Raw genomic sequence first — 54,943 nt, forward strand, 5'->3', positions numbered from 1 at the left:
CGGTCGAGGATCACGGAAAGACCCTCTCAGGGCTTGAAACGCAGGGGTTCACGCCCGGATCGCCAATGCATGTCATCATGCGCGACAGCGAATGCCTGCCGTTTGGTGCCACTTAGATCTCCCCCGAGCCTGCCGTTTATTTTTGCAGGACCTTAATGCAAATGGCGGGCGGGGAAAACTGCTATCTGGTCAAGCCGCGCAGCGCGGGCTAGGTCTTGGGGAACAGATTTTGAGGAGTTTGCTATGAGCAGTCTGGTACCAATCCGTTTTGAGGCATTTGACGTGGATGCCATGGCGCAGGCGGAAGGGCGCGTGGCAATCATCATTCCCGCCGATGGTAAGATGAACCCCGCCGTGCGTCGCGCCAACAAACTGACGCGTGGAGCGGTTGCTCGATTGGTGGAAAGCGATCGGTTCGAAAAGGTGAAAACCGGGGATGTTATCTCGCTGGCGTGGCCGGTTGGAATGGCTGCCCAAGCGTTGGATATTGTGGTCCTGCCGCGCCGCCCCGAAGCGGATGAGGCGCGCAAGGCGGGGGCGTCATTGGCTAAACTGGCTGGTGGCAAAGACCTGTTGGTGATGGCGGGCAATCAGGTGCGCGTGGAACATCTGTCGATGGGCATCGCTTTGCGCAGCTATGATTTCGACGTCCACAAAACCAAGGAGAGCGATGCGGCAGGTTCGGTCACGATCAGCCACAGCAAGCATGACGAGGCCGAGGCGGCCTTTGCACCGATGTATGCGGTTGCCGATGGGGTGCGGATGACCCGCGACTTGACGAATGAGCCTGCAAACATCCTGACCACCACCGAATTCGCCGACCGTCTGGACGAGATGAAATCGCTGGGCCTCGAGGTCGAGGTGCTGGAAGAAGACAAGCTGGCCGAACTGGGCATGCGCACGCTGTTGAGTGTGGGTCAGGGCTCGGTCAGCCCGTCGAAAGTTGTGGTGATGCAGTGGAACGGGGGCGACAAAGACGATGCGCCGCTGGCGCTTGTCGGGAAGGGCGTTGTGTTCGACACCGGAGGGATCTCGCTGAAACCGGCGGGTGGCATGGAAGACATGACCATGGACATGGGCGGTGCAGGGGTTGTGGCCGGCACCATGCGGGCGCTGGCCAAGCGCAAGGCCAAGGCCAATGTGGTTGGTCTTGTGGGGCTGGTCGAGAACATGCCCTCAGGCAATGCGACCCGTCCGGGCGACGTGGTGAAATCAATGAAGGGCGATACGGTCGAGATCATTAACACAGATGCTGAGGGCCGTTTGGTTCTGTGCGACGTGATGTGGTACGCGCAGGAAAGGTTCTCTCCGGTCGGTATGATTGATCTGGCGACCCTGACCGGGGCGGTCATCATCGGACTTGGCCATGAGAATGCAGGTGTGTTCTCGAACAATGACACCTTCTGCGATGCCTTCCTGAAATCGGCCAAGACCGAGGACGAAGGCGCATGGCGGCTGCCTTTGGGTGCGGCCTATGATAAGCAGCTGAAGTCGCGCATCGCGGATATGAAGAATGTAGGTGGACGGCCTGCGGGCTCGATCACCGCAGCGCAGTTCCTGCAACGCTTCGTCAAGGAAGAGACGCCGTGGATTCACCTCGATATCGCTGGCGTCGCCTCGGTCGCTGCTGAGACGTCTTATGCCCCCAAAGGCGCCACAGGCTGGGGCGTTCGAGCGCTGAGCCGCTTTGTGCAGGACAATTTCGAGTAATCCCATGGGGGCCGTCTATTTCTATCACCTGACCCGTCAGCCGCTGGAGCATACTTTGCCGGTCCTGCTGGACAAGGCGCGTCAGGCCGGGTGGAAGATTGCCGTGCGGGGGACTGATCCTGCACGGCTGGACTGGCTGGACGAAAAACTGTGGCTGGGACCCGAGGACGGGTTCCTGCCGCACGGTCGGGCCGGTGGGCCGCATGATGCGATGCAACCGATCCTGCTTACCTTGGACATGCAGGCCGCAAATGATGCCAGCTGCGTGATGGCGGTGGACGGGGCGGCGATTGACCCGGACGAGGTCGCCGCGCTGGACCGGGTCTGCATTCTGTTCGACGGCAATGACATGGAGGCCGTTCAACATGCGCGCGGCCAATGGAAAGCGCTGACTGGCGCGGGATGTTCAGCGCAATACTGGTCCGAGGAATCGGGCCGTTGGGAAAAGAAAGCCGAAGCCTAGCGCGCGGCTGTTGCGGAAATCAGGAGAGCGACAAATGGAAATGAAGCCTTTGGGCCGCACCGGGATCATGGTGTCTGATCTATGTCTTGGGACGATGACATTCGGATCGCAAACCTCTGAAGCAGAGGCGCATACGCAGATGGACGTGGCGCTGGCAGCCGGGATCAATTTTGTCGATGCCGCCGAGATGTACCCGGTCAATCCAGTCGCCAAAGAGACGATTGGTCGGACTGAGGAAATCCTTGGCAACTGGAACGCGGCCAATACCGCGCGCCGTGGGGATTATGTTCTGGCCACCAAGCACTCGGGTGAGGGGCTTCGCTTTGTCCGCGATGGCGCGCCGATCACCGCTCAGACGATCCCCGAGGCCATCGAGGGCTCACTGAAGCGTTTGAAGACCGACTATATCGACCTCTATCAGTTTCACTGGCCCAATCGCGGCAGCTATATGTTCCGGCAAAACTGGACGTTCTCTCCGAGGGGGCACAACACCGATGAAGTGCTTGAGAATATGCAGGAGTGTCTGGAGGCGCTTCAGGTTCAGGTCGACAAGGGAAATATCCGGGCCTTTGGATTGTCCAACGAAAGTGCCTGGGGGACGGCGCAATGGCTGCGCTTGTCCGAGCAGATGGGCGCCCCACGGGTGGCGTCGGTTCAGAATGAATACTCGCTGCTGTGCCGACTGTTTGACACGGACATGGCCGAGTTGAGCGTTCATGAAGATGTGGGCCTGATGGCGTTCTCGCCTTTGGGAACGGGTTTGCTGACGGGTAAGTATCAGGGCGGGGCCATTCCCGATGCCTCGCGCATGTCACTGTCACCTGAATTGGGCGGGCGCAAGTCCGAGCGGGTTTTTGATGCGGTTGACGTCTATTTGCAGATCGCCGCGCGGCATGGGCTGGACCCGACATTGATGGCGCTGGCGTGGTGCCGGACCCGACCGTTCATGATGTCGGCCATCTTTGGTGCGACGACGGTGGCGCAGTTGGAGCATATTCTGTCTGGCGTCGATCTGCGCTTGTCGGATGAAGTTCTGGCCGAGATTGAGGCGGCGCACAAAGCGCATCCGATGCCGTATTAAGACGTTTCGGGTTTATCCCGAAGCGATTTAGGGGGCTCTGCCCCCGCCGCCTGCGGCGTCTCCCCCGGGATATTTTGGGCCAGATGAAGTGGATCCGGTCAGTGATGGGTGGGATGCGTGCTATCCTGTCTGAGGTCACGGGCCGACAGGCCGTGGGCCGTGCGGAAGGCGCGGGCGAAGCTGGATTGCGAGGTGAACCCGGTGGCTTGGGCCACGTCCATCAGCGACATGTCGGTATCGGTAACCAGACGGCGGGCCTCGGCCATGCGCAGCTGCAAGTAGTGGTCCTGCGGCGTGGTGTTCAGGCGCAGGCGGAACTGCTGCTGCAGGGTGCGGGGGCTGGTGCCCAGCCGGTCGGCGATACGGGCTAGTGGCAGCGGATCGTCTAGCGCGGCCTCCATCAGGCTATTGGCTTTGGAGGTCAGCGCGGAGTGGTGGTTTACCTTGGGCGTGTCTGATTTGGTTTGCGCCGGAGCGCCTTCGTACAGGAACTGGTTTGAGACACGTGCGGCAAAAACCGCACCATGACGTGCGGCGATGATGTGCAGCATCATCTCGACCGCGGGGATCGCGCCGCCCGAGGTCAGTCGGTTTTCGGAGATTGCGAAGCGGGTTGCTTGAACATCGACCTTGGGAAAGCGGCGCGCGAAACTGTCGAGATCGTCCCAATGGGTGGTCGCGGTGTGACCATCGAGCAGGCCAGCCTCGGCCAGTAGCCAGGGCCCTCCGTCTATGCCGGCCATTGTGGCACCTGTGGCCGCGATGCGCCGCAATCCCGCGATCAGGCTGGGGGTTGCTTGGCGGGCCATTTGAAATCCGGCAACGACAATCATCAGGTCGCAGCTCTGCAGACGGGCCAGCGGTATGCCGGGAACGGTGAGCGCACTGGTCAGCATGACTGGCTCGTCCGTTGGGGTCACGTAGTCCCAATCAAAGGCCGGGCGATCGGCCAGACGGTTGGCGGCGCGCATCGGATCCACGGCCGCGGCAAAGCTGAGCGTGCTGCATTCATCCAGAACCAACAGCGCCGTTTTCAAGGCGCGATGTTCCGGTTGCAGCATGTTTTTTGCGGATTTCATCAAGTTCGATTCGCATTCTGACAAGTGTTTCCACAAGGCTGCGTCAGAGGCGGCGGTTGCGCAAATCGGAATCCGGGGAGAAGCCTGGGGAAAACTTTGGTCAAAACTGGGTATAACTTGGGGAAAACGTTTTTGCCCGGAAAACGGCAGGTATTCCATTGTTAGGAGCCCGCCCATCAGACAAGGCCGGGCACCTTGTTTCGATTTGCTGGCCAGCGGAATCGGCCCGCTGACCGGATGGGCGGAGCGTGTCGTTTTTTGATGGCGCTACAAGCGAGTAGAGCTAGGGCGTCAGCCTTGATTCGGGCCTCGGATTTGGCGGATTGTGCGGCGGACGGCTTGCCAATTTTTGGCCTCTTGCGTGTTTCCGGCGGCCTCACATTCGCGCATCTTCTGAGCGGCTTCCGCCTCGGCCCGGTCGCCGTGCGCGGAGTAGAGGGCGCGTGCATATTGAGCGGTTTGTAGTGCGTCCATTCTGATCATCCTCCGTAGAGTGTCTGCGCGTTCGCGGTGTCACTATACTACAGGATCTGAAAAACCGCACGTTTGAGGCGTCAGCCCTTTGCAATCTCGGCCCGCAACCCGCGCAGGTATTCGGGGAAACGGCGGGCGGTCATTTCAGCCTCGCGGATCAGGGTGTCGAAATGTCGACTGAACACCTCGATACGGTCGCGGTCGCGGAAGGCCATGTAGTGACTGCCCGCATAGAATACGCACAGAAGGGGCCCGAAAATCGTGACAGGCGCGGAATACAGACGTTTGGCATCAAACAGATAGATGCGCAGGCGGGGATAGTGCTGCTCGCTGAGGTCCAAAAGGTGGTCGATCTGTTCCAGACGGACCGGTAACGGCAGTCCTTCGTAGTAGCCGGTGCCGAGGGCAAAGCTGCGGATCTCATACAAAGGCATGGCGATCTCATAGTCCGACTGGGCGCTGCGCATCCAGGACAGGCGATCCTCGGACGCGCCAATTGCTTGATCTGCTGTGCGGCCCAAATGCGGGGCGTATTCCCATTCGAGGATCGCGCGGGTCTTGAGCATATCGGGCAGGGTGGCGGGCACGTAACGGATCTTGTAGCCGGCAGCCTCTTGATGCCATTGGAAAATACGCTCATCGACAAGGGCGCGGGGGGCCTCGGTCATGGTCAGAGAGCTCGCCAGCAGTTCCGCGGCGCTTTCGGGACGGTCCGAGAGGCTCAGCAGCCAATCTGCCGAAACTCCCAAAGCAGAGGCGCAACTGCCGACCACATGGGCGTTGGGTAGGCGGGCGCCCTCATCGGTTAACAGCTGTGACACGGTCGAGCGGTCGACACCGATATGTCGGGCGAGGGCGCTTTGGCTGACACCGGTGTCCTCCATCGCGCGGGAAAGTCGCTGGCGAAACTGAGCAGCGCGGACTCGTTTGTCGATTTTCTCTATCATAAGGAGATAAATATCACTTCTGATGATTTTTGTTAATCATATTCAGAATTCCCAACACGCCACTCGTTGAGTAACGCTTTTGTGATAACAACAAAAAACGGGGTCCGGAATGGAAACGCGACGAAGATCTGTCGTGAAAGCACTCATTTGGAATGTGATGGGTTTTGTGATGATGACGCTGGTAGGTCTGATCGCCACCGGGTCAGTTGCCGTGGGCGGCGTGGTGGCGTTGGTCAATACCGCAATCGGTCTGACGCTTTACATTGTCTATGAGCGGGTCTGGGCGGGGATCTCATGGGGGCGTCATGGGGAAAGCTGAAACGCCCGAATGGGGCACATTGGCCCTGATCTCCGCATGTTACGCCGCCTGGTTGATTGCCACTTTCTATGTGGCGGGTTGGAGCCTGTGGCTTGCTATCCCGATGATGGGAGCGGTTGCCGCCCTTCATTCCTCGTTGACGCATGAGGCTTTGCACGGCCATCCGTTTCGCACGAAATGGTTGAATGAGGCACTGATGGCCCTGCCATTGACCCTGTTTATTCCATTCAACCGGTTTCGCGACCTACATCTTGCGCATCATCAGGATTCGAACCTGACAGATCCCTATGACGACCCCGAGAGCAACTACCATGACCCAAAGGTCTGGGCGCAGCTGTCCGCATGGCAAAAGAGGGTGCTTGCCACCAACAACACCCTTCTCGGGCGCATGGTTTTGGGGCCTGCGATTGGGCAGGTTATGTTTCTGCAGGGTGAATGGAACAGCCTGATCCGTGGAGACCGTTCAATCGCTCTTGCATGGGCGCTGCATATCCCCGGAGTTGCGGTGGTTCTGTGGGTCGTCGCACACTCCTCTATGCCGATTTGGGCCTATGTCATGTCGGCCTATTTTGGGCTGGGTCTTGTGAAGATCCGCACCTTCCTTGAACACCGCGCGCATGAGAAATCACGCGCCCGCACGGTGATCGTTGAAGATCGCGGTATTCTGGCTTTCTTGTTTCTGAACAACAACCTGCACGTGGTTCATCACATGAACCCATCGGCCCCATGGTACGAATTACCCGCGCTCTATCAATCGGGGAAAGAGCGGTATCAGGATTGCAACGAAGCCTATGTCTACACATCCTATGCCGAGATATTCAGGGCGTATTTCTGGCGGGCGAAGGACCCGGTGCCGCATCCGCTCTGGCCAAAACCCTGATTTAACGACAGAACGGAGTTCATGAGTCTATGGATTCCAATCACCATCGCCGCCGCCAGTTTTCAGACGGTCCGGTTTATGCTGCAAAAATCGCTGAGCAGCGTGAAACTGTCTGCGGCGGGGGCGACCTTTGCGCGCTTTGCCTATTCCTTGCCGTTGGCCCTGCTGGGGCTGGTCGTGGCCATTCAGGTCACCGGGTTGAGCCTGCCCGATTTGTCCGCGCGGTTCTGGGTGTTCGCGATCATCGGCGGCACCTCGCAGATACTTGCGACGATCTGTGTCGTCGCCCTGTTCAAGCAGCGCAACTTTGCCGTCGGAATTACGTTCAAGAAAACCGAAGTCATCCAAACCGCGATCGTTGGATTTGTGGTGCTGGGCGATCAGGTCTCGACCGGGGCGTTAGGGGCGATTGTCGTGGGGCTTCTGGCGGTTCTTCTATTGTCCAAAACCCCCGGAGGGGACGGGGCGTGGTGGCAGCATCTGACCAATCGCGCCTCGCGGCTTGGGCTAGGCTCGGGGGTGTTATTCGCCTTCTCCTCGGTCAGCTATCGCGGTGCCTCGCTTGAGCTGGGCGATATCGACGCGTGGTTTCGTGCGTTGGTCACGCTGGCTGCAGTGGTCACGTTTCAATTCGTCAGCATGGGGATCTGGCTGCTTTGGCGCGACCGGGCCGAGTTGCGCGCGGTGTGGAACACGCGCCGAACCGGCGTGTTCGTTGGCCTGACCAGTCTCTGCGGATCGTTCTGCTGGTTCTTCGCCTTCACCTTGCAGAACGCGGCCTATGTCAAAGCACTGGGGCAGGTCGAGCTATTGCTCAGCCTGCTTGCCTCGACCCTGTTTTTCCGTGAGATAATCACCCGGCGCGAGATCGCCGGGATGCTGTTGCTGGGTGCGTCGATTCTGGCGCTGGTACTGTCAATCTAGGCGACAGGAATTAACCCGCGCGACGTTCATCAAAGCTAAGGGCGATGAAGCTGGGCAGGTGATCGCCCATGCCGACAACGGCCGGGCCATGATCGTCCTTGCGGCCACGACCGCGAGTTTTGGGTTCGCGGGGCTCGCGCTCTTTCTTGCCTTCGCTGCGCTTGCCTTCCGCTGCTTTGGCGGGTTTCTCGGCTTTCGGCTTCTCGGGCTTGGGTTCGTCCTTAACCGGATTGTCGAGGCGCGGAATTTCCTTCTGGATCAGCTTTTCAATCGCATCCAGAGCCTTTTCGTCACGACCCGAGCAGATCGTCACGGCCTTGCCTTCACGTCCGGCACGGCCCGTGCGGCCGATGCGGTGCACATAGTCCTCGGCATGGCCGGGGACGTCGAAGTTGAACACATGGCTAACCGACGGGATATCGAGACCACGCGCCGCCACGTCCGAGGCGACCAGAAGCCGCAGCGAGCCATCGCGGAACCCGTCCAGCGTTTTCATCCGCTGCGACTGGTCCAGATCGCCATGGATCGCGGCAGCGTTATAGCCGTATTTCTTCAGGGATTTCGAGCAGATATCCACATCCGTCTTGCGATTGCAGAAGATGATCGCGTTGGTGCATTTGTCACCTTCGGCGTCGATCAGCGCGCGCAGAACCTTGCGTTTACCGCTGGCTTCACGATCCCGGCGACCGCCTTTGAACATCACCACGCCTTGTTCGATTGTCTCGGACGCGGTGGCCTGACGGGCGACCTCGATCCGGGCGGGGGCGGACAGGAAAGTGTCGGTGATACGCTCAATCTCCGAGGCCATGGTGGCCGAGAAGAACAGCGTCTGGCGCGTGAAGGGCGTCAGTGAGAAGATGCGCTCGATATCTGGGATGAAGCCCATATCCAGCATCCGGTCGGCCTCATCCACAACCATGATCTGCACACCGGTCAGCAGCAGCTTGCCGCGTTCGAAATGGTCCAGCAAACGGCCCGGAGTGGCGATCAGAACGTCTACGCCGCGGTCGATCAGGGCCTCTTGCTCTTTGAAGCTGACACCGCCGATCAACAGCGCTTTGGTCAGTTTCAGATGCTTGGAGTAGGTGTCGAAATTCTCGGCCACCTGCGCGGCCAATTCCCGTGTCGGGCACAGCACCAGCGAACGCGGCATCCGGGCTCGGGCGCGGCCACGGGCCAGCAATGTGATCATCGGCAGCGTGAAGCTAGCGGTTTTCCCGGTGCCGGTCTGGGCGATGCCCAATACGTCTCGCCCTTCTAGCGCGGGCGGAATCGCGCCTTCCTGGATCGGAGTGGGGGTTTCGTATCCGGCTTCCTCAATGGCTTTGAGGACCTTTAGGTTCAGGTTCAGTTCGGTAAACTTTGTCATATATGTCCGATTATTGCGGACACTTGACCTGGCCCGCGCGTCTGCGTCATGCCGGGTCGATCTGACCATGCGCACCATGCGCGTTTCGGCTTGAGGCGGGACATAACAAAAACGTGGGGCGGGGTCAAATGAACTGAAATCCCTACAGGGTCAACCGGCTGGAAATGGCATTTTTTGCAACAATTCAGCAGCTTCCGGGAAAGTGTTTCGCCACTTTTTCATCCAGATGCAACGGGCGGTGCCGGATCTGATCATGTGCCTCAAGTCGAGCACGGACGTCCGGGTCATCGGCGCTGAGTTCATCGTAAAATGCACGCAGCCCATCAACACCACTGGCAGACTCGATCTGGCTGAACAGCTCGTTCTTGTTCAGGCCGCCTTGGTCGCGGGGCAGGTTCGGGGACATGCCGGGTTTGTACGAGCCACGCTCCATCCGGAAACGGTAGTGCTTGAACCAATGCTCCCAACTCGGCGCGTGATGGTGGCACAACTCCAGCCCCGGTAGTTCGAATTTGCAGGGCAGGAGGGTCTTGTCCTGAAACAGGTTGTGGATGCGAAAACTTAGCTTTTTCAGACCCGTGCGCACGATCAATTTGCCCTGCACATGGCTGAGGAACCCTCCCAGCACATGGGCGCCATAAGTGGGATAAAGCGCCTGCACCAAAGCCTCACGGTCCGGGCTTTTGGGGATATGCGCTTTGTACAGGTCCTCGGCCCCGGCAATGGCCTCAATCGGGCGGATCCGAACGGCGGGGGTATCTGCGGGCACGGTATCCAGCAGCTCCGGGATGGGGGCGTCCGCCCACAGGAACTCATCCACATCAATATGGGCCAGCCAATCCAGATCGGTTTTGCGATAGGTATAACTGGCATGGGTGGATTGGCGCACCTGATGCTTATCCGGGCGCGTCCGGTTCCGGCCACGCCAGAAAGCGTCATCGCAGAGTGTCACTTGCACCTTAGGGTGCTGCTCCAACTGGCGCTGCGCCTCGGGGTTGGGCTCATCCAGATAGAGGTACAGCCGGTCGCCCCCCAGATCGAGGTGATGGGCCGCAAACCGCAGGATATCCAGCGCGGGTCCTCGCACCATGGAGACAACACCCCATGTGGTCATCGGCGCTGCATCCGGGCGAGACGGCGTTCGCGCATCTTTTTCAGGCGACGAAAGACGGTTCCGGGGTCTTTGTTCAACTCGGTCATCAGTTGATCCGCCAGCGGCGCGATGGTCGGATCGGTCAGCGCCTTGGTCCAGATCGGCGCGATCAGCGACACGGCCAGCCCGCCGCGCTCCAGTGAGAAAGACTGCATCTGCAACGGCAGCGGGGCGGTGCTTTTGCCGCGAAACCAATGGGTTTCCTCGGGTCCGCGTTTGGAGAACAACCGCTCGAACTCATAGAGCTTCATCAGCCCGAACAGCATCCGCAGTGCCTGACCAACCTCGCGCTGGGTCGGCGTGTCGCCGTGATCGGCAAAGGTCTGCACCGAGGAGACGAGCCAGCGCAAATCAAGCGCCTCAAGCAGATGCGGGGATTGCTCGGCCCAGAGCCGCCGAAACAAAGCGGGCGTGTGACGCGGGTATGAGCGTTTGCGCAGATTGGCGATCAGCTGGGCGTTCAGGAAAGCCAATTCCGAATTGCCGACGAACTCGGTGGCGATCTTGGCGCGCTTCTGGTCCCACGCGGTGGCATCTTCGCTTTCGGGGGCGAGGGTCGCGCGTTCCGGCACGATCTGCTGCGTCATTGCGTCCAGATCAACGTCCAGATCGGGCAGGGGGCGGGTGCCGAACACAAAAGGCGCGCGCCTGTTTTCCAGGATCTCCAGCATGTCGGGCAGGCCGCCAGGAAAGGTCAGGTCGTCATCGCTCATGCGGGCAGAATTGCACAGCCGGGATTGGCTGTGCAATCAGGCAGTTGGATCACACCATCATCTCTTTGGTGGCCGTCAGGTTCAGTGCCGGATAGTCGCGCACGACCCGGTCGATATCCCATTGCAGACGGGTCAGATAGACTATGTCGCCATCATGGTCATGAGCGATGTGCTGTTTGTTGGCGTTGACGAATTTCTCGACCTCGGCCTTCTCACCGCTGACCCAACGGGCCGAGGTGAATTGAGACGCCTCGAACCGAACCGGCAGGCCGTATTCCATCTCGATCCGGCTGGCGAGCACTTCGAATTGCAGCGCGCCCACGACGCCAACGATAAAGCCCGACCCGATCGAGGGTTTGAACACTTTGGCCGCGCCTTCCTCGGCGAATTGCATCAGGGCTTTCTCAAGATGCTTGGCTTTCATCGGATCGCCCGGACGGACGGTTTGCAGCAATTCCGGTGCAAAGGAAGGGATGCCGGTCACGCGGATCGCTTCGCCTTCGGTAAGCGTATCGCCAATGCGCAGCTGGCCGTGGTTTGGGATGCCGATGATGTCCCCGGCCCATGCCTCTTCAGCCAGTTCGCGATCCGAGGCCAGAAACAGCACCGGGTTCGAGATCGCCATAGGCTTTTTCGACCGCACATGGGTCAGCTTCATGCCGCGTTTGAAATGCCCCGAGGCCATACGCACAAAGGCCACCCGGTCGCGGTGCTTGGGGTCCATATTGGCCTGCACCTTGAAGACAAACCCGGCGACTTTCTTTTCGTCCGGGGAGATCTGACGGGGTTCGGCCGATTGCACCTGCGGCTGCGGGCCATAGGCGCCGATGCCCTCCATCAGCTCTTTCACGCCAAATGAGTTGATTGCTGAGCCGAACCAGATCGGGGTCATATGCCCCTCAAGCACGGCTTGAGGGTCGAGCGCGGGCAGAAGCTCGCGCGCCATTTCGACCTCTTCCAGCAGCTTCTCCAGCAGGTGTTCGGGCACGTGTTCGGCCAGTTTGGGATCGTCCAAACCGTCGATCTGGATGCTTTCGGCCACTTTGTTGCGGTCGGCGCGGTCCATCAGTTCCAGCCGGTCACGCAGCATGTCATAACAGCCGATGAAATCGCGGCCCACGCCGATGGGCCATGCGGCAGGCGTGACGTCAATGGCCAGCATTTCCTGAATTTCGTCGATGATCTCGAACGTATCGCGGCTTTCGCGGTCCATCTTGTTACAGAAGGTCAGGATCGGCAGATCGCGCAGGCGACAGACCTCGAACAGCTTCTGCGTCTGGCTTTCGACACCTTTCGCTCCGTCGATCACCATCACAGCCGCATCCACCGCAGTCAGCGTGCGATAGGTATCTTCCGAGAAATCGCTGTGGCCGGGGGTGTCGACAAGATTGAACCGGAAATCCCCGTAGTCAAACGACATCGCCGAGGCGGATACCGAGATACCCCGATCCTTCTCCATCTGCATGAAGTCCGACCGCGTGCGCCGCGCCTCACCCTTGGCGCGCACCTGACCGGCCATCTGGATCGCGCCCCCGTACAACAGGAACTTTTCCGTCAGCGTCGTCTTGCCCGCATCCGGGTGCGAGATGATGGCGAATGTCCGACGACGAGCGATCTCGGGCGGCAATACGGGTTGGTTCGAGGCGGTATCAAGCATGAGCGCGCGTATAGGCGGGGAAACCCGCCGAAGCAAGACAAACGGACTGGTTCGAATCGGCGAGCTGTGGCAAAGAGAACATATAGTGAACAAATTATGGGAGTGAACCAATGGAATTGAAAGAGATTGCAAATGAGCTTGTGGCCGGTTGCCGCGAAAATCGAACCGCTGAAAATCTGGGTAAACTCTATGCCGCGGATGCTGTCTCGGCCGAGGCGGTGGATGACGTTGGCATGGGGCGTGAGGTCCAAGGTCTGGATGCCATTCGCGGCAAACACGAATGGTGGGACAGCGCGACAGAGGTCAGCCATGTATCGGTCAGTGATCCGATGTTGCATGGCGACGACCGCTTTGCCGTGATTTTCGAGATCAAGGGCAAGTTCATAGAAAGCGGCGAGAATTTCGATATGAGCGAAGTGGGTGTCTACCACGTGGCCGATGGCAAAATTGTGAGGGAAGAGTTCTTCTACTAAGGCCTGTTGAATTCTGGTCTTCTCTGTCTGGCTGGTGCTAGACATGCGGGCAACAACAGACAGAGGGGATCAGAATGGATCTTGGAATTCGCGGCAAGCGTGCGTTGGTTTGTGCCAGCAGCAAAGGGCTTGGGCTGGGCTGTGCCGAGGCGTTGGCTGAAGCAGGTGTCGATCTGGTGATGAATGCGCGTGGTGCTGAGGCACTTGAATCTGAGGCGGCACGGTTGCGTGTGGACCATGGCGTTGCGATTGAAACGGTGGCCTGTGATGTGACCTCAGCCGAAGGTCAGGCGCAGGTGGTCGATGCCGCGCAAGATATTGATATTATGGTCACAAATGCGGGCGGGCCGCCTCCGGGTTTGTGGTCGGACTGGGATCGTGAGGATTTCATCAAGGCACTGGATTCCAACATGCTGACGCCGATCGCTTTCATGAAAGCGCTGCTGCCAGGGATGATGGAAAAAGGTTGGGGGCGGGTGGTGAATATCACCTCGCAATCCGTGCGCGCGCCGATCCCGGCTCTGGGGTTGTCGAATGCGGCGCGCACCGGGCTGACCGGTTACGTGGCCGGAACGGCGCGTCAGGTCGCCCCGCAAGGTGTGACGATCAACAACCTGCTTCCGGGGATTCATGACACCGACCGCGCCTTGTCGCTGGATACAGGTGTGTCCAATCAGCAGGGGATTTCACTGGATGAGGCCCGCGCGGCCCGGTCCGCCACGATCCCGGCGCGCCGCTATGGCACGCGTCAGGAATTCGGCGCGGCCTGCGCTTTCCTGTGTTCTCAACATGCGGGCTTTATCGTTGGGCAGAACATCTTGCTGGATGGCGGCGCAACAAATTTGACGATGTAAGTATGGCTCAGAATTTCTCTCTGAAGGACCAATTGTTCAACGTGGAAAAAACCCGCTATCTGGCGGGTTTGTTCCAGTCGGCGGACCCGGAATTCGACGCTGAGGCGTTCGAAGCGCAGGTCATGTCGCGCCTGTTGGATCTGGAACTGAAAGAGAGAATGGCCTGGATCGCCGATTGCCTGCAGCAGTCCTTTCCGGGCAATTTGCCAGCGGTCGCGCCGTTGATCCTGCGCGCCTTGCCGCCGCCTTTGGATCCCAGCAAGACAGATGATGATTTTGGCGATTTCATCTTTGCGCCACTCGGGTATTGGGTTGTCTCAGTTGGGGCTGAGCATCCGGAACTGGCGTTGGATGTGCTGGAGGAACTGACTCAACGTTTTTCGATGGAATGGGCGATCCGTCCGTTCCTGAACAGCCATCCCGATCTGGTCTTGGCGCGGATGAAGCGTTGGAGCAAACACGACAGCTATCATGTGCGCCGTCTGGTCAGCGAGGGCACGCGGCCCCGCTTGCCATGGGGTCAGGCGGTGGGTCTCGCGCTGACCGACCCCTTGCCTTTGCTGGATGGTCTGCATCGGGACAAAACGCGCTATGTGACCCGCTCGGTTGCGAACCATCTGAACGATATCACGAAAAAGGACCCCGATCTGGTTCTGGACTGCTTGCAGCGTTGGCGCGAGGCAGGTGAGCAGGAAGAGGCAGAGTTGGATTGGATGGTCTCTCATACCCTGCGTGGGCTTGTGAAGGCCGGGCATCCGGGGGCGATGAAGATGCTGGGTTATGACCCGGACGCGGAAGTCACCGCTGCCATTTCAGTGGACGGCGAGGCGCGGATCAATGGCGCGTTGGCGTTCGCGGTCGATTTGAAAGGGTCTGCTGATCAACCGGTTCTGGTGGATTATATAGTTTACTTTCAACGCCCTAACGGGAAAACTTCGGCCAAGGTTCACAAGCTGAAACAGGCCGCGCTGAAGGACGGCGCATTGCGTCTGGACAAACGCCACAAGCTCAAAGGCAATGCGACCACGTTCAAACTGGTGCCCGGCGCGCATCGGCTTGAAGTTCAGGTGAACGGAAAAATCCGCGCCGGTGTCGATTTCGAGCTGCTTGCGGAATAGCTGATCCCTTGCGCCGGACGGGCGGGGTTGCTATCCCCGCTCAAGCCCGTTGGAATTGATCGGGAAAGGCAACAGGACCCATCTGTGACAGGCAACTCACCTCCTCCTCGTTTGGAAATTCGCAATATGATCCGCCGGTTCGAAGGCCGGGTTGTGGTGGATGACGTCTCGCTGACGGTCGAGGCGGGGCGGGTGACCTGCCTGCTTGGGCCGTCCGGCTGCGGCAAATCCACAACCTTGCGGATGATCGCCGGGGTCGAGATGCAGGACGAAGGGCAGATCTATGTCGATGGTAAGCTGATCTGTGATACGGTGTTCCGTGTCCCGCCTGAACGCCGCGAGATTGGCTTGATGTTTCAGGACTTTGCCCTGTTCCCGCATCTCAGCGTGGCCGACAACGTGAGTTTCGGCCTGAAGGGTAGCAAGGATCAGAAACGCGCCCGGGTTGAGGAACTTTTGACCAAAGTCGATCTGATGCGATTCATCGACGGGTTCCCGCATCAACTGTCCGGCGGCGAACAGCAACGGGTGGCTTTGGCGCGCGCTCTGGCCCCGCGCCCCCGGATCATGCTTATGGACGAGCCGTTCTCGGGCCTCGACAACCGCCTGCGCGACGGTATCCGCGACGAAACGCTCGCGATCCTGAAAGAGGAAGACGCCGCCGTTCTGCTGGTCACCCATGAGCCGGAAGAGGCCATGCGCATGGCCGACGAGATCGCCCTCATGCGGGGCGGCAAGATCGTGCAGCAAGGTGCGCCCTACAACGTCTACACGCGGCCAGCGGACAAAGCAGCAGTCGCATTCTTCAGTGATGTCAACGTGTTGCAGGCGCAAGTGAATGGTGCCTTGGCCGAGACCCCGTTCGGGCAATTCCTGGCACCGGGCTTTCCGGACGGTACCGATGTCGAGATCGTTTTCCGTCCCCAACACCTCCGGCTGGATTTCGACCGAAACGGCAAAGGGCCTTTGCCCACGGCCACAGACGGCGTCGCCGCGCGCGGCGTGGTTGAGCGGGCCCGGTTCCTGGGCAATGAAAGCCTGGTCGAGTTTCGGATGGACTATGACGGCTCGATCCTCAAGGCGACGGTTCCGAACGTGTTTGTCCCCGCGCCAGGGCGGGCAATGTGGCTGACCATTCGGCGCGACCGCTGTTTCGTTTTCCCTAGATAGAGCGCAATTTACCCGCAAGTGGTGCGCGAAAGCCGCAGATTGCGGGCCTGCATTGCTTGCCGCAACGCGGGGTCGGGTCTATCAAGGGCGAAACGCGGGGGTGGGACGGTCATGCGTATTCTGATTACCAATGATGACGGCATCAATGCGCCGGGGCTGATCACGCTTCAGGCGATTGCAAAGGATCTGTCCGGACCTGACGGTGAGGTCTGGGTCGTGGCCCCAGCATTCGAGCAATCCGGCGTCGGCCACTGCATAAGCTACACCCATCCCATGATGGTCGCCAAACTGGATGAGCGGCGTTTTGCGGCCGAAGGCTCTCCAGCGGATTGTGTGTTGGCAGGCTTGCATGACGTCATGAAGGACTGCCCGCCCGATCTGGTGTTGTCTGGCGTGAACCGGGGCAACAACTCGGCGGAAAATACATTCTATTCCGGGACCATTGGCGGCGCGATGGAGGCTGCTTTGCAGGGCGTGCCGGCCATTGCCCTGTCCCAGTATTTCGGCCCGCGCAATCTGGGGCTCGAGGATCCGTTCGAGGCCGCCAGTCGCTTTGGCGCTGATCTGGTGCGCCGCATTCTGGACGCGACCCCTGCAGAGCAAGGCGACTACCGCCTGTTCTACAATGTGAATTTCCCGCCCGTTCCCGCCGACGAGGTTCTGGGCACCCGCGTAGCCTCGCAAGGGTTCCGCCGCGATACGCATTTCTCGGTCGAGCCACACAGCTCGCCCTCGGGGCGGCGGTTTCTGTGGATCAAGGGCGGATACCAGCACAACCCGACCGCGCCCGGCACGGACGCGGCGGTCAATCTGGAAGGCTATATCTCGGTCACGCCGATGCGCGCGGATCTGACCGCGCATGACACGCTAGAGGCATTGAAGTCGATCGAATGAGTGGACTGGACCCAGAAACCGTCATGCAGTTCCTGTTTGCCCTGCGTAAGCGGGGTGTGACCGATGCGCGTGTTCTGGCCGCGATGGAGGCGGTCGACCGGGGGCGCTTCGTCACCGGCCTGTTCGCCGACCGCGCTTACGAGGATATGCCGCTGCCCATCGCCTGCGGTCAGACGATCAGCCAGCCGTCCGTTGTGGGGTTGATGACACAGGCGTTGGATGTGCGTCCGCGTGACACTGTGCTCGAGATCGGGACCGGGTCGGGGTATCAGGCGGCGATTTTGGCGAAACTGGCGCGGCGGGTTTACACGGTTGAACGGCATAGGCGACTGGTCAGCGAGACCGGCAAGCTGTTCGCCGAACTGGGGCTGACCAATGTCACGTCGATGCTGTCGGATGGCTCGTTCGGTTTACCGGAACAAGCGCCCTTTGATCGGATCATCGTGACCGCAGCGGCCGAGGACCCGCCAGGCCCGCTCTTGGCGCAGCTGAAAATCGGGGGTATCATGGTGCTACCCGTCGGGCAGTCGGATGCGGTGCAGCAGTTGATTAAGGTGACGCGCACCGAGACCGGTCTGGACTATGATGAATTGACGTCGGTTCGGTTCGTGCCGCTGCTTGAAGGGCTAGGCAAGGACGAGACGTAACAGGTTTTTTGGAATGGATCGCCGGAACCCCGGATAACAGGGGCAGGTGTTGAGGACAAAAGTCATGAGAGCAGTTACCAAATCAACGATGCGCCGTTGTGCGACCGGAGTTGCGGCTCTGGCCATTCTGGCCGGGTGCGAAGGGCCGTTGGACTACGACCTGCGCGGACAACTCGGCGGGTTTTCCACCACGGATGCGGCGCAATCCGCAACCACCAGCCGCCCTGCGCCCGATGCGCGCGGGGTGATCACTTATCCGAACTATCAGGTCGCCGTGGCGCGCCGGGGCGATACAGTGCGCGATGTTGCGGCTCGGGTCGGCCTGCCGGAAGGTGAGCTGTCGCGGTTCAACGGCTTGCAGACAACCGACACGCTGCGCGAGGGTGAAGTTCTGGCCCTGCCGCGATCCGTAGGGGCATCAAGCGGTGTGGATATTGCCTCAATCGCTGGAAACGCGATTGATCAGGCCCCGGATACGGGCGGGGTGCAGACGACGGTGCTGAAGCCGGTCGAACCGGCGCCAACGCCTGCACCGGTCGCTTCTGGTCCAGAGCCGGTGCGCCACAAGGTGAAGCGGGGCGAGACGGCCTTTACCATCTCGCGCCTCTATCAGGTGCCGGTTGAAGCTCTGGGAGAGTGGAACGGCTTGGGACCGGATTTCGCCATTCGTGAGGGGCAGTATCTGCTGATTCCGGTCAAGAACCAGGCTGCCCCGCGTCAGGCGGCGGCAGCGGCTCCGGTCGCAGCAACAGAGGTGACGCAGCCGGGGCAGGGATCTCCGACGCCGACACCGCCGAGTGCGACCCAGCCACTACCGGATGAGCAGGTCGCGCCTTTGGCCGAGGCGCCCGAGGCGCCGGATGTCACAGCTGAAGCGCCGACCAAAAGTTCCGGCAATTCCGCGCTGTCCTTGCCGGTCGCGGGCAATATTATCCGGACATATGACAAGGGTAAGAACGAAGGCATCGATATCGCGGCCGCTCCGGGAACGTCGGTCACTGCAGCCGAGGCAGGCACAGTGGCGGCGATTACCGCAGATGCCGATCAGGTACCGATCATCGTTGTGAAGCATAATAATGACTTGCTGACGGTTTATGCCAATGTCGACGATATCACCGTCAAGAAAGGTGATCGCGTGCGGCGGGGGCAGAAATTGGCGGAACTGCGCGGCGGCGACAATGCGTATGTTCATTTCGAAGTCCGCAAAGGTTTTGAGTCGGTTGATCCTGAACCTTATCTGAGGTGACCAGAATGGCCCGTTCCGGGCCGTGCCTCCGGCGGGGATATTTTCAGCCAGATGAAGGGCGGATCACCCGTGTGGATCGAAGTCGCTTAGGCGTTTTCCTGGCTCGTCTGTGAAAAGCTCGGGCAGGGGGGTGACGGTTTCGATAAGGTCGATGCGGAAAACGCGAAAGCCGTTGCGCAGCTCGCACCATGCGGTGAGGGTCCAGACGCGGCCCCAGTATTCCATATGGAGGGGGCGGATGGTGCGTTCGGTTAGTGCGCCGTCGATGCGGCGGTAGGACAGCTGCAATTTCTGGCGGGTTTTGATAGCAGCGCGGAGCGGGGCCATATGCGCCAATCCGCGCGCGGCATCGGCGAAGGGATAGACCGCAAATTTCCAAGTATCGGCCTCGGCCACGACCTGCGTGGGCAGGACGGCGTCGATCTTTTCTGCAAGTGACTCGGCTGCGGCTTTCAGGTCCGGGTCAGCTGCCTCGGCGACGATAGCCATCCCGAGGTTCAGCGCCTCAAGTTCGGCCGTGGTCAGGTTGAGCGGGGGCAGGGTGATCTGCTCTCGCACCATGTAACCCACGCCGCGTTCGCCCTCGACAGGAACGCCCGAGGCGACCAAGGTATCCATGTCGCGGTAGATCGTACGGACCGACACCTCGAGCCGGTCCGCGATGTCCTGCGCGCGGTGTAGTTTCCCGTCGCGTAGGATCTGGATGATGTCGAACAGACGATCAGTGCGGCGCATGATACGCCGTTCCGACCTGCGTCAGGTCATGTTCCATAGGACTGCCTCATGCCGCATCTGCAGGCTTTCGGGGTTGATGGCTGCCATCAGGGCCGGTGCAAACTCCTGTTGCGGGAATTCTGCAGCCGCCGTCTGAGCGGCCTTCATATTTTGCCAAACGACATAGTCCGTCCAGCGACCGTCTTCCCCTTGACTGAGCTGGCGATAGGCAAAGCCGGGTGCTGCGCGCACGAAGCTCTCGGTCGATTGGCTGAGTTTGACGAAGGCCTCGGGTGAGGTGCCCTCGGTCAGGGTGAAGGTGACGATTTCGGCGACATGGGTCATGTGTTTCTCCGTTGACCAGGTTGCGATACCGCTGTCCTAGCCCGTAGCAACTGACATAAACCTGTCAGTTGAGAAAAGCGAGAGCCATGAATCCGCAAGATCACATCAAATTTGCCGCCCGAATTGGCTCGGCCACCTTTTGAGAACGCGGCTTGCGGCGTAAACACGGGATCAGAAAAGGGTTCAGGCGCAGTGCGCCTTTGAGAAGGAGAATAAACATGCTCAACAATATCGGACTTCCCGGCCTGCTACTGATCGCTGTTGTGGTGCTGGTGCTGTTTGGCCGCGGCAAGATCAGCTCTCTGATGGGTGAGGTCGGCAAAGGCATCACCTCGTTCAAGAAAGGCGTCAAGGAAGGCGCGGATGAGCTGGAGCAGGATGCAGCCGAAGTGGCCAAGGACGTCACGCCCGAAACCGAGAAAGACAAGGTCTAAACCCGGATGTTTGATCTGGGCTGGACCGAGCTTCTGGTCATCGGCATCGTTGCCCTGATTGTGGTGGGGCCGAAAGACCTGCCCGTGCTGTTTCGCAATGTCGGTCGGTTTGTCGGCAAGGCCCGCGGCATGGCGCGCGAATTCACCAGCGCTATGAACGAGGCTGCGGATCAGGCAGGCGTGAACGAGATCAAGAAGGGTCTGAACGCGGCCACGAATCCTGTGAACAGCGCGATGGACGGCGTGAAAAAGGCCGCTCAGGATCTGAGCAGCAGCATCGACCCGACCAAGTTCGATCCTGAAAGCGAAACGGGCAAGCTGGCGGCTGAGAGGGCTGAACAGGCCAAGAAAATTCAAGCCACCTCCGCCCGCGCCGCTGCCGAGCGCAAGGCCAAGGAAGCCGCTGACGCGCTGGCCAAGGCCGAAGAGGCCGAAGCCGCGCTGAACACTGAGAACAAGACATGAGCAAGACCGACGAAATCGAAGACAGCTCGGCGCCGCTGATCGAGCATCTGGCCGAATTGCGGACACGACTCATTCACTGCGTCGTTGCGTTTCTGATCGGCATGATCATCTGTTTCACGGTTGCTACGCCGCTTTTCAACTTCCTGACTCATCCTTTGTGTGAGGTGTTGAATGAGCGTGGGCAGGACTGCGGGTTGATCTTCATCTCGCCACAGGAAGGCTTCTTTGTTGCGATCAAGGTGTCGCTGCTGGGGGGCTTCATACTGGCGTTCCCCTATATCGGGATGCAGATGTGGCGCTTTGTTGCTCCAGGGCTTTATAGATCCGAGAAGAACGCGTTCCTGCCGTTCATGTTGGCCTCGCCCTTCATGTTCCTGTTGGGGGCAAGCTTTGCGTTCTACGTCGTTACGCCTTTGGCCTATGACTTTTTCCTCGGGTTCCAGCAGTTCGGCGCTGAAGGTGAGGCCGTCGTGGATGGCGCCACCTCTGCACCGCTGAGCGTGGTGTTCCAAGGCTCCGCGCAGGAATACCTGAACCTGACAATCAAGTTCATCGTGGCCTTCGGGTTGTGTTTCCAACTGCCCGTTTTGCTGACGCTGATGGGTAAGGCGGGGCTGGTCACGGCTGAGGGGCTGGGTAGTGTTCGCAAATACGCGGTAGTCGCCATTCTGGTGCTTGCTGCGCTCGTGACGCCTCCTGACGTGATCACACAGATCATTCTGTTCGTAGTGGTTTACGGCCTTTATGAGGTATCGATCTTCCTCGTCGCCCGGGTCGAGAAGAAACGAGAAGAGCAACTCCGCGCGGATGGCTACTATGATGATGAGGCCGAAGCGGATGAGGACCTGATGCAGGAAGAAGACGGCAAGTAGTCTCTTGCTGTTCCCAAGACAGGCGCGCCCATGACAGGCGCGCCTTTTTCGTTGGAACCCCTTGTTGCCAAAAGCCGAACGTGGTTTGACATCGTCGGACTAAGACCCCGGAGGCCGCCATGGACACCCAAGCCCTGAACCGTATCGCCGACGCGCTAGAGCGGATGGCTCCGGCCCCACTGGCCGCTCCGGACTTCAATGCCGCGCCGGCCTTCGTCTGGCAGGTTGAGCCTGACCGGCTTGAGCCTGTCCCTCAGGTCAACCGCGTGGACCTGGATCTATTGGTAGGTATCAACCGTTCACGCGATACGCTGCTGGACAACACAAGGCGCTTTGCGGCGGGGTACAAGGCCAACAATGCGCTGCTTTGGGGCGCACGGGGAATGGGGAAATCCAGCCTCGTCAAGGCCGTCCACGGCACGCTGCAAACCGAGTACGCAAACCTGAAACTGGTCGAGCTTCAGCGCGAAGACATGAGTTCGGTCGCGCGCCTGTTGAACCACCTGCGCGCCGCGCCGCACCGATTCATCCTGTTCTGCGATGACCTGTCGTTCAGCCATGACGACCAGCACTATAAGTCGCTCAAGGCTGTATTGGATGGCGGCATCGAAGGTCGGCCTGAAAACGTCGTCTTCTACGCCACCTCGAACCGTCGCCACCTGATGCCACGGGACATGATCGAGAACGAACGCTCCAGCGCCATCAACCCGTCCGAAGCCGTCGAAGAAAAGGTCTCACTGTCCGACCGGTTCGGGCTTTGGCTCGGCTTCCACCCCTGTGATCAGGACGAGTACCTGGCCATGATCGACCGTTATTGCGCCGCCTACAAAGTGTCGGCCGACCCGGAAACCTTACGCGCGGAAGCCATCGAATGGCAGGCGACGCGCGGGTCACGCTCGGGTCGTGTTGCGTGGCAATTCTTCGTCGATCTCGCCGGGCGCAACGGCGTCCATATCGCGTGATCCCAGTTTCATCTGGCTAAAAATACCTCCGCCGGAGGCATGGCCCAAAGGGCCATTCCCTACAACAACGCCAGAATCCGAGCCGCTTCATCCGCTGTGCTGGTCAGCACATCGCGATCCTCACCGGGGTGAAACCGCGCGCGCACGGCTGTCGGCATCGGGGCAGGCTCCACAATCGACACTTTGGGCCCAGTCCGTTCAGTCTCAACCTGCCAACTGTGTGCCAGAGCGATCTGGGCGGCCTTGGTGGCGCCGTAGATGCCGTAGAACTTCTCGCCCGCTTTGGGGTCATCAAAGAACACGGCATGCCCGGCCTCACCCAGCAAAGGTGTCACATAGGGGATCAGAACCGAGGTGGCATTGGCGTTGGTGTTCATCGCCTTTGTCCACTCTTTGGAATCAACGAAATGCGCCGGTGTGAGGGCCGAGGTGTGGACGGCCGTGTGCAGCCACAAATCCACTTTGCCCCAGCGATCATGAATACCCCTGCACAGGGTGGCCATCGCGTTGGGATCGGTGATGTCCATGGGCGCAAGTGTGGCCGAACCGCCCTTGGCTTTTATCCGGTCGTCCAGCTCTTCCAGCCCGCCGGTGGTGCGGGCGACGGCGACGATGTGATACTCGGGGGCCAGCGCTTCGGCCAGGGCTGCGCCCAACCCGCGAGAGGCCCCAGTGACGAGGGCAACTTTGGTGGCAATTTTGGTCTGATCGGTCATGGCAGCGGTTTGAACGTCCGCGCGCGGGTCGTCAAGAGGGCGCTAGCCCCCCGGAATTCCAATCCGGCGGGTCTGGCCGCTTTGTCGCAGCATGATCCCGTGTTCATCAATGGCGACAACGGTGCCCGAGGCCACGCGGCTGCCCGGCTTGACCTCTTTTACACGTCCCGAAGACAGGCGCATCAAAGCGCGCAGGTCGGCTTTCGGGCCAAAAACACCCAGAACCGAGACAGAATTTCTTTTCAACGCGCCCCGCTGCGTGGCCGCGCTTTTGACATTGGCATTTGGCATTTTCTGCGGCTCGAACCCGGTCCGAACCCCTTGTGTGAGTGGTGGTGAATCGCTGCCTACCAAACCGCAAAGTAAATCAAAAGATCACCCCGCTCGCATCAGATCACGGCGAGGTGAGGGGGCCGGAAGCCTTTGCAATCAGGTCATTCCTATCGGCAAAATCCAGCCAAAGCCGTAGCGATGCCCACGGCCTGCGTTGTTTTCTGATTCGCGTTGTCTCTTTAGCCCGACGCCAGTTTCGCCGCGTTCCACGACCCGCCAACAACCTGCATGTCTTCGCGTTTTTTGCTAACGCGGGTGCTGTTTTCGAGACTGTCGAGATAGTCACCGCTGACGCTGCCGGTGATGTAGTTTCCGTCAAAGCAGGAACAGTCGAACGCCTCAATCTCGGGGTTGCCCTCCTTGGCGGCCCAGATCAGATCGTCGAGGTTCTGGTAGAACAGGGCATCCGCGCCCAGTTCTTCGCGAATCTCTTCGATCTCTTTGCCATTGGCGATCAACTCGTGCTTGGTGGGCATGTCGATGCCATAGACATTGGGATATTTCACCGGGGGCGAGGCGCTAGCGATGTAGACCTTCTTGGCCCCGGCCTCACGACACATCTGAACGATCTTCTTGATCGTATTGCCGCGCACGATCGAGTCGTCGATCAGCAGGACATTGTGGTCCTTGAACTCCAGCGGAATGGCGTTCAGCTTGCGGCGGACGGATTTCTGCCGCTCTTCCTGACCAGGCATGATGAATGTCCGACCGACATAGCGGTTCTTCACCAGACCTTCGCGATAGGGGATGCCGGTGATCTTGGCAGCCTCAAGCGCCACGGGGCGGGCGCTGTCGGGAACCGGGATGATCCGGTCGATCTGCAGACCCGAGTCCTGAATCTGCTTGGCCAGCGTTTGCCCCATACGCATCTGGGTTTTGTAGACCGAGACTCCATCCAGCAGGGAATCCGGACGGGCGAGGTAGACATATTCGAAGATGCAAGGAGTCAGCTTGCCTTCGACGGCCTGAAACTCGTGCATATTGCCGTCCAGATCAATCAGGATCGCCTCGCCCGGATTCAGGTCACGGATCTTGGTAAAGCCGTTGATACCAAAGGCCACATCCTCAGAGGCAAAGGCGTAGTCATTGCCATCGCCCTCGGTCTCACGAATTGCAACCGAAAGGGGGCGGATACCGTGTGGGTCGCGGAAGGCCAGCATGCCGACGCCAGCAACAAGGCAAATGACCGAGTAGGCACCCTGCACACGCTCCATTGTCATCTTCACGCCGGCAAAGATGTTGCGGATGGGCTCGGCATTGCCGTTCACTTTGATCGCGTCGGCCACTTTGTCGGCCAGAACGTTCAGCAGGATCTCGGAATCTGACGTGGTGCGCAGGTGACGGCTGTATTTACCGGTGACTTTTTCGCGCTGCTCAGCCGTGTTAGTGATGTTGCCGTTATGGACCAGATAAATCCCGTAAGGCGCGTTGACGAAAAAGGGCTGTGCCTCGGACGCGCTGAGCGACCCTGCGGTGGGATAGCGCACATGGCCCATGCCGACCTTACCCAGAAGAGTTTCGGCGTCCGTCGCGTTGAACACGTCTTTGACCAGACCGTTGGCTTTTTTCTCGCGAAAGAACTCACCGTTATATGTGACGATCCCCGAGGCATCCTGACCCCGGTGCTGCAGCATCAGCAGCCCGTCATAGATTTCCGCAAACACATCATGTGTCCGGCTTGCGATCCCCAAAATCCCACACATGTACGGGCTCCAATTACTATGACGTTTTGACGAGAGGGTTGAGTGACGGCCGGATAGGGAGGGGTCGTACCGTTCGTATCTTGCAGGCCAAACGGTGCATCATCACCGCATTGCAGGCAGATGAACATTGAAAGGACAAACCCGACAGCTCCGATTCCGTGGCAGTTTGGCCTCCACATACTGCCTTAGAACGCGGCTGTCATCAAAGGATCACATTTCTACGGGCCGCAGTTCTGATTTCTTCAGTTGCGGCGTGGTGACATATGAATTCATTTGTGCTGACATATGCATAATTTCATCGCGGATCTTATCGGGGAGGGGGCCAGAATGTGGCAGGAACGCTCACCAAACAAGAAAGATGAGCCGCCCAAAAGGCGCTGTCATCGGTGCCGCGGCATGGGGCGTGCCCCGTGTCCGATCTGCAAGGGTGCGGGTGAAGTGGTCAAAAGCCGTGATATTCTGGGTAAACCGATTTCCAGCCGCTGTGATGGCTGTTTCGGTTTGAAAACCACTCGCTGTACTGTCTGCGGGGGTGAGGGGTTCTTTCAATAAAAAAAGCCCGGCGCGAGGCCGGGCTTTTCGATGAACATTCTGTATGAATTAGCTGTCGGTGGTTTCCGCAGCAGGGGTCGCGTCGCCTGCGGTGCAGCTGGCCACCAGCTCTTCGTATTGTGCCGTGACCCAACCCAGCGCGGCCTCGGGGTTTTGTTCTTCGATCTGGGTGCTGAACTGTTCGAACACCTTGGCCGAGCGGCTTTCGTCTACAAGCGTGTAGGACTGGCCAGTCATTACGGTGTCGTAGACAAAGAACGCGATAGCGACCAGCAGGATGCCCCGCGCGATGCCAAAGAAGAAGCCAAGCGCCTGATCCAGACCGCCCAGTGCAGACCGTTGCACCAGCGACGAAAATAGCGGCGTGAAGATGCTGACGATGATCAGGGCGATTGCAAACACGGCTGCAAAGCCAGTGATTACCGATAATTCGCAGCTGTCGCGCAGGAAGTCTCCGACCACCGGGATTTCTTTGACCAGCGGCACGGCCTGCGGTGCGAAGATGAATGCGAGGACAGCTGCTGCCACCCAACCCGCGATGGCAAGAACCTCGCGCATGAAACCGCGCGAATAGGCCAGAATGCCTGACAGCACGATGATCAGGGCCACAACCCCGTCAATAATTGTAAAACCTTCCATGGCCCTCGCCTGTTCTTTTCTGCCCCTTAGGGCCGGACTTTAACCTGCTCCGAAGGTTTCGCCAACAAACCCCACCAAATCAGAGGGTCGGGTGAGTGTCAGACCTGCCACAGTGCCGGTTTTGCCGCCCGCCGGAGCGATTGCCGATGTGAAACCAAGTTTTTGTGCTTCTTTCAACCTGTTTTCGGTCTGAGGGGCCGGTCTAAGTGCCCCGGACAGCGAGATTTCTCCGAAAACGACCGTATCGGCGGGCAAGGCGCTGTCTTCGCGTGCACTTAGTAACGCTGCGGCAACAGCCAGATCGGCGGCGGGTTCGCTGACCTTCAGCCCTCCGGCCACGTTCAGATAGACGTCGAGACCCGCGAAGGGGATGCCGCAGCGGGCCTCGAGCACGGCGAGGATCATCGCCAGCCGCCCACTATCCCAGCCGACGACGGTGCGGCGGGGTTGCGAATGCGGCGACGGGGCGACGAGTGCCTGCAATTCCACCAAGACGGGGCGGGTGCCTTCGATTCCGGCAAAAACGGCCGAGCCGGGGCTGGGCGTGCCGCGTTCCGACAGGAACAGGGCGGAGGGGTTGGTGACCTGCGCCAGCCCTTTGCCCGTCATCTCGAACACACCAATCTCATCTGCGGGGCCGAAACGGTTCTTGACTGCGCGCAGGATACGGAACTGGTGGCCGCGTTCGCCTTCGAAATAGAGAACGGTGTCGACCATATGTTCGACAACGCGCGGACCTGCGATCTGACCTTCTTTGGTGACATGGCCGACCATGACGATCGAAACACCGTGTCGTTTCGCAAAGGTGGTCAATTCATGTGCCGCAGCCCGGACTTGTGACACCGAGCCGGGCGCGCTGTCCACATTGTCGGCCCACATTGTCTGAATCGAGTCGATGATAGCGAGGCCGGGTTTTTCAGCCTCAAGCGTCGTCAGGATGTTGCGAAGATTGGTCTCAGCCGCGAGTTGGACCGGCGCGTCCTCGAGCCCCAGACGGCGGGCACGCATACGGACCTGCGCGCTGGCTTCTTCCCCCGAGACATAGATTGTTTTGACGCCTGCGCGGGCAAAACGCGCTGCGGCTTGCAGCAGAAGGGTGGATTTGCCGATGCCGGGATCGCCGCCTACCAACAGGGCCGAAGCGGGGACGAGGCCGCCGCCGAGAACGCGGTCCAACTCATCCACCCCGCTGAGTGTTCGGGGTGGCGGGGTCTCCTCGGTCGACAAGTCCGTGAGTGCAATGGACTTGCCCCGCTTGCCGCCGAGGGATTTCTTGGCCGGGCCCGCCGACAGGGGCACGTCCTGGGTGATCGTGTTCCATTCGCCGCAGGCGTCACACCGCCCGGACCATCTTGTATGTGTCGCACCGCAGGCCGAACAGGAGAAAGAAGTCGTCTTTGCCATGAGGCCTTTGGTGCCCGAGGATGGGCGGTTCTTCAAGCCCTTGTGGGCTTTCATCTCCGCCGGTGGCAAGCCGCGTCCTCAGGCCCTGCGGGCCATCGGGTGCGCCGGGCGCTGACGCGCCTATTCCGCGGCGCGAGGGGGCGACATGGCGACCACGCTGGAGGCGCTTGGGTCGCTGCCGTCGGGGGGTGTCTGCAATTGTGCCGAAAGCTCAGGTAGAAGTTCGAACAGTTCATCCCGCAAGCGCGACAGTTGGGATTTGGCGATGGATTCCTCGATCTCGATATCGCGGGTCCATTGGCTGAGTTCGTGCAGGATGGTCTGTGCGTCCTCGATCCGTTGCTGGAACAGTTCGACCTCTTCCTGCCGCTGTTTCAGGAACATCCGGGCGCGTTCGACCCGGTCGTTGCCATAGGTTTCGGCCAGTTCGTGGCTGATCTGGCTCATCTGAGCAGCGGTTTCCAGGATCTCAGGTTCCAACGCCTGAAGGTCGGGATGGTCGCGCAGAAACGCCATACGCTCTTTGACCGCATCGAATTCCGAGGCCAGAGCGAAAACGCCGCTGCGGTCGGCAGCATGGGCGATCTGGTAGGCCTCGACGATATCCTGCATGTTCAGCGAAAACTTCCTGTGTGCGTTCTCGAGTGCCATCATTCGGGCGCTTGAAGGCAGGTAGAAGCCCAGCATGAGAATCAGGCAGGTCAGGCCGATCTGAACAAAAATACCAGCGTCGATCACGCCGGTCTGGCCGAATCCGGCCTGAAGGGACAGCCAGGGCAAAACCCCCAGCGCCGAAAGTGAGGTTGCAACCACCGCGCCGAGGGCTGCGACGCAGATCATGAAAAAAGTCAGTCTTAAAAAGGCATTCTGAAATTGCAATGTAATGTTGTTGAGGGCGGGCATGGTCGTCCATCTCCTTCTCAAACCGATACAAATTGGGCCGAAGCGGAGGACATATCAAACACGCAAGGTGATCCTCTGCGGACCCGTACACACTAGAACTTTGCTGCTCGAAATATAACGATGATACTTAGAAATGTGTTTTCAATCAACACGGTCTAAGCTTTTCGTGATGTGGATGTCATCTCAGTAATATATCCCAGCGCGATCGAGGCCAGAATGCAGCCGGTAAACAGGTAGAGGCCCCAGGCCGTCTCGATGGTCGCGTAAGAGATGCCCTTGGCCAGCGTGATGTAGAGCGCGATGAGGAAGATATCCGCCATGGCGAGCTTGCCCAAGATGTTCAGCGCGGGTTGGACGCGGGCATCCAGCAGGTCCCATTGGATCAAGGCGGTGCCGATGGTTTTGATGTAGGGCGCGAAGAGGGCGAAGACGGTGACGACCAGCGCGAGGAAGATGTCGGATTTCCAGAGAGATTGGAGGCCGGTGATGACGCTGATTTCGGAAAGTCCGAAGATCGGTAGCAGGCCCGCGCGCATCAGTGGGGCGAACCACGCGATCGGGTATAGGATCAGGAGGGAGAGGGTGGCGAGGCGAAGGGTCATTAGCTGTGCGTCTCGGCGAGATTTCAGATTTTGCGGCGATGTTTTGTTATGGTTAACTTAAACCGGTACTCGCCACTGAGTTATTTTTAGACGGGGAGGAACGATGTCGGGTTTTGTGGCCTACAAGTCAATTGTCGATCCATCAGACTGTGATTTTCTGGGGCATATGAATGTGTCCAAGTATTTTGCTGCATGCTCGGATTCCGTTTTTGCGTTGCAGTCAGAGCTGGGGCTTACGGCCGAAGACATGCGATCGGGACGAAAGCTATCCTTTGCGGTGGTCCATGCTGACAGCAATTTTCTTGTGGAATTGAGTGCCGGCGAAGCGATACAGATGGAAAGCGAAATCCTGGAGGTAGGAACGAAATCCATGACCTTCAGCCACAAACTAATTCGAGTTACGGACAGTGAAACGACATTTTCCACTGTTTTCAAATGCGTTTTGCTCAACCTGCAGACAAGGCGCGCAGAAGCTATTCCGCAGGACATTATCGAACGTTCGACTAAGTGGATGGCAAAGAGCGAAGATTAACGCACCGCCTCAATCGGCCCTTCCGCACTCCCGCTGATGAACTGCTCCAGATAGGGATCGCCCGAGGCATCCATCTGACCCACAGGCCCAGTCCACTGGATCACCCCGTCATGCAACATCGCCACATTGTCAGCAATTGCGCGGACGGAGGTCATGTCGTGGGTGATGGTCATGGCGGTTGCGCCCATCTCGGTCACGATCTCTCGGATCAGATCGTTGATGACGCCGGACATAATCGGGTCCAGCCCGGTCGTTGGTTCGTCGAAAAAGATGATCTCTGGCTCGGCGGCGATGGCGCGGGCAAGGCCCACGCGTTTCTGCATCCCGCCCGACAGCTCGGACGGAAATCGGTCGGCGACGTTGGATTTCAGGCCCACACGGCGCAGTTTCTCGATGGCGATCTCGCGCGCCTCATCCGTGGGGCGTTTCAGTGAGCCGCGCAGCAGGCGGAAGGCTACGTTCTGCCAGACCGGCAGCGAGTCGAACAGCGCCGCACCCTGGAACAACATGCCAAAGCGCGCCAGAAACGCGTCGCGGTCGCCCTTGCTGGCGTCCTTGCCATCGACATAGATCATACCGCTGTCGGGCTTGATCAGGCCGAGGATACATTTCAGCGCGACCGATTTGCCCGTGCCGGACCCACCGATGATGACCATTGAGGTGCCCTTGGTGATCTCAAGGTTCATGCCCTGCAGCACGTGGTTGTCATCAAAGGACTTTTTGACGTTCTCCATCCGGATCATAGCGAGAAGAACACTCCTGTCAGAACGAAGTTGGCAGCGAGGATCAGCACGGCTGCTGCCTCGACCGAGCCTTTGGTGGCGCGGCCCACGCCCTGTGCGCCTCGGCCCGAGTTCATACCGTAATAACAGCCCATGATGGCCGCGATCAGGCCGAAGGCTGCGCCTTTGACAAGGGATGAGACGATGTCGCGGGTTTCAAGGAAGTTGACCGTGTTTTGCAGATAGGCAGCCGGGTTGAACCCGAGGTTCTGTGTCGCCACAGTATAGCCGCCCATGATGCCTATGATGTCTCCGATACCGACAAGGATCGGCACCGTGATCAGCGCCGCCAGCACGCGCGGGGCGGTCAAGTACTTCATCGGATGGGTCGACAGGGTGACCAGCGCGTCAATCTGCTCGGTCACTTTCATCGTGGCGATTTCGGCCGCGATGGAGGAGGTCACGCGGGCTGCGATCATAAGGCCGACCAGAACCGGGCCAAGCTCTCGCACCATACCGATGGCAACAATCTGAGGGACTACGGCCTCGGCATTGAACCGTGCGCCACCTGCATAGATCTGCAGAGCCAGCGCGCCGCCGGTGAAGATGGCGGTCAGGCCGACCACGGGCAGCGACAGCCAGCCGATATTCAGCAGCGCCATCGCGATCTCGCGCGGGTAGTAGGGCGGGCGCAGAATGTGCGACAGCGAGTCCAGAGCGAACAGGGTCACGCGCCCAAACGCGGCCAGCAGGGTCAGAACTGTGCGGCCCAACCCACCCAGCATAGACAGCGGGTTCATTCCACGTACCCTCGGGAATAGCGGCGGCCCATTGAGGTCAGGATTTCATAACCGATCGTGCCGGCGGCCTCGGCCAGATCATCGACGGTCTGATGCCCGTTGAGGATGCGCAGTTTCTCTGGCTCAAAGCCCAGATCGGTGACATCGATGGTGATTAGGTCCATCGAGATCCGACCGACGACCGGGCAGGGCTTGTCGCCTGCGAAGGCATCAATGCCGCCGCCAATGGCGCGGTGTAGGCCGTCGGCGTATCCGGCGGTGACGGTTGCGATCTTCGACGGGCGGCGTGCCGTCCAGCTGTTGCCATAGCCCACGGTTTCTCCGACCGCGACGTCGCGCACCTGCACGACCGGCAGATCAACGGTGACGACGGGCTTGGCCTCGGCAAAGGGCATTCCGCCGTAAAGGCCAATGCCAGGACGGCAGAAGTCAAAGTGGAATTCAGGCCCCAGCAAAGTGCCTCCGGTGGCTGCCAGAGACCTGGGGGCCGTCATCCCGTCGGTCATCCCGCGAAACGCGGATAGCTGCTGCTGGTTCATCGGGTGGTCCGGTTCATCCGCGCAGGCCAGATGAGACATCACAACCGCCGGGTTCAACGCCTCGGCCCGAGGGCGCAGCTCGGCCCAGTCGGCGGGCTCCAGTCCAAGACGGTTCATGCCGGTGTCAAGCTGGATGCCGAACCCATGTTCAGGCAGAGCCTGTTGGTGGCGTTGGAATTGCTCGCCCGAGTTGATCAGGGGTATCAGGTCGTTATCGCGCAGCAGCTCGGTATCCCCGTCCATATGACCTGAGAATACAGCGATCATCGGTCCGGGCCCTACCGCCTCGCGAATGTCTGCGCCTTCTTCGGCAACGGCGACAAAGAACTTGCGGACACCTTCCTCGGCCAGGGACCAGGCGACAGGTTCGGCCCCAAGACCATAGGCGTCGGCCTTAACTACGGCGCCGGTTTCGACATCCGTTTTTGCATCGAGCGCCCGCCAGTTGCTGGCGAGCGCCTGAAGATTGATCGTCAAACGTGCGGTACTCATGGAGTTGTTCATGACACTGGAATGCGGCAGGTCAAGAGGGGATCGTACACAACCTGTCAGGAAAATCCGCAAGATAGGCGGCATACGGCCATCTGACACAGGAATTTGGGTAGGTTTGAGGGGCTTTTGACTGGCAGCGATGTGCGCACTGGGATTGTGCAGCGATACAAGTCAAAGGTCTTTTGCACGGCGGATCGTTCAGAGCGACCCACGCAGGAGGCCCGTCTTATCGCAGCTCGTCAAGCAACGGCTTGTTGTTGTTAAGATGCCGGGTCACCAATTTGCGTTGGCGTTTATTGCTTGGAATGTAGCGCGCGGGCTGTGGGGCGGCAAAGAGAGCCAGTTGCGGGAACAGCATCATCAACTCCTCGCGTGAGGCTTCGTCCATGGATTGCAGCGCCTGCGGGCCGGTAAACAGACTTTCGCTGGGCGCGTCTTCGGCAAACAGCACCACGTGGCGGTCGAACACAAGGTGGTGATAGATCACCTGCGAGACACTGGTGTCGACGAAAACGCCGGGCATTCGGGTCAACTGAATGGCCGAGACTAAAACGGATTCGGTCCCGAACATGCGCTGCGCAATCGGAGATCGGATCAGCATCCGATGCTGGCGCGAGACCAAAAGATCACGTTTCGGCAGAGACTGTCCAAGCGCTCCAGCGACGATGCGCACCGGAAACAGGCGCGGGGTCTTTATCAACTCGGCCCGGTTGAGGCTGCGCGACAGGGTCAAACGCAGTGTCTCGGGCGGGCCATCTTCGGTCAGAACCTGATCTCCGGTGCAGAGTGCCTCAACGGGAATCTTGCCACGAGGGGTGCCGATCAGAGTGCCCGTTGTGAAACAGGGCGCGCCGGGGCTTGGGTTGGGGTTCTCGACGAAATTCACCCCATCGGTCGAGGTGAGGGACGAGGTGTCATCTGTCCCGTTGCTGCCTATCTGGGTTGAGGTCAGCCCGCTCGCCGCGCCTTGCGTTGCGGTGACTTGATTGTCGAAGGACACAAAACTGAGCACAGTGCCATTGTCGTCCAGCGACACCGCGCCAAGACGATTGATGCGGGCAGAGACCACGTAATAGTCGAAACCGCTGACCGTGTTCACCGGCGCAGTGTCGACATCCGTGGAGCTTCGGACGGAGCCATTGGCGTTGTAAACCTGCACCCTCAGGCCCGAGACATCCGTACCTGTGGGAACGCGGATTTCGATGAAATCGCCGTCCGGCGCAAAATTCGGCCCGTTTCTGTATCGTATTTCCGAGATGATTGCGGGCAATGACGTAGGCCTTGCTAAAATCCGGCAGTAGGTGCCGTCATTCAGTACATACTAACACACGACGATTGGCATTCAAATTCGGCTATTTGGATATTTAAGGTGACTTTTAGTAACCTTCAATCTCGCCGCCCTGTTGCCAGGGCTTGACCAGATTGCCAAAGCGGGTGAACTGTGCCTCGAACGACAGCTCGACCGTGCCAATGGGGCCGTGGCGCTGCTTGCCGACGATGACCTCGGCCTTGCCATGCAGGCGCTCCATGGCCTGCTTCCACTCTTCCATCTTTTCCAGCTCGTGATCGCCGGGCTTTTCGCGTTCCTTGTAGTATTCCTCGCGGAATACGAACATCACTACGTCGGCATCCTGCTCGATCGAGCCCGATTCTCGCAGGTCAGACAGTTGCGGGCGTTTATCGTCGCGGCTTTCCACCTGACGGCTCAGCTGGGACAGGGCGATGACCGGGATGTTCAGCTCTTTGGCGATGGCCTTCATGCCCATCGAGATCTCGGCGATTTCGTTGACGCGGTTGTCGGACATGCCCCGGCACAGCTGCAAATAGTCGATCACCAGCAGGTCCAACCCATGCGTCCGCTTCAACCGCCGTGCGCGCGCCGCGAGCTGCGAGATCGGCAGGGCGGGCGTGTCGTCAATGAACAGCGGGCAGGCTTCCAGTTCCTTGGCGGCATCGACGAAACGGCGGAACTCGGCCTCGGTCATGTCACCTTGACGGATCTTGTGGCTGGAGATTTCCGAGGCTTCGGCCAGAACACGACCCGCCAGCTGTTCGGCGCTCATCTCGAGCGAGAAGAATCCCACGACGCCGCCATCAATCGCGCCTTCGCTGCCATCAGGTTTCAGCCCGCGCTTGTAAGCCTTGGCTACGTTGAACGCCACGTTGGTCGCTAGCGAGGTTTTACCCATCGACGGACGACCCGCGAGAATGATCAGGTCAGACGGGTGCAACCCGCCCAACTGTTTGTCCAAGTCGGCCAGACCGGTGGAAATCCCCGCCATGCCGCCACCGCGCTGGTACGCCTCATTGGTGACGTTGACGGCTTCTGTGACCGCCTTCAGGAAGGATTGGAAACCCTGTTCGGTCTGGCCCTGCTCAGAAAGCTGATAGAGTTGTTGCTCGGCCTCTACGATTTGTTCTTTGGGCTCGCTGGACACATCGACCCGCGCCGCCTTGTCCGAGATGTCCCGGCCCAGTCGGATCAGCTCGCGACGAATGGCGAGGTCATAGATCATTTGGGCATAGTCATGCACCGCGAAGGCACTTATCGAAGCGCCAGCAAGTTTGACAAGATAGGCGGGTCCGCCCAACTCCTTTAGGCCTTCGTCATCTGCCATGAAGGATTTCAGCGTAACGGGTGAAGCCAGCGCATTTTTTGCGATGCGATTGGCCGCGACCTCGTAAATCCGCGAGTGAACCGGGTCGTAGAAATGCTCGGCCCCGATGATCGAAGCAACCCGGTCATAGAGGTCGTTGTTGGTCAGGATCGCGCCCAGAAGCTGCTGCTCGGCCTCAATGGAATGCGGCATGGTCTCGGCGTTTTGAATCTGCGCCGCTGCCTGCTCGATACTGCTGATCTCGTTCATCTTGTCCCCGCTGCCCGTTCCGAGGTTCTACACGCCAAGCCCCGGTTCAAGCTATCTGCAAATGAATGGGGGTAAGTTGGTATAACCGCCCCCGGCTTCGGGATAACTGCCCATCTGAATGGGGATAACTTCCGCCCAGTTTTGCACGGGACGAAAGCTATCGCAACATTTGGTGTGACGGGCGCAAAATTCGACTAGATAGGCGCGCTTTGGATCGATTCGAAAATCAACTATCCCCAGCTTACCCACAGGCCGAATCTTACGATTTATTCGCGTCCTGCCACCCGCGCGGGTCGTTCAGGAAGGCTTCGACACCGCTAAGGGTCTCTTCGTCAAAGGCCTTTTGCGCTTTGGCCTCGGCCAGAACGTCCCACCAGGTGCACAGCGAATGGAGCTTCACGCCGTGATCGCCGAGGGTCTTCTCGGTCTCGGGGAAGATGCCGTAGTAGAAGATCACCGCGGTATGGCCGCAGGTCGCGCCCGTTTCACGGATCGCATCGACGAAGGACAGCTTGGAGCCGCCATCAGTGGTCAGATCCTCGACCAGCAGCACGCGTTCCCCTTCGCTCATTGCGCCTTCAATGCGGGCGTTGCGGCCGTAGCCTTTGGGCTTTTTGCGCACATAGGTCATGGGCAGGGCCATCCGCTCGGCGACCATGGCGGCAAAGGGGATGCCGGCTGTCTCACCGCCCGCGATATTGTCAAACGCCTCGAACCCCGCCTCGCGCATCACGGTGACGGTCAGGAAGTCCATCAGGGTCGAGCGGATGCGTGGGTATGAGATCAGCTTTCGGCAATCGATATAGGTGGGGCTGGGCAGGCCGCTGGCCAGCGTGAACGGCTCACGCGAGTTGAAGTGAACGGCCTTGATCTCCAGCAGCATCCGCGCGGTCAGGCGGGCAATTTCAGAGCTGTCGGGAAATGAACTGGGGATCATGGCGCAAACCTCGGGGCTGAAAGAGTGTTGCGGGCTGATAGCCTGTCCATCGGCCCGGAGTCGAGAGGGCCGAACAAAGAAAAAGCGGACCCGCGACAGGTCCGCTTTTGCCCTTTCGGGCGATGGGCAACCAAGGTGGGCTTAGCTGCTCATGTCATAGGCGCGCTCGCCATGTACCGACAGGTCGAGGCCATTTGTCTCGGTCTCGGCGTCTACGCGAAGCGGAGTGATGGCTGCAACCACCTTAATCAACACAAAGGTGACAATTGCCGTAAAGGCACCCACAATCAAAAGGCCTCCAAGTTGTGCTGCCCATGTGCCCAGACCGAACAGCGCAATCATCAGGGTGCCAAAGATGCCCCCGACACCGTGCACAGCAAAGACGTCCAGCGTGTCGTCAATGTTCAGCTTGTTGCGGATGACAAAGACGGCCTCCTGGCACAGTACACCTGCAACGGCCCCGATGATCAGCGCTTGCACCGGACCCACAAAGCCCGAGGCCGGAGTGATCGAGGCCAGACCTGCAATGGTGCCTGTGACCAGACCAACCATCGAGGCTTTGCCAAAACGGATCTTCTCCCACAGTGCCCAGGTCAGGGATGCAGTTGCGGCGGACAGATGTGTGACGGTCATGGCCATCGCGGCGCCTCCGTCAGCGGCCAGTTGCGAACCGCCGTTGAAACCGAACCAGCCGACCCACAACATCGCGGCGCCGATCATGACAAAGCCCGGATTGTGCGGAGGCGTCGTGCGGTTGCGGCGTGGGCCGAGGATCACGGCGATGATCAGCGCGGCCAGACCGGCGGTCTCGTGAACAACGATGCCGCCAGCAAAGTCGCGCACACCGATCTCACCCAGAATGCCGCCATCGGACAGCATCCCGCCGCCCCAGATCCAATGGACCACCGGCGCGTAGCACAGCAGCATCCACAGGCCCGAGAAGGTGAGGACGAAGCCAAAGCCAACCCGCTCGACATAGGCGCCGACGATCAGGGCGGGGGTGATGATCGCGAAGGTCATCTGGAAGGCAAAGAACAGGATTTCGGGCAGGGTGCCCGCCAGGCTGTCGGCATCAACACCGTTCAGGAACGCTTTGCCCAATCCCCCCCAGAAACCGCTTTCACCGGGCCCGAAGGCGATGGAATAACCCGCGACCAGCCAAAGGATGCTCATTAAACAGGCAATCGAGAAGCAGTGCATAAACACGCTGAGGACATTTCGGGCACGCACAAGCCCGCCATAGAACAGGGCAAGGCCCGGCAATGTCATGAACAGGACCAGTGCGGTTGCTACAATGATCCAGGCTGTATCGGCTCCGTTCATGGGCCGGTCTCCTTTTTTGCCGTTTGGGCGTCGGCCGGGCAAACCGCCACGGCCGACACCTCGTGAGTGATGTGCGGCGGGTTGAAGCTGAGCTGGATCGAGGAAAAAAGAGGCAGAGGTGCAAAAAGACGCCTATTTAGGTGGCTTTTTGTCAACTGACGCTTATATTTGCGTCATTGCAGTATCTATGCTGTAAATTTAAGCGTTTTGCGAAAGGCCGGAGTAAAGCATTTCCAGCGCATGATCCCGCGCGGCCTGACGGACCCTTTCGCGCCCCAGAGCACCGAACTCGACAGTTTCGGTGCGCGTGGGTTGCCCTGCGGCAGCAAGGCCAAAGCACACGCGGCCTTCGGGTTTGAATTCCGACCCTCCGGGGCCTGCGATGCCGGTGATCGACACGGCTAGTTGCGCGCGCGACTGGTACAGAGCGCCATCGGCCATTTCTTGTGCGACCTGCTCTGAGACCGCGCCATAGGCGTCCAGTGTCTCGCCGCGCACGCCTAGCATCTGCTGCTTGGCCTCGTTGGTGTAGGTGACGAACCCCCGGTCCACCACGGCCGAGCTGCCGGGGATGTCGGTCAAAGCAGCAGCCACCATGCCGCCCGTGCAGCTTTCTGCGGTCGCGATCATGATGCCTTGGGCTTTGGCTTGGTCCAGCAGCTCGGATACGGTCATAGGCCCAACACTCCATGTGCGGTCCCGGCCAGAACCATCACACCGATGGCGGCAAAGATCCCGGCGATCACATCGTCCAGCATCACGCCCATCGCGTCTCCTTTGCGATCGGCCCAGCCGACCGGGCCGGGCTTGGTGATGTCGAACAGCCGGAACAGCAGGAAACCCGCGATCCAACCGGGCCAGAGCGCGGTGATCTCGATCCCGTGTGCCCAGCTTGGGTAGGAAATGGCCCAGAGCGCGATGAATTGGCCTGCGACCTCATCGACGACGATCTCGGAGGGGTCGTGATCCTCTTGCCCGGCGGTCATCACCTTTGTGGCCCAAAGGCCCGCGATGAACACCACGAGCGTCGCGAGTACAAGCAAGGGGAAGCCACCCAAAACGTGCAGGACCCAGGCCAGAGGCAGGGCCGCAAGTGAACCCCAAGTGCCGGGGGCAGGGCGCAGATATCCAACCCCGCAGACGGTTCCGATCAGACGCGCGATGTTCATGCTTTCACCAGACATGCCGTGGCGAGCGACGCGATGCCCTCGCTACGGCCGGTAAAGCCCAGACGCTCGGACGTGGTTGCCTTGACCGAGACCTGATCAGCACGCAATCCCATGATTTTAGACATTTCTTCTTTCATTTTCGCGGCGTGAGGGCCGATCTTGGGGTATTCGCAGACCAGCGTACAATCGACGTTCGAAATGCGGTAGCCCATCGTCTCGGCCAGCTCGACCGCATGGCGCAGGAAGATCTCGCTTGCGGCGCCTTTCCATTGCGGGTCTGAGGGCGGGAAGTGCTGGCCGATATCCCCTTGCGCCAGCGCACCGTAAATCGCGTCGGTGACCGCGTGCATGCCGACATCCGCGTCGGAATGCCCTTGCAGCCCGCGTTCATGCGGGACCTTCACGCCGCAGAGGATCACGTGATCGCCATCGCCAAAACGATGCACGTCATAGCCGTTGCCCAGCCTCACATCCATATTCGTTCCCATTATCCGTTCCGCCCGTCCAAAATCCTCAGGGCGGGTGATTTTCAGATTGTCCGCGTCGCCCGGCACAATGCAAACCTCAAGACCTGCGGCCCGTGCGACCTCAACATCATCCGCAGCGCCACCCGGATGCGCGGCATGTGCTTTGACAATGGCATCGTAGTCAAATCCCTGAGGGGTTTGCGCGGCAAACAGGTTGCTGCGGTCCTGCGTCCCAGAAACCGAGCCATTATGCCCGATCCAAAGCGCATCCGTAACGGGTAAACCGGGGGCTGCGGCCTGGTGGGTACCCAGTGCGCTCAGGACATTCTGAATGAGATGTTCCGAGACACAGGGCCGTGCCACGTCATGGATCAGCACACGGGTCACTTGATGATTTGCCAATGCTTGCAGTCCGTTACGAACCGAGCTTGCCCGACCCGCACCACCTGCGCACAGTATCAGTTCGGTCTCGCGAAACTCTTCCCAGGCCGGAGCGTCTTCGTCCGACAAGACCAATACGATGTGGTCGACAAGGCCACGGAACCGGTCGATCGTCCAATCCGCCACACGACGACCGGCCAGCGCGCGCCATTGCTTGGGCGTGCCGCCTCCTGCGCGCAGTCCACGCCCTGCGGCAACGATTATGGCGGCTGTGGTCATGGTCGGGTTTCTCCGGAATCCTGCGCTTTGTTTAGGGGGCGGTGAATGCAGAGGCAATCACCCATGGTAATGTGATTAAAAAATAGGCAAGTGATGATTTTGCAGGCTTGATGGCCGTCGTTTTGTTGTTCATATGCTTCGAATTCGATATCAAATCCGCAATTGCCCAAGGATTGAGCACGTTGACGCTGCACCTCGCCGACAAAACCGTATCTCCGCCTGTGTTACTGGCCCCGATGGCTGGAATCACGGATCGCCCGTTCCGCGATCTGGTGATGCGCTTTGGCGCGGGCATGGTGGTCAGTGAAATGGTCGCCAGTCAGGAAATGGTTCAGGCCAAACCCGGCGTGCGCGAGCGGGCCGAGCTGTCGGCAGATGTGGAGAACACAGCGGTTCAGCTGGCCGGGCGTGAAGCGTATTGGATGGCCGAGGCTGCCCGTCAGGTGGCAGATCGTGGCGCGCGCGTGATCGACATTAACATGGGCTGTCCTGCCAAAAAGGTGACCAACGGTTATTCCGGCTCGGCCTTGCTCAAGACACCGGATCACGCCCTGAGTTTGATCGAGGCCGTGGTTGAGGCTGTCGATGTCCCCGTGACGCTGAAAACGCGGCTTGGATGGGATGACGCGTTGCTGAACGCGCCTGACGTGGCGCGACGGGCCGAGGAGGCGGGGATCCGGATGGTCACGATTCACGGACGGACGCGCTGCCAGTTTTACAAAGGCCGTGCCGATTGGCAGGCGATCCGAGCAGTGAAAGAGGCGGTCTCGATCCCCGTCATCGCCAATGGGGACATCGTGGATACGGATGCGGCCCGCACAGCGCTGAAGCAATCCGGCGCGGATGGCGTCATGGTTGGCCGAGGGGCGCAGGGCAAGCCATGGCTGCTGGCGCAGATTTGCCATGAGGTCTATGGCACCGACGCGCCGGAGATCCCCGAAAGCGCGGATCTGATCGACATGGTGCGCGCGCATTATCAGGCGATGTTGAGCTTTTATGGCACGGACCTTGGCCTCCGCGTCGCCCGCAAACATCTGGGCTGGTACATGGATGAGGCCAGAACGCCCGCGCCTCTGCGTCGGGCGGTTCTGACCTCTCGCGATACGGATGATGTGCTGCGCCTGTTGGGCGATGCGCTGGAGTGTCAGCAGGGAGTGGCAGCATGACTTCGGATCAGAGCATCTGGAACTCGCTGCCGGTTCCGGCTTTCATTATCGACCAGGACGACCGGATTGCGGATGTGAATTCCTCGGGCGAGGGGTTCCTGAACGCCTCGCGCAAGTCGGTGATCGGCCACCCCGTCTGGGATCAGATCGCCGTTGATGCGCCGCTAGAGGAAGCCTTTGACCGCGCGCGTGCTCAGGGAACGCCTTTGTTCGTCAACGATGTGGATGCGGGGTCGGGCAATCGCGCACCACTGCAATGCGCCTTGCAGATTGCACCGCTGGTTGGGCATCCTGGATCGATGATCATGATCATATCCCCGCGCGAATTGGCAGGGCGTATGACGCGGGGCAATACGGTCAAATCCGCGGCGCAATCCGCCATCGGAATGGCCGAAATGCTGGCGCATGAGATCAAGAACCCACTGGCGGGGATCACGGGGGCCGCGCAATTGCTAAGCATGAATATCGCGCCGCAAGACCTTGAACTCACAGATCTAATCGTTGCTGAAAGCCGTCGGATCGTAAAGCTGTTGGAGCAGGTCGAGCAGTTTGGAAACCTGCAGCAACCGGATTTCAAGCCGGTCAACATCCACGATGTTCTCGACCGCGCCCGCCGTTCGGCCTTGTTGGGTTTTGGCGCGGATATGGCCATTGTCGAGGATTATGACCCTTCGCTGCCACTGGCCTTTGGCGACCCGGATCAACTTCTGCAAGTTGTCCTGAACCTTTTGAAAAACGCCTCCGAGGCGGCTGGTCCGCAGGGCGGTACAATCCGCCTGCGCACTTATTTCGAACATTCCTTCCGCCTGCGCCGCAGTGATGGATCGGGACATTCGCTGCCGCTGCAGATAGAGATCATCGACGATGGTCCGGGCCTGCCGGAAAAAATCCGCAGTGACATCTTTGACCCCTTTGTCTCGGGCAAGGAAAACGGGACAGGGCTGGGGCTGGCCTTGGTCAGCAAGATCATCTCGGACCATGACGGCTGGATTTCCGTTGATTCCGTTCCTGGGCGGACCGTTTTCAAACTGTCGCTGCGCCGTGCGCCGGCTGAAAATAAAAAACCGAAAGAGGAGAGTATCTGATGGATGGCACCGTTCTGGTCGCGGATGACGACCGCACGATCCGCACCGTTCTGACACAGGCTCTGACGCGCGCCGGATGTAAGGTGCATGCCACATCCTCGCTAACCACGCTGATGCGCTGGGTTGGCGAAGGCAAAGGGGACGTGGTGATCTCGGACGTGGTCATGCCGGACGGCAACGGTTTGGAAATGCTGCCAAAGATCGCCGAGGACCGGCCGGGCTTGCCGGTGATCGTGATCTCGGCTCAGAACACGATCATGACCGCGATCCAAGCGGCCGAGGCGGATGCTTACGATTACCTGCCCAAGCCGTTTGACCTGCCGGACCTGATGAAGCGGACGGCGCGTGCCTTGGAGCAGAAGCAACGCCTGCAGAGCGACCCCGAACCGCAGGAGAATGAACGCCCGGATGAGTTGCCTCTGGTCGGGCGTACGCCGGTGATGCAGTCGCTTTATCGTCTGGTGGCGCGCGTGATGAACACCGATCTGTCAGTCATGATTTCTGGTGAAAGTGGGACCGGTAAGTCACTGATCGCGCGGGCTATTCATGATTTTTCGGACCGTCGTACCTTACCGTTTGTGACGGCAACGGCGGCTGATCTGCGTGACCTCGAAGGCCCTGCGCGCGTCATGGCGCGAGTGCGCGGCGGGACGCTGTTGATTGATGAGATTGCCGATATCGACGATGAGATTCAGGCCCGGATCGTCCGGATGATGGACACACCGGGCGATCACGTGCCTCGCTTCATGGCCACCAGCCAATCGGATCTGACAGCCGGGATGGAAGGCGGGCGTATCCGTCAGGATCTCTACTATCGCCTTTGCGGCGCAACGATTCACGTTCCAGCCCTGCGCGAGCGCGTGGATGATATTACCCTATTGGCCGAGCATTTTCTGGCCCGTGAGGAAAAGGACCTTGGGTCCAAACGCTGGCTCAGCGCCGATGCGGTTGAGCTGGTCCGGCGCTATTCCTGGCCCGGCAACGTGCGGCAGTTGGAGAACGCGATCCGCAGGCTCAGCCTGACCAGCCGGTCCGATGAGATCTCGAAGGCCGAGGTCGAGATGGTTCTGGGCAGCCAACCCGAAGCCGAACCCGTTCTGGGTGGAGGAGAGCGTGAGAAGCTGGCAACCTCGGTTGAACGCCATCTGCGCCGCTATTTCGATCTGCACGGCAATATGCTGCCACCTCCGGGCCTGTATCAGCGCATTTTGCGGGAAGTTGAGGCGCCGTTGATCGAAATCGCACTGGAGGCCACCGGCGGAAACCAGGCAAAATGCGCGGATTTACTTGGGATTAACCGAAATACGCTGCGGAAAAAGATCACGGACCTCGATATTCAGGTGACACGCCGTCGCAAACTGATGTAATATCGCCACACAAAGCGTGGCATTCGGGTATCGCCCGGGAATAGACCACGAGATATGGCGGTTCGCTGCGAAAGCAGCACATCAGGATGAGGGCAGACGGTGGCAACCCGGGCACAGAGCGGGATTCTCCCATCGGTTAACCGGTGGCGCAGATCCCGGAAACTGCGCAATTACAGCACCTTCGGGCTGGTTCTTCTGGGGCCGGTCTTGGCGCTTGCGACATATCTTGTCATTGGTCCTTTCGATCTGGGCGCAACTGCCCCGACGTTGCGCCTGATTCTGCTGGCTGACCTTGTTTACGTGCTGGTCGTTGCGGCTCTGGTGATGAGCCAGTTGGGCAGTCTGATCGCAGCGCGGCGGGCCAAATCGGCGGGGTCGCGCCTGCATTTGCGTTTGATCGGCGCGTTTACTCTGCTGGCGTTGGTGCCGACAGTGACGGTCGCGATCTTCGCCGGGCTGACGGTGAATATCGGCCTTGAGGGGTGGTTCTCGGATCGGGTTCGGCAGGTTGTGGGGTCTTCGCTGACGGCAGCCGAGGCTTATGAGCTTGAGCACCGGCAGGGCTTGACACAAGACGCCGCTGTTCTGGCGCTTTTCCTCGACAATGCGCGCGCGCGCGATTTTTACATCTCGGATGCGGAACTGCGCGAGGTTCTGGCGCAGGGGCAGGCTCAGATCCAGCGTGGCCTGCGTGAGGCCTATGTGATTGACGGCGACGGTGAGATCAGGTCGCGTGGCGATCGCTCTTACCTGTTCAACTACGAAGCGCCGACCCCCGAGCAGATGGCCGCAGCCACCGAAAGTGGCCTTCTGATCATCGCGGATTGGCAGAACAACGAATTCCGCGCGCTTGTGCCCCTGCAGGCGTATCTGGACCGCTACCTCTATGTCAGTCGTGAGGTCGACGGCCAGTTGCTGACGCTGCTGGATGACACCAAGGAAACCGCGCAATTCTATCAGCAGCTTGAAAGCGAACGTGGGCGGGTGCTTTTCGAGTTCGGTCTTCTTTATCTGGGCTTTGCGCTAATCCTGATACTTGCAGCGATGTCGCTGGGGATGTGGTTCGCGGAACGCCTCTCGCGGCCCGTGGGGCGCCTGACCACAGCGGCGCAAAGGGTCGGTGCCGGCGATCTGAGCGTGCAAGTGATCGAAGAGGCAAGTGATGACGAAATCGCCATGCTGGGTCGGTACTTCAACCAGATGACACGGCAGTTGAAAGGCCAGCGGGACACGCTGCTTGAGAATACTCAGCAGATCGAAAGCCGCCGCCGCCTGTTTGACTCGGTGCTGAGTTCGGTAACCTCGGGCGTGGTGGGGGTTGACCCGGAAGGGTGCGTGACCTTCGTCAACCGCTCTGCCGAGCGGCTGCTGGATTGGTCCCGGGGCGAAGAGCATCTGGCCATTGGCATCGCCGTGCCCGAGTTCCTGCCTCTGTTCGAAAGCCTGAAAAGCAGCGGGCAAGAGGCCGTGCAAGGTGAGATCAAGGTAACCCGCAAAGGCCAGTTGGAGAACCTGCTGGTGCGGATGGCCACGCGGCGGGGCGAAGATGGCGGGCTTGAGGGCTATGTTGTGGCCTTTGATGACGTCACCGATCTGGTCAGCGCGCAGCGTATGGCCGCGTGGGGCGATGTGGCCCGGCGGATTGCACACGAGATCAAGAACCCTCTGACCCCGATTCAGCTGAGTGCGGAGCGGATCAAGCGGAAATTCTCGCGCAAGCTGGATGAAAAGGATTGCGATATCCTTGTCTCCATGACCGACGTGATTGTGCGTCAGACCAATGACTTGCGGCGGATCGTGGATGAGTTCTCGAAATTCGCGCGCATGCCCGAGCCTGAACGGAGCGAAGAAGATGTTGTTGCGCTGGTGCGCGAGGCGGTGCTGCTGCAACAGGCTGGTCAACCCGAAGTGCAGATTGATGCGGATCTTCCAGACCAAACGATCCCTGTGGATGTGGACGCGACCATGCTGAATCAGGCGTTCACCAACTTGATCAAGAATGCCGGAGAAGCTATTGAAAGCCTTAAAGAAAAGGGCGCTCCTGAAAACCTGAAGCCGCAGATCAAGGTGGCGGTCTCCAGCGACGATGCTGGGACGATCATCACCATCGCGGATAACGGGATCGGGCTGCCGGAAGACCGTGCGCGGTTGTTTGAGCCCTATGTAACCACACGCGACGAAGGGACCGGGCTGGGCCTGCCTATCGTCAAGAAAATCATCGAAGAACACGGCGGAGCGCTGACGCTAGAAGACGCGCCCACCTTTGACGGACAGGACCATTTCGGCGCAATGGCCGTGATCCGTTTACCGGGGGCGACCCTCCCATCCAATTCAGCGCCACAGAAGCAGGCGATTAAAACCAACATAATGAAAGCAGGCCAAAGATGAGCGACATTCTGATCGTAGATGACGAACGCGATATTCGCGAACTGGTGTCCGACATTCTGGAGGACGAAGGCTATTCAACCCGACTGGCGGCGAACTCAGATGAGTGCATGTCGTCTATTAATTCCGAACCGCCGGGGCTGTTGATCCTGGATATCTGGCTGAAAGACAGCCGCATGGACGGGATTGATATTCTGAAGGCGGTAAAGCGCGACAACCCGGATGTGCCGGTGGTGATTATTTCGGGTCACGGCAATATCGAAATCGCCGTCGCCGCAATCAAACAGGGCGCGTATGACTTTATCGAAAAGCCCTTCAATATCGACCAGTTGATGGTCGTGATCCGCCGCGCGATGGAGACCTCGCGCTTGCGTCGCGAGAATGCTTCGCTGAAACGCAAAGAGGTCAGCTGCTCGGATATGATCGGCAAATCGGCCTCGTTCCGGGCGATGCAAGGCCAGTTGGACAAGGTCACCAAGTCGAACGGCCGTGTGATGCTGAGCGGACCGGCGGGTTCGGGCAAGGAAATCGCGGCGCGCTATATCCACGCGCATTCCAACCGGGCCAATGCGCCCTTCGTGACGGTCAATTGCGCCGGAATCGAGCCGGAGCGGGTCGAAGAGGTTCTATTCGGACGCGAAAGCAGCGAACGCGGTGTGGAGCCGGGCCTGCTGGAAGAGGCCCATGGCGGCGTGATCTATTTCGACGAAGTAGCTGATATGCCCTTGGGGACCCAATCTAAGATTCTGCGGGTTCTGGTCGATCAGCAATTCCAGCGCGTTGGCGGCTCGGACAAGGTGCGGGTCGATCTGCGCGTGATTTCCTCGACCAATAAGAACCTCGATGATGAGATTGTGGCCGAGCGTTTCCGGGAGGAACTTTATCACCGCCTTAACGTTGTCCCGATTGACGTACCCTCGCTGGAGGATCGTCGTGAGGATATTCCGGTTCTGGCACAGCATTTCATCGAAATGTGCAATGAAACGCAGGGCTTGCCGGTTCGGGAACTGTCCGAGGAAGCGGTTGCTCTGCTGCAAACCATGACCTGGCCCGGCAACGTCCGTCAGTTGAAGAACCTGATCGAGCGTGTTCTGATCCTCGGCGATGGCACAGGCCCGATTGAGGCGCGTGAGCTGCCGAGCGATGAGGACAAGGCCGAGGATTCGGGTCGTGTGGTCCTGTCCGGTGCGCTGGCCACTCTGCCCCTGCGCGAGGCGCGTGAAGCGTTTGAACGGGAGTATCTGCTGACCCAGATTAACCGGTTTGGTGGTAATATCAGCCGCACGGCCAGCTTTGTCGGGATGGAGCGCAGCGCGCTGCACCGCAAGTTGAAATCGCTGGGCGTTGTGACCTCGAACAAATCGGGCGCGCGCGTTGCACAAATTGATGAGCCGGAACCGGCAGAGTAATCTGCCGGAGCGTTCACGATGGGTATCGGCGCGCCAACTACGGGTAAGCGGCTTGAGACCCGGGGCTATCCGGGCTTCGGCAAGCGCCTGAAACGGTTGCGCCGATCCGTCGGGTACAAACAGGCCTATCTGGCCGAGCTGCTGGAGGTGGATCAGGCCACCATCTCACGTTGGGAGAGAGGCGGGCAAACGCCGCCTCCGGACACTCAGCAAGCGGTCTTTGCCGTGCTTGGTCCAAAGCGATCCGACGATAGCGCGTTGCGGCGCTTGGTAATGAATTCCTCCGATTGCCTTCATTTGGTGGAAGAGGCGAGCCACAAATGCCTTGCCTATTCCGCTAGTCGGGCAAGGGACTGGAAAACCAGTCAGAACGCGCTTTTGGGGGTATCGCTATGGCAGTTCGCGACCGAAGAAATCCAGAAGGCCGAGGCCGAGTTGGAGGCCGAAGGATGGTGGGATCTGCATACGCCCGCGCCTAAGGCGTTCCAGACCTCCGAGGCGATTCACGACTGTATTCGGATCAGTGCCGGAGAAATCTTCTGGGAACGTCTATACCTTTCTGATGGAACGCCGGTTCGCCTAGTCAGCGGGACAAAAGCGCGCGCATAATTTATGCGTTCCGTGGGCTGAGCAGGCGCTGTAGAAGCGCTCCATGATACAAACATCTCAGGTTCTTCTTCTCTGGTTGGCCGGTCTGGGCGCGGCCACGCAATTTGCCAAGATTGCCGTACCATTTCCCGAACTTGTGCTGCTCTACTCCAATCATGCCGAGAGCATGGGGTGGCTGTTGTCGATCATCAGCCTGTTGGGCGCGGTTCTGGGTGCTGTGTCCGGTGCCGTCGTCGGGCGCGTCGGGGCGTTGAAACTGCTGATTGGAGGGTTGTGTCTGGGCGGCGCGCTGTCGATCTTTCAGGCGAGCCTTCCCGGATTTTACACCATGCTGGCCACTCGGTTTGTCGAGGGGGTCTCGCACCTCGTCATAGTCGTCGCTGCGCCCACTCTGATTGCGCAGATTACCAGCGGCAAGGGGCGCAATATCTCGATGGTATTGTGGAGCACATTCTTCGGTGTGGCCTTCGCTCTGAACGCCTGGATCGGCCTGCCGGTCGTTGAGCATTTCGGGCTGCCGTTCTTCTTCGCTCTGCACGGCGGCCTGATGATCGCCGTCGCGGGTCTGATCCTGCTTTGTGGATTAAAGGTTCAACCATCCCAGGGTGCTGCCCCTTGGCGTTGGGGCGAACTCTTTGACGTGCATCTGCGCACCTACCAGTCGCCCTTTGTGTCGGCCCCGGCCATAGGCTGGTTCTTCTACACTTTAACCTTCGTCTCTTTACTGGCCATCCTGCCGGGTCGGCTGCCCGAGGGGCATGCCGCGACGGTTGCGGGCCTCATGCCTTTGGCAGGCATTGTTCTGAGCTGGCTCGCGGTCCCGATCCTCTTATCCCGCATGTCCTGCGTCGCGGTCGTCAATCTGGGATTTGCGCTCGGAATATTTGCTATAGCCGGGGTGTTCCTCGGCGTACCGCTCGAACTGGTTTGTATATGTCTGTTTGCGGTGCTGGGTCTGGTGCAAGGGGGTAGCTTTGCCGCCGTGCCAATCCTGAACCAAACGCCCGAGACGCAGGCCCTCAGCTACGGCGCCATGGCGCAGATGGGCAATGCGGGGAACCTGTTGGGTACGCCTGTCCTATTAGCCGTCCTTGGGTGGACGGGGGAGGGTGGCATGTTGATCACAGTGATCGGGATCTACGCGGTTGCGATCCTTGCGCATGTCGCATTGGCGCGAAAACGAGCGCTCCGTCAGCCGGCCTGACCGGGCGTAATGATCTGAAACGACCCGTCATCGAATTTGACGAAGCAGGATTCAGTATTCAGCGGAGGCAGGGTCGTTGTGCGGGTTGCCGGAACACGGGACTTCACGCCGGATTTGCAAGGCGGCAGGCTGACAGGGCGAAACCCTTTCTGCGCCATGCACTGTGCCTCAACGGTGTTGCGCAGGGGTTGGTTGACGTCGACTGTGTATATGCGCCCCGGCTCCCACCAACCGCCACTGCGATAGCACCGTCCGCTTCCGTCGCAATAGGTGCGGCCCGGCCAATAGGTCGGCGGGCCCTGACGGACCTGGTTGGCAACCGGTGCTTGTTCAAGCGCCTGAACCTTACACTGAGTGGTTTGTTCCTGCATCTTCGACACGCTTTCCCCCTCGCGATAGTATATGGAAAGCGGGCCGCAGGCGGTGAGCAGCATCACTGGAACAAGCAGGTGAACGAGTGTTTTCATATGCTTATTCTGCCCGAAAAGGTCGGGTATGACAATTCAATTGACCCTCTCAGGACCATCTGTCATTCAAAGATTTCAGGCAGAAGGGCCAGAAACATGAAGGTCATCATTTGCGGTGCGGGTCAGGTTGGCTGGCAGATCGCACGGCATCTATCGGGCGAGCTGAACGACGTCACGGTGGTGGACAACAACCCTGATCTTGTGCGCCGAGCGACGGAAACGCTGGACGTGCAGGGGATCGCGGGCTTCGCCAGCTATCCGGATGTGCTGGAACGGGCAGGGGCGCGCGATGCCGACATGATCATCGCCGCGACCCATTCGGACGAGGTGAATATGGTCACCTGCCAGATGGCCCATTCGGTTTTTGCCATCCAGCGCAAGATCGCGCGTTTGCGGTCGCAATCCTACCTTCAGGCGATCCACTCGGACCTCTATCGCCGCGACCACCTGCCAATTGATGTGGTGATCAGCCCCGAGCGTGAGGTCGCCGCCGCCGCTATGCGCCGCTTGTCAGCCCCGTCCGCCTTTGACACCGAGATGTTCATGAACGGCAAGGCCCAGCTGCTGGGCATACGGATCGACGAGGATTGCCCGATCGTGAACACGCCTCTGCGGCAATTGACCGATTTGTTTTCCACCCTCAGTTCGATCGTGGTCGGGGTCCGGCGCGAGGGCAGCCTGTTTGCGCCTGAATCCGAAGATCAGCTGTTCGTTGGTGATGAATGTTATGTCTTCACCAGCGTGAAGGATGTCGACCGGACGATGGAGGTGTTCGGCAAAGCGCAAAAGCGGCAAGACCGTGTGGTGATCGTCGGCGGCGGTAATGTCGGGCTTGAGGTCGCGCGAACGCTGGAAGAACGCGAAAGCCGTGTGCGGGCCAAAATCATCGAACGGGACCGGGAATGCGCCGAAAAAGCCGCCGAGGCGTTGGAGCGGACCATCGTCCTGCATGGCGACGGGCTGGATTCGGCTTTGTTGAACGAGGCAGGTATCGACCGTGCCGATGCGATGCTGGCCGTCACAGATGATGACCGTACCAACATGCTGGCCGCCGTGCGCGCAAAGGCCGAAGGCTGTGCGCTGGCGATTGCGCTGATCAATGACCCCAGCATGGTGGCGTTGATGGGGCCTCTGGGGATCGACGCCTATATCAACCCGCGCGCCACGACCGTCAGCTCGATTCTGCGCCATATCCGGCACGGGCGGGTGCGGCAGGTTTACTCCATCGGCGACGCCGAGGCGGAAGTGATTGAGGCTGAGGTGCTTTCGACCTCGCCCATGGCCGGACAGAAACTGCGCGATATCGACTTCCCCGAGGGTGTTCTGGTCGGTGCGGTTCTCAAAGGCGATGAATTGTTGCGCCCAACGGGCAGTCTGCGGATTGACGAAAAGGACGTGCTGTCGATCTTTGCTATGGCCAAGGACGTCCCCGAGGTCGAACGGCTGCTGCAGGTTTCGATTGATTTCTTCTGATGGCGCGTGTGGTCACAGCTCGGATCGGGGTCTTGCGGCGCTTGCCGCTGTTTCTGCTGATCTGGGGGATTTCGGCGCTGTCTATGTGGGTGCCAGCAGGCTATGCGCTGGCGCTGGATGATCACGATACCTCGCGGTCTTTCCTCTATTCCGGGTTGCTTGGGTTGTTTCTGGTATCCGCAATTGCGCTGGCGGCCTCGAACCGGATGCCGCGGAGGGGGACGCTGGGGCAGTTGGCGGTGCTACTGGGTTGCTTCACCGTTCTGCCGATCTTTCTGGCCATCCCGTTCCACGACGCGCTTGGCAATACCACCTTTCTGAACGCCTATTTCGACATGGTCAGTGCCCTCACCACGACCGGAGCAGATTTGTTTCCCGACCCTGGTCGCCTCACCGCGCCGTTGCATCTATGGCGCGCGCTGGTGGGCTGGATGGGCGGTCTGCTGATGTGGATTGCAGCTGCCGCGATTTTGGCGCCGCTGTCCTTGGGCGGGTTCGAGGTCACGGCGCGCGGTCAACCCGGTCGACCAGTCTCGGGCGTGGCACAGAGTGAGCAGGTCGATCCGCGTGGCCGCCTGCTGCGCGTGACCCGGACTTTGACGCCGATCTATGCGGGCCTGACCGTCGTAGTCTGCATCCTACTGCTGATCGCCGGAGAGCAGGGCCTGACCGCGATTTGCCATGCGATGTCGGTGATGGCGACCTCGGGTATCTCTCCTGTTGGCGGACTGGAGGGCGCTCAGGCGGGCATCACGGGGGAGATGATCCTGTTTCTCTTCCTGCTTTTCGCCCTGTCACGCCTGACCTTTTCAACCGACACGGCCGCCAGCGGCTTTGCCCGGCTGGACAAGGACCCCGAGTTCCGGATCGGGCTGTTCATCGTGTTGGCGGTCGCTGTGCTGCTATTCTTCCGCGTTTGGGCAGGGGTCAATGAAATCGGAGGCCAGCTGCAGCCCTTGCAAGCCTTACACGTCATTTGGGGTATGCTGTTCACGGGCCTCGCTTTCCTGACCACAGCCGGGTTCGAGAGTGCGAACTGGAACGATGCCCAGCAGCTTTCGGGTCTGGGGACTCCGGGCTTGGTTCTGATGGGGTTGGCGCTGGTTGGTGGCGGTGTCGCGACCACGGCAGGTGGGGTCAAATTGCTGCGGGTCTTTGCGCTCTACCTTAACGGCGCGCGCGAGATTGACCGGCTGATCCACCCATCTTCGGTCAGTGGTACCGGCGGCGGTAACCGCCGCATTCAAAGCGACGGAGCTTTCATCGCGTGGATATTCCTGATGATGTTCGCGCTGACCCTTGCCCTGTTTAACCTCCTACTGGCCCTGATGGGGTCGGGGTTTGAGCAGGCCATGGTGCTGAGTGTCGCTGCTCTCAGCACAACCGGACCGTTGATCGAGCTTGCGACGGATGTCCCGATCCGCCTGGTTGACCTGTCGGGCGGGGCCAAACTGACGCTCTGCGCGGCGATGGTGATCGGTCGGCTTGAGACGCTGGCGATCATCGCGCTGATCACGCCGACCCTGTGGCGGGATTGAACCACTGCGCGTGCCCAGCGTTACTGCCTGATTTTTCGTCTGGAATATCTGTGCGCGTCACTCCATACTCTGCCAGAGGGAGCGCGTTGGTCCGCAGCGCGTAGCAAGAACAATGGCGAGTTAATAAAATATGGCTTCGGACAGACAGAATCTGCAGGACGCGTTCCTGAACAATGTACGGAAAGCAAAAGTCCCGGTCACGATTTTCCTGATCAATGGCGTGAAATTGCAGGGTGTGATCACTTGGTTCGACAATTTCTGCGTATTGTTGCGCCGCGACGGACAGTCGCAGTTGGTCTACAAACACGCGATTTCAACCATCATGCCATCGCAGCCGATCAACCTGTATGAGGGCGAAGACGCCTCTTGATGGAACATGAAAGGAAGCGCACCCGGGCTTGGGTGCTGCATCCTGAAATCAAATCAGATGAACAGCGCCGCGTCCCCGGACCCGCGCTGGAAGAGGCGGTTGCACTGGCAGCCGCAATGCCCGATCTGGACGTGATCGGGTCAGAGATCGTGCGCCTGCCGCGCGCCCAGCCGGGTCTTCTTTTCGGCAGCGGCAAGATCGACGAGCTGGCAGAACGGTTGCACGAAAGCGAGGTCGAGCTGGTTCTGATCGACGGCCCCGTGACACCGGTTCAGCAGCGCAATCTAGAGAAAGCGTGGAAGGTCAAGATCCTCGACCGGACGGGTTTGATCCTTGAGATTTTCAGCGACCGTGCCCGCACCCGCGAAGGTGTGTTGCAGGTCGAGATGGCCGCGCTCAGCTATCAGCGCACGCGGCTTGTCCGGGCCTGGACCCACTTGGAGCGCCAGCGGGGCGGGTTGGGCTTTGTTGGCGGCCCCGGTGAGACTCAGATCGAGGCCGACCGCCGCGCGATTGATGAGCAACTGGTGCGTTTGCGTCGGCAGCTGCAAAAGGTGGTCAAGACGCGCACTTTGCACCGGGCTGCGCGTGCCAAGGTGCCGTATCCGATCGTGGCGCTTGTGGGCTATACCAACGCGGGCAAATCCACCCTGTTTAACCGCCTGACGGGGGCCGAGGTGATGGCCAAGGACATGCTGTTCGCCACGCTGGACCCGACCATGCGCCGCGTTGTTCTTCCCGACGGCCCCGAGGTGATCCTGTCGGACACGGTGGGTTTCATCTCGAATCTGCCGACCGAACTGGTCGCGGCATTCCGGGCAACGCTTGAGGAAGTTCTGGGCGCGGATCTGATCGTGCATGTGCGCGACATCAGCCATGACGAGTCACAAGCGCAGGCCGATGACGTTCAGGCGATTCTCACCTCACTGGGTGTCGATGATGAGCGGCCGATGCTGGAGGTTTGGAACAAGACCGATCTACTGGACGCCGAAGAGCGCGAGGCGGTTTTGGCACGCGCTGACCGCGATCCGTCGATCTTTGCAATCTCGGCCGTGACCGGGGATGGGATCACGCCTCTGCTGGCTGATATCGCGATAAAACTGCAGGGGGTCCGGCGTGAAACCACTCTCTCGCTGAGCTTCGCTGAAGGGAACAAGCGCGCGTGGCTGTTCCGGCAGGATGTGGTCCGATCCGAAGAGCAAACCGAAGATGGGTTTGAGATCACCGTGCTGTGGACTGACAAACAGGCAGCGCAGTTTGCGGGGCTTTGAAGGCTATTTGCCGTCGATTTGTCTTTGATAGTCCTCGGCGTCAAACCAGCCCAAAGAGGATTGTACTTTGTGGTCTTCGGTCAACTCCCATTCCTCCCAACCCCGCGTGACCACGTGATTGCCGGTTTCCGCATGGTGCCCTTCGAGGGTCCAGACAAAGATCGCATGTGACCCAGCCCAGCGGAGCATGTCGCAACGGACCTCAAGGTCGGGGAATTCGGCATAGAACCCTCGGGCCATCTCGGCGATGGCGTCCCGGCCTTTGAGAGGGTCGCC

At 59.7% G+C, this 54,943-nt stretch carries 58 protein-coding genes (2 of these 58 cut by a window edge); 29 read left to right on the top strand and 29 right to left on the bottom strand.

Annotated elements, in window-relative coordinates:
• Positions 1–14, bottom strand: partial view of an LPS export ABC transporter permease LptG gene (gene lptG / locus ACR0B5_RS02680; RefSeq protein WP_480538242.1) — the beginning only. Its footprint begins 1,087 nt before the window's first position; only the first 14 of its 1,101 coding nucleotides appear in the window; it begins with the start codon at positions 12–14; its stop codon lies beyond the left edge, outside the window.
• Between the two features lie 229 nt (positions 15–243).
• Between lptG and ACR0B5_RS02685 the strand changes: the two genes are divergently transcribed.
• Genes ACR0B5_RS02685 through ACR0B5_RS02695 form a run of 3 tightly spaced genes read left to right on the top strand, consistent with a single transcriptional unit; the run spans position 244 to position 3,254 of the window.
• Positions 244–1,710, top strand: a complete 1,467-nt coding sequence (locus ACR0B5_RS02685) for a leucyl aminopeptidase (protein ID WP_480538244.1) — start codon at positions 244–246, stop codon at positions 1,708–1,710.
• A gap of 4 nt (positions 1,711–1,714) precedes the next feature.
• The gene (locus ACR0B5_RS02690) at positions 1,715–2,173 is read left to right on the top strand and encodes a DNA polymerase III subunit chi (RefSeq protein ID WP_480538246.1); all 459 of its coding nucleotides are present in this window, start codon (positions 1,715–1,717) and stop codon (positions 2,171–2,173) included.
• Between the two features lie 34 nt (positions 2,174–2,207).
• Positions 2,208–3,254 carry an aldo/keto reductase gene (locus ACR0B5_RS02695; RefSeq protein WP_480538248.1) on the top strand — a complete coding sequence of 349 codons (1,047 nt, stop codon included), beginning with the start codon at positions 2,208–2,210 and terminating at the stop codon, positions 3,252–3,254.
• A gap of 98 nt (positions 3,255–3,352) precedes the next feature.
• On the opposite strand, the gene ACR0B5_RS02700 is transcribed toward ACR0B5_RS02695, so the two are convergent.
• From ACR0B5_RS02700 to ACR0B5_RS02710, 3 genes are all read right to left on the bottom strand, one after another.
• On the bottom strand, positions 3,353–4,333 hold the full coding sequence (locus ACR0B5_RS02700) for a GlxA family transcriptional regulator (protein WP_480538250.1): 981 nt from the start codon (positions 4,331–4,333) through the stop codon (positions 3,353–3,355).
• A 291-nt stretch (positions 4,334–4,624) separates the two neighbouring features.
• Entirely contained in the window at positions 4,625–4,807 is a 183-nt protein-coding gene (locus ACR0B5_RS02705; RefSeq protein WP_170466555.1) for a hypothetical protein, read from the bottom strand.
• Between the two features lie 80 nt (positions 4,808–4,887).
• Complete coding sequence (locus ACR0B5_RS02710) at positions 4,888–5,754, bottom strand: helix-turn-helix domain-containing protein (RefSeq protein ID WP_480538252.1); 867 nt, start codon at positions 5,752–5,754, stop codon at positions 4,888–4,890.
• A 109-nt stretch (positions 5,755–5,863) separates the two neighbouring features.
• Between ACR0B5_RS02710 and ACR0B5_RS02715 the strand changes: the two genes are divergently transcribed.
• The 3 genes from ACR0B5_RS02715 to ACR0B5_RS02725 are packed head-to-tail and all read left to right on the top strand — an operon-like array spanning position 5,864 to position 7,877.
• Positions 5,864–6,073 (top strand): DUF2061 domain-containing protein, encoded by a 210-nt coding sequence (locus ACR0B5_RS02715; protein ID WP_480538254.1) that lies wholly within the window; start codon positions 5,864–5,866, stop codon positions 6,071–6,073.
• Positions 6,060–6,953 (top strand): fatty acid desaturase, encoded by an 894-nt coding sequence (locus ACR0B5_RS02720; RefSeq protein WP_480538255.1) that lies wholly within the window; start codon positions 6,060–6,062, stop codon positions 6,951–6,953. The genes ACR0B5_RS02715 and ACR0B5_RS02720 overlap by 14 nt, the downstream gene beginning before the upstream one ends.
• A gap of 21 nt (positions 6,954–6,974) precedes the next feature.
• On the top strand, positions 6,975–7,877 hold the full coding sequence (locus tag ACR0B5_RS02725; RefSeq protein ID WP_480538256.1) for an EamA family transporter: 903 nt from the start codon (positions 6,975–6,977) through the stop codon (positions 7,875–7,877).
• A 10-nt stretch (positions 7,878–7,887) separates the two neighbouring features.
• On the opposite strand, the gene ACR0B5_RS02730 is transcribed toward ACR0B5_RS02725, so the two are convergent.
• The 4 genes from ACR0B5_RS02730 to ACR0B5_RS02745 form a co-directional block, all read right to left on the bottom strand.
• Positions 7,888–9,246 carry a DEAD/DEAH box helicase gene (locus ACR0B5_RS02730; protein ID WP_480538257.1) on the bottom strand — a complete coding sequence of 453 codons (1,359 nt, stop codon included), beginning with the start codon at positions 9,244–9,246 and terminating at the stop codon, positions 7,888–7,890.
• Between the two features lie 184 nt (positions 9,247–9,430).
• The gene (locus ACR0B5_RS02735; protein WP_480538258.1) at positions 9,431–10,360 is read right to left on the bottom strand and encodes a glycosyltransferase family 2 protein; all 930 of its coding nucleotides are present in this window, start codon (positions 10,358–10,360) and stop codon (positions 9,431–9,433) included.
• Positions 10,357–11,112 carry a hypothetical protein gene (locus tag ACR0B5_RS02740; RefSeq protein WP_480538259.1) on the bottom strand — a complete coding sequence of 252 codons (756 nt, stop codon included), beginning with the start codon at positions 11,110–11,112 and terminating at the stop codon, positions 10,357–10,359. The genes ACR0B5_RS02735 and ACR0B5_RS02740 overlap by 4 nt, the downstream gene beginning before the upstream one ends.
• A gap of 49 nt (positions 11,113–11,161) precedes the next feature.
• The gene (locus ACR0B5_RS02745; RefSeq protein ID WP_480538260.1) at positions 11,162–12,769 is read right to left on the bottom strand and encodes a peptide chain release factor 3; all 1,608 of its coding nucleotides are present in this window, start codon (positions 12,767–12,769) and stop codon (positions 11,162–11,164) included.
• A gap of 110 nt (positions 12,770–12,879) precedes the next feature.
• On the opposite strand from ACR0B5_RS02745, the gene ACR0B5_RS02750 reads away from it, so the two are divergent.
• The 7 genes from ACR0B5_RS02750 to ACR0B5_RS02780 all read left to right on the top strand — a co-directional run bounded on the left by ACR0B5_RS02750 (position 12,880) and on the right by ACR0B5_RS02780 (position 19,171).
• On the top strand, positions 12,880–13,242 hold the full coding sequence (locus ACR0B5_RS02750) for a SnoaL-like domain-containing protein (protein WP_170373896.1): 363 nt from the start codon (positions 12,880–12,882) through the stop codon (positions 13,240–13,242).
• A gap of 74 nt (positions 13,243–13,316) precedes the next feature.
• Positions 13,317–14,096 (top strand): SDR family oxidoreductase, encoded by a 780-nt coding sequence (locus ACR0B5_RS02755; RefSeq protein ID WP_480538263.1) that lies wholly within the window; start codon positions 13,317–13,319, stop codon positions 14,094–14,096.
• A gap of 2 nt (positions 14,097–14,098) precedes the next feature.
• On the top strand, positions 14,099–15,214 hold the full coding sequence (locus tag ACR0B5_RS02760; RefSeq protein WP_480538265.1) for a hypothetical protein: 1,116 nt from the start codon (positions 14,099–14,101) through the stop codon (positions 15,212–15,214).
• Positions 15,215–15,340: 126 nt separating this feature from the next.
• Positions 15,341–16,384, top strand: coding sequence for an ABC transporter ATP-binding protein (locus ACR0B5_RS02765; RefSeq protein ID WP_480538267.1), 1,044 nt, complete (start codon positions 15,341–15,343; stop codon positions 16,382–16,384).
• 111 nt (positions 16,385–16,495) lie between these two features.
• Positions 16,496–17,278: a 5'/3'-nucleotidase SurE gene (surE, locus tag ACR0B5_RS02770; protein ID WP_480538269.1), complete on the top strand. Its 783-nt coding sequence runs from the start codon at positions 16,496–16,498 to the stop codon at positions 17,276–17,278.
• On the top strand, positions 17,275–17,925 hold the full coding sequence (locus tag ACR0B5_RS02775; RefSeq protein ID WP_170373891.1) for a protein-L-isoaspartate(D-aspartate) O-methyltransferase: 651 nt from the start codon (positions 17,275–17,277) through the stop codon (positions 17,923–17,925). The genes surE and ACR0B5_RS02775 overlap by 4 nt, the downstream gene beginning before the upstream one ends.
• Before the next feature lie 64 nt (positions 17,926–17,989).
• A complete protein-coding gene (locus ACR0B5_RS02780) occupies positions 17,990–19,171 on the top strand; it encodes a peptidoglycan DD-metalloendopeptidase family protein (protein WP_480538271.1) in 1,182 nt (393 codons plus the stop codon).
• Between the two features lie 63 nt (positions 19,172–19,234).
• Here ACR0B5_RS02780 and ACR0B5_RS02785 read toward each other — a convergent pair whose 3' ends face one another.
• Both ACR0B5_RS02785 and ACR0B5_RS02790 read right to left on the bottom strand, forming a co-directional pair.
• Positions 19,235–19,906, bottom strand: coding sequence for a helix-turn-helix transcriptional regulator (locus ACR0B5_RS02785; RefSeq protein ID WP_170700495.1), 672 nt, complete (start codon positions 19,904–19,906; stop codon positions 19,235–19,237).
• Between the two features lie 21 nt (positions 19,907–19,927).
• Positions 19,928–20,230: a hypothetical protein gene (locus tag ACR0B5_RS02790; RefSeq protein ID WP_480538273.1), complete on the bottom strand. Its 303-nt coding sequence runs from the start codon at positions 20,228–20,230 to the stop codon at positions 19,928–19,930.
• A gap of 218 nt (positions 20,231–20,448) precedes the next feature.
• Between ACR0B5_RS02790 and ACR0B5_RS02795 the strand changes: the two genes are divergently transcribed.
• The 4 genes from ACR0B5_RS02795 (at position 20,449) to ACR0B5_RS02810 (ending at position 22,963) form a co-directional block, all read left to right on the top strand.
• Positions 20,449–20,664, top strand: a complete 216-nt coding sequence (locus ACR0B5_RS02795; RefSeq protein WP_170373887.1) for a twin-arginine translocase TatA/TatE family subunit — start codon at positions 20,449–20,451, stop codon at positions 20,662–20,664.
• A gap of 6 nt (positions 20,665–20,670) precedes the next feature.
• The gene (gene tatB / locus ACR0B5_RS02800) at positions 20,671–21,129 is read left to right on the top strand and encodes a Sec-independent protein translocase protein TatB (protein WP_170641881.1); all 459 of its coding nucleotides are present in this window, start codon (positions 20,671–20,673) and stop codon (positions 21,127–21,129) included.
• Positions 21,126–22,001 carry a twin-arginine translocase subunit TatC gene (gene tatC, locus ACR0B5_RS02805; RefSeq protein WP_170483497.1) on the top strand — a complete coding sequence of 292 codons (876 nt, stop codon included), beginning with the start codon at positions 21,126–21,128 and terminating at the stop codon, positions 21,999–22,001. Before tatB ends, tatC begins: the two co-directional genes overlap by 4 nt.
• 119 nt (positions 22,002–22,120) lie before the next feature.
• Entirely contained in the window at positions 22,121–22,963 is an 843-nt protein-coding gene (locus ACR0B5_RS02810) for an ATP-binding protein (protein ID WP_480538276.1), read from the top strand.
• Positions 22,964–23,022: 59 nt separating this feature from the next.
• Here the strand turns inward: ACR0B5_RS02810 and ACR0B5_RS02815 are convergent, their stop codons facing one another.
• From ACR0B5_RS02815 to ACR0B5_RS02845, 7 genes are all read right to left on the bottom strand, one after another.
• Positions 23,023–23,679 carry an SDR family NAD(P)-dependent oxidoreductase gene (locus ACR0B5_RS02815; protein ID WP_480538278.1) on the bottom strand — a complete coding sequence of 219 codons (657 nt, stop codon included), beginning with the start codon at positions 23,677–23,679 and terminating at the stop codon, positions 23,023–23,025.
• Between the two features lie 42 nt (positions 23,680–23,721).
• Complete coding sequence (locus ACR0B5_RS02820; protein ID WP_170373882.1) at positions 23,722–23,970, bottom strand: hypothetical protein; 249 nt, start codon at positions 23,968–23,970, stop codon at positions 23,722–23,724.
• 221 nt (positions 23,971–24,191) lie between these two features.
• Entirely contained in the window at positions 24,192–25,715 is a 1,524-nt protein-coding gene (gene purF / locus ACR0B5_RS02825; RefSeq protein WP_170373881.1) for an amidophosphoribosyltransferase, read from the bottom strand.
• 600 nt (positions 25,716–26,315) lie between these two features.
• Complete coding sequence (locus ACR0B5_RS02830) at positions 26,316–26,906, bottom strand: CvpA family protein (RefSeq protein ID WP_480538280.1); 591 nt, start codon at positions 26,904–26,906, stop codon at positions 26,316–26,318.
• 39 nt (positions 26,907–26,945) lie between these two features.
• Positions 26,946–28,310 (bottom strand): DNA repair protein RadA, encoded by a 1,365-nt coding sequence (radA, locus tag ACR0B5_RS02835; protein ID WP_480538282.1) that lies wholly within the window; start codon positions 28,308–28,310, stop codon positions 26,946–26,948.
• 120 nt (positions 28,311–28,430) lie between these two features.
• Entirely contained in the window at positions 28,431–29,213 is a 783-nt protein-coding gene (locus tag ACR0B5_RS02840) for a kinetochore Spc7 family protein (RefSeq protein ID WP_480538284.1), read from the bottom strand.
• A gap of 155 nt (positions 29,214–29,368) precedes the next feature.
• Positions 29,369–29,815: a paraquat-inducible protein A gene (locus tag ACR0B5_RS02845; protein ID WP_170638573.1), complete on the bottom strand. Its 447-nt coding sequence runs from the start codon at positions 29,813–29,815 to the stop codon at positions 29,369–29,371.
• Positions 29,816–29,918: 103 nt separating this feature from the next.
• Between ACR0B5_RS02845 and ACR0B5_RS02850 the strand changes: the two genes are divergently transcribed.
• Positions 29,919–30,347 (top strand): acyl-CoA thioesterase, encoded by a 429-nt coding sequence (locus tag ACR0B5_RS02850; RefSeq protein WP_480538286.1) that lies wholly within the window; start codon positions 29,919–29,921, stop codon positions 30,345–30,347.
• Here ACR0B5_RS02850 and ACR0B5_RS02855 read toward each other — a convergent pair.
• From ACR0B5_RS02855 to ACR0B5_RS02900, 10 genes are all read right to left on the bottom strand, one after another.
• On the bottom strand, positions 30,344–31,090 hold the full coding sequence (locus tag ACR0B5_RS02855) for an ATP-binding cassette domain-containing protein (RefSeq protein WP_170717871.1): 747 nt from the start codon (positions 31,088–31,090) through the stop codon (positions 30,344–30,346). The genes ACR0B5_RS02850 and ACR0B5_RS02855 overlap by 4 nt on opposite strands.
• Complete coding sequence (locus ACR0B5_RS02860; RefSeq protein WP_480538288.1) at positions 31,087–31,869, bottom strand: MlaE family ABC transporter permease; 783 nt, start codon at positions 31,867–31,869, stop codon at positions 31,087–31,089. Before ACR0B5_RS02860 ends, ACR0B5_RS02855 begins: the two co-directional genes overlap by 4 nt.
• Positions 31,866–32,900 carry an alanine racemase gene (alr, locus tag ACR0B5_RS02865; protein ID WP_480538290.1) on the bottom strand — a complete coding sequence of 345 codons (1,035 nt, stop codon included), beginning with the start codon at positions 32,898–32,900 and terminating at the stop codon, positions 31,866–31,868. The genes ACR0B5_RS02860 and alr overlap by 4 nt, the downstream gene beginning before the upstream one ends.
• Before the next feature lie 226 nt (positions 32,901–33,126).
• On the bottom strand, positions 33,127–34,170 hold the full coding sequence (locus tag ACR0B5_RS02870) for a Hint domain-containing protein (RefSeq protein ID WP_480538292.1): 1,044 nt from the start codon (positions 34,168–34,170) through the stop codon (positions 33,127–33,129).
• Positions 34,171–34,276: 106 nt separating this feature from the next.
• Positions 34,277–35,767, bottom strand: a complete 1,491-nt coding sequence (locus tag ACR0B5_RS02875) for a replicative DNA helicase (protein WP_170458558.1) — start codon at positions 35,765–35,767, stop codon at positions 34,277–34,279.
• 259 nt (positions 35,768–36,026) lie between these two features.
• Complete coding sequence (locus ACR0B5_RS02880; protein WP_170458556.1) at positions 36,027–36,704, bottom strand: orotate phosphoribosyltransferase; 678 nt, start codon at positions 36,702–36,704, stop codon at positions 36,027–36,029.
• A 141-nt stretch (positions 36,705–36,845) separates the two neighbouring features.
• Positions 36,846–38,027, bottom strand: a complete 1,182-nt coding sequence (locus tag ACR0B5_RS02885; protein WP_480538294.1) for an ammonium transporter — start codon at positions 38,025–38,027, stop codon at positions 36,846–36,848.
• A gap of 198 nt (positions 38,028–38,225) precedes the next feature.
• Positions 38,226–38,702, bottom strand: coding sequence for a CinA family protein (locus ACR0B5_RS02890; protein ID WP_480538296.1), 477 nt, complete (start codon positions 38,700–38,702; stop codon positions 38,226–38,228).
• Positions 38,699–39,196 carry a phosphatidylglycerophosphatase A family protein gene (locus tag ACR0B5_RS02895; RefSeq protein WP_480538298.1) on the bottom strand — a complete coding sequence of 166 codons (498 nt, stop codon included), beginning with the start codon at positions 39,194–39,196 and terminating at the stop codon, positions 38,699–38,701. The genes ACR0B5_RS02890 and ACR0B5_RS02895 overlap by 4 nt, the downstream gene beginning before the upstream one ends.
• Positions 39,193–40,323: a bifunctional 2-C-methyl-D-erythritol 4-phosphate cytidylyltransferase/2-C-methyl-D-erythritol 2,4-cyclodiphosphate synthase gene (locus ACR0B5_RS02900; protein ID WP_480538300.1), complete on the bottom strand. Its 1,131-nt coding sequence runs from the start codon at positions 40,321–40,323 to the stop codon at positions 39,193–39,195. Before ACR0B5_RS02900 ends, ACR0B5_RS02895 begins: the two co-directional genes overlap by 4 nt.
• Positions 40,324–40,430: 107 nt before the next feature.
• Between ACR0B5_RS02900 and dusB the strand changes: the two genes are divergently transcribed.
• The 7 genes from dusB (at position 40,431) to ACR0B5_RS02935 (ending at position 49,548) form a co-directional block, all read left to right on the top strand.
• Positions 40,431–41,489: a tRNA dihydrouridine synthase DusB gene (gene dusB, locus ACR0B5_RS02905; RefSeq protein WP_480538302.1), complete on the top strand. Its 1,059-nt coding sequence runs from the start codon at positions 40,431–40,433 to the stop codon at positions 41,487–41,489.
• Positions 41,486–42,574, top strand: coding sequence for a two-component system sensor histidine kinase NtrB (locus ACR0B5_RS02910; protein WP_170659687.1), 1,089 nt, complete (start codon positions 41,486–41,488; stop codon positions 42,572–42,574). Before dusB ends, ACR0B5_RS02910 begins: the two co-directional genes overlap by 4 nt.
• Positions 42,574–43,941: a response regulator gene (locus ACR0B5_RS02915; RefSeq protein WP_170373863.1), complete on the top strand. Its 1,368-nt coding sequence runs from the start codon at positions 42,574–42,576 to the stop codon at positions 43,939–43,941. The genes ACR0B5_RS02910 and ACR0B5_RS02915 overlap by 1 nt, the downstream gene beginning before the upstream one ends.
• A 99-nt stretch (positions 43,942–44,040) precedes the next feature.
• The gene (locus tag ACR0B5_RS02920) at positions 44,041–46,329 is read left to right on the top strand and encodes a sensor histidine kinase NtrY-like (protein ID WP_480538305.1); all 2,289 of its coding nucleotides are present in this window, start codon (positions 44,041–44,043) and stop codon (positions 46,327–46,329) included.
• On the top strand, positions 46,326–47,735 hold the full coding sequence (ntrX, locus tag ACR0B5_RS02925; RefSeq protein ID WP_170373861.1) for a nitrogen assimilation response regulator NtrX: 1,410 nt from the start codon (positions 46,326–46,328) through the stop codon (positions 47,733–47,735). Before ACR0B5_RS02920 ends, ntrX begins: the two co-directional genes overlap by 4 nt.
• Positions 47,736–47,753: 18 nt before the next feature.
• Entirely contained in the window at positions 47,754–48,344 is a 591-nt protein-coding gene (locus tag ACR0B5_RS02930; protein ID WP_480538307.1) for a helix-turn-helix domain-containing protein, read from the top strand.
• Between the two features lie 43 nt (positions 48,345–48,387).
• Positions 48,388–49,548 (top strand): MFS transporter, encoded by a 1,161-nt coding sequence (locus ACR0B5_RS02935; RefSeq protein WP_480538309.1) that lies wholly within the window; start codon positions 48,388–48,390, stop codon positions 49,546–49,548.
• Here ACR0B5_RS02935 and ACR0B5_RS02940 read toward each other — a convergent pair.
• The gene (locus ACR0B5_RS02940; protein WP_170466659.1) at positions 49,536–50,015 is read right to left on the bottom strand and encodes a hypothetical protein; all 480 of its coding nucleotides are present in this window, start codon (positions 50,013–50,015) and stop codon (positions 49,536–49,538) included. The genes ACR0B5_RS02935 and ACR0B5_RS02940 overlap by 13 nt on opposite strands.
• Positions 50,016–50,111: 96 nt before the next feature.
• Between ACR0B5_RS02940 and trkA the strand changes: the two genes are divergently transcribed.
• From trkA to hflX, 4 genes are all read left to right on the top strand, one after another.
• Entirely contained in the window at positions 50,112–51,488 is a 1,377-nt protein-coding gene (gene trkA, locus ACR0B5_RS02945) for a Trk system potassium transporter TrkA (protein ID WP_170466662.1), read from the top strand.
• Complete coding sequence (locus tag ACR0B5_RS02950; RefSeq protein ID WP_170638591.1) at positions 51,488–53,026, top strand: TrkH family potassium uptake protein; 1,539 nt, start codon at positions 51,488–51,490, stop codon at positions 53,024–53,026. Before trkA ends, ACR0B5_RS02950 begins: the two co-directional genes overlap by 1 nt.
• Positions 53,027–53,156: 130 nt before the next feature.
• Positions 53,157–53,396 (top strand): RNA chaperone Hfq, encoded by a 240-nt coding sequence (gene hfq / locus ACR0B5_RS02955; protein ID WP_005982826.1) that lies wholly within the window; start codon positions 53,157–53,159, stop codon positions 53,394–53,396.
• Entirely contained in the window at positions 53,396–54,667 is a 1,272-nt protein-coding gene (hflX, locus tag ACR0B5_RS02960; protein WP_480538312.1) for a GTPase HflX, read from the top strand. Before hfq ends, hflX begins: the two co-directional genes overlap by 1 nt.
• Before the next feature lie 3 nt (positions 54,668–54,670).
• Here the strand turns inward: hflX and ACR0B5_RS02965 are convergent, their stop codons facing one another.
• On the bottom strand, positions 54,671–54,943 hold the 3' portion of the coding sequence (locus tag ACR0B5_RS02965; RefSeq protein ID WP_480538314.1) for an ester cyclase. It continues 123 nt past the right edge of the window; only the last 273 of its 396 coding nucleotides appear in the window; its start codon lies off the right edge, out of view; it ends in the stop codon at positions 54,671–54,673.

The sequence above is a fragment of the Ruegeria sp. AG1 genome, assembly GCF_056541705.1.

Bases quoted from the DNA above. Each gene is read 5' to 3' on its own strand.
- ACR0B5_RS02685 (WP_480538244.1), top strand. From the start codon at position 244: ATGAGCAGTCTGGTACCAATCCGTTTTGAGGCATTTGACGTGGATGCC.
- ACR0B5_RS02690 (WP_480538246.1), top strand. From the start codon at position 1,715: ATGGGGGCCGTCTATTTCTATCACCTGACCCGTCAGCCGCTGGAGCAT.
- ACR0B5_RS02695 (WP_480538248.1), top strand. From the start codon at position 2,208: ATGGAAATGAAGCCTTTGGGCCGCACCGGGATCATGGTGTCTGATCTA.
- ACR0B5_RS02700 (WP_480538250.1), bottom strand. From the start codon at position 4,333: ATGAAATCCGCAAAAAACATGCTGCAACCGGAACATCGCGCCTTGAAA.
- ACR0B5_RS02705 (WP_170466555.1), bottom strand. From the start codon at position 4,807: ATGGACGCACTACAAACCGCTCAATATGCACGCGCCCTCTACTCCGCG.
- ACR0B5_RS02710 (WP_480538252.1), bottom strand. From the start codon at position 5,754: ATGATAGAGAAAATCGACAAACGAGTCCGCGCTGCTCAGTTTCGCCAG.
- ACR0B5_RS02715 (WP_480538254.1), top strand. From the start codon at position 5,864: ATGGAAACGCGACGAAGATCTGTCGTGAAAGCACTCATTTGGAATGTG.
- ACR0B5_RS02720 (WP_480538255.1), top strand. From the start codon at position 6,060: ATGGGGAAAGCTGAAACGCCCGAATGGGGCACATTGGCCCTGATCTCC.
- ACR0B5_RS02725 (WP_480538256.1), top strand. From the start codon at position 6,975: ATGAGTCTATGGATTCCAATCACCATCGCCGCCGCCAGTTTTCAGACG.
- ACR0B5_RS02730 (WP_480538257.1), bottom strand. From the start codon at position 9,246: ATGACAAAGTTTACCGAACTGAACCTGAACCTAAAGGTCCTCAAAGCC.
- ACR0B5_RS02735 (WP_480538258.1), bottom strand. From the start codon at position 10,360: ATGACCACATGGGGTGTTGTCTCCATGGTGCGAGGACCCGCGCTGGAT.
- ACR0B5_RS02740 (WP_480538259.1), bottom strand. From the start codon at position 11,112: ATGAGCGATGACGACCTGACCTTTCCTGGCGGCCTGCCCGACATGCTG.
- ACR0B5_RS02745 (WP_480538260.1), bottom strand. From the start codon at position 12,769: ATGCTTGATACCGCCTCGAACCAACCCGTATTGCCGCCCGAGATCGCT.
- ACR0B5_RS02750 (WP_170373896.1), top strand. From the start codon at position 12,880: ATGGAATTGAAAGAGATTGCAAATGAGCTTGTGGCCGGTTGCCGCGAA.
- ACR0B5_RS02755 (WP_480538263.1), top strand. From the start codon at position 13,317: ATGGATCTTGGAATTCGCGGCAAGCGTGCGTTGGTTTGTGCCAGCAGC.
- ACR0B5_RS02760 (WP_480538265.1), top strand. From the start codon at position 14,099: ATGGCTCAGAATTTCTCTCTGAAGGACCAATTGTTCAACGTGGAAAAA.
- ACR0B5_RS02765 (WP_480538267.1), top strand. From the start codon at position 15,341: ATGATCCGCCGGTTCGAAGGCCGGGTTGTGGTGGATGACGTCTCGCTG.
- surE (WP_480538269.1), top strand. From the start codon at position 16,496: ATGCGTATTCTGATTACCAATGATGACGGCATCAATGCGCCGGGGCTG.
- ACR0B5_RS02775 (WP_170373891.1), top strand. From the start codon at position 17,275: ATGAGTGGACTGGACCCAGAAACCGTCATGCAGTTCCTGTTTGCCCTG.
- ACR0B5_RS02780 (WP_480538271.1), top strand. From the start codon at position 17,990: ATGAGAGCAGTTACCAAATCAACGATGCGCCGTTGTGCGACCGGAGTT.
- ACR0B5_RS02785 (WP_170700495.1), bottom strand. From the start codon at position 19,906: ATGCGCCGCACTGATCGTCTGTTCGACATCATCCAGATCCTACGCGAC.
- ACR0B5_RS02790 (WP_480538273.1), bottom strand. From the start codon at position 20,230: ATGACCCATGTCGCCGAAATCGTCACCTTCACCCTGACCGAGGGCACC.
- ACR0B5_RS02795 (WP_170373887.1), top strand. From the start codon at position 20,449: ATGCTCAACAATATCGGACTTCCCGGCCTGCTACTGATCGCTGTTGTG.
- tatB (WP_170641881.1), top strand. From the start codon at position 20,671: ATGTTTGATCTGGGCTGGACCGAGCTTCTGGTCATCGGCATCGTTGCC.
- tatC (WP_170483497.1), top strand. From the start codon at position 21,126: ATGAGCAAGACCGACGAAATCGAAGACAGCTCGGCGCCGCTGATCGAG.
- ACR0B5_RS02810 (WP_480538276.1), top strand. From the start codon at position 22,121: ATGGACACCCAAGCCCTGAACCGTATCGCCGACGCGCTAGAGCGGATG.
- ACR0B5_RS02815 (WP_480538278.1), bottom strand. From the start codon at position 23,679: ATGACCGATCAGACCAAAATTGCCACCAAAGTTGCCCTCGTCACTGGG.
- ACR0B5_RS02820 (WP_170373882.1), bottom strand. From the start codon at position 23,970: ATGCCAAATGCCAATGTCAAAAGCGCGGCCACGCAGCGGGGCGCGTTG.
- purF (WP_170373881.1), bottom strand. From the start codon at position 25,715: ATGTGTGGGATTTTGGGGATCGCAAGCCGGACACATGATGTGTTTGCG.
- ACR0B5_RS02830 (WP_480538280.1), bottom strand. From the start codon at position 26,906: ATGGAAGGTTTTACAATTATTGACGGGGTTGTGGCCCTGATCATCGTG.
- radA (WP_480538282.1), bottom strand. From the start codon at position 28,310: ATGGCAAAGACGACTTCTTTCTCCTGTTCGGCCTGCGGTGCGACACAT.
- ACR0B5_RS02840 (WP_480538284.1), bottom strand. From the start codon at position 29,213: ATGCCCGCCCTCAACAACATTACATTGCAATTTCAGAATGCCTTTTTA.
- ACR0B5_RS02845 (WP_170638573.1), bottom strand. From the start codon at position 29,815: ATGACCCTTCGCCTCGCCACCCTCTCCCTCCTGATCCTATACCCGATC.
- ACR0B5_RS02850 (WP_480538286.1), top strand. From the start codon at position 29,919: ATGTCGGGTTTTGTGGCCTACAAGTCAATTGTCGATCCATCAGACTGT.
- ACR0B5_RS02855 (WP_170717871.1), bottom strand. From the start codon at position 31,090: ATGATCCGGATGGAGAACGTCAAAAAGTCCTTTGATGACAACCACGTG.
- ACR0B5_RS02860 (WP_480538288.1), bottom strand. From the start codon at position 31,869: ATGAACCCGCTGTCTATGCTGGGTGGGTTGGGCCGCACAGTTCTGACC.
- alr (WP_480538290.1), bottom strand. From the start codon at position 32,900: ATGAGTACCGCACGTTTGACGATCAATCTTCAGGCGCTCGCCAGCAAC.
- ACR0B5_RS02875 (WP_170458558.1), bottom strand. From the start codon at position 35,767: ATGAACGAGATCAGCAGTATCGAGCAGGCAGCGGCGCAGATTCAAAAC.
- ACR0B5_RS02880 (WP_170458556.1), bottom strand. From the start codon at position 36,704: ATGATCCCCAGTTCATTTCCCGACAGCTCTGAAATTGCCCGCCTGACC.
- ACR0B5_RS02885 (WP_480538294.1), bottom strand. From the start codon at position 38,027: ATGAACGGAGCCGATACAGCCTGGATCATTGTAGCAACCGCACTGGTC.
- ACR0B5_RS02890 (WP_480538296.1), bottom strand. From the start codon at position 38,702: ATGACCGTATCCGAGCTGCTGGACCAAGCCAAAGCCCAAGGCATCATG.
- ACR0B5_RS02895 (WP_480538298.1), bottom strand. From the start codon at position 39,196: ATGAACATCGCGCGTCTGATCGGAACCGTCTGCGGGGTTGGATATCTG.
- ACR0B5_RS02900 (WP_480538300.1), bottom strand. From the start codon at position 40,323: ATGACCACAGCCGCCATAATCGTTGCCGCAGGGCGTGGACTGCGCGCA.
- ACR0B5_RS02910 (WP_170659687.1), top strand. From the start codon at position 41,486: ATGACTTCGGATCAGAGCATCTGGAACTCGCTGCCGGTTCCGGCTTTC.
- ACR0B5_RS02915 (WP_170373863.1), top strand. From the start codon at position 42,574: ATGGATGGCACCGTTCTGGTCGCGGATGACGACCGCACGATCCGCACC.
- ntrX (WP_170373861.1), top strand. From the start codon at position 46,326: ATGAGCGACATTCTGATCGTAGATGACGAACGCGATATTCGCGAACTG.
- ACR0B5_RS02930 (WP_480538307.1), top strand. From the start codon at position 47,754: ATGGGTATCGGCGCGCCAACTACGGGTAAGCGGCTTGAGACCCGGGGC.
- ACR0B5_RS02935 (WP_480538309.1), top strand. From the start codon at position 48,388: ATGATACAAACATCTCAGGTTCTTCTTCTCTGGTTGGCCGGTCTGGGC.
- ACR0B5_RS02940 (WP_170466659.1), bottom strand. From the start codon at position 50,015: ATGAAAACACTCGTTCACCTGCTTGTTCCAGTGATGCTGCTCACCGCC.
- trkA (WP_170466662.1), top strand. From the start codon at position 50,112: ATGAAGGTCATCATTTGCGGTGCGGGTCAGGTTGGCTGGCAGATCGCA.
- ACR0B5_RS02950 (WP_170638591.1), top strand. From the start codon at position 51,488: ATGGCGCGTGTGGTCACAGCTCGGATCGGGGTCTTGCGGCGCTTGCCG.
- hfq (WP_005982826.1), top strand. From the start codon at position 53,157: ATGGCTTCGGACAGACAGAATCTGCAGGACGCGTTCCTGAACAATGTA.
- hflX (WP_480538312.1), top strand. From the start codon at position 53,396: ATGGAACATGAAAGGAAGCGCACCCGGGCTTGGGTGCTGCATCCTGAA.